Consider the following 57,671-nt stretch of genomic DNA (forward strand, 5'->3'; position numbering starts at 1 on the left):
GCCGTAAAATAATTGGTAACAAACCTGCATCGGGAACAGAAATCCTTGATGAACTTGGGCAGGAACATATGGACAGTGGAGCTCTTATAGTCTATACATCTGCAGACTCGGTACTACAGATAGCCGCACATGAAGAGATTATCCCAATTGAAGAACAGTATCGTATATGTGAAATAGCCAGAGCGTTAACACTTGATGAAAAATATATGGTTGGCCGTGTGATAGCTAGACCGTTCATTGGTTCACCTGGCGCGTTTGAAAGAACCTCTAATCGCCATGATTATGCACTAAAACCATTTGGCCACACAGTGATGAATGAGTTGCAGGATCAGAAGTATGACGTAATTGCGATAGGGAAAATTTCAGATATTTATGATGGCGAAGGTGTCACTGAAGCGATTAGGACGACAGACAATGAAGATGGCATGACTAGAATAGTGGAAAGCATGGACAAAGATTTTACTGGTATCAGTTTTCTAAATTTAGTGGATTTTGATGCCAAGTTTGGCCACCGCCGTGATCCTAAAGGGTATGGAAGGGCACTAGAAGTGTTTGATGCCAGATTACCAGAAGTGTTAGAGAAAATGAAAGAAGATGATTTGCTATTGATAACAGCTGACCATGGGAACGATCCAGTCCATCATGGAACTGACCATACACGGGAATACGTACCATTACTGGCTTATCACACCGGAATAACAAAAGCCACAGAACTCCCGGTAAGAAAGACATTCGCTGATATTGGTGCAACGATTGCAGCTAATTTTGAAGTAGCTACACCGGAACATGGTGAAAGCTTTTTAAAAGATATAAAAAATTAAGGGGATGACATGATGAATCAAATGGAATTAAAAGAAGCTACAGCATTTATTCAAGATAAATTGGAAGCAAAACCAACTCTAGGGTTAATCCTTGGATCTGGTTTAGGTGTGCTGGGTGAAGAGATAGAAAACCCAGTGAATATACCCTATGAAGAGATTCCGCATTTTCCTGTGTCCACTGTTTCTGGTCATAAAGGCCAGCTTGTAGTTGGTACCTTAGAAGGAAAGCAAGTTATTGCAATGCAAGGGAGATTTCATTATTACGAAGGCTACAGCATGACACAAGTAACCTTTCCTGTTCGTGTCATGAAACAACTTGGAATAGAGGCTGTTATTGTGACAAATGCTGCCGGAGGAGTTAATGAAACGTATAACCCTGGAGATCTGATGATTATCTCAGATCATCTTAATAATATGGGTGATAATCCACTAATCGGAATGAATGATGATAGTTTAGGGGTACGTTTTCCAGATATGTCACAAGTTTATGATAGGGAATTTATTAAGTGTGCCCTAGCATGTGCTAACGAATTAGGGCTATCAGTACGCCAAGGTGTATATGCTGGAAACACTGGTCCTTCCTATGAAACACCTGCTGAAGTTAAGATGCTACGTACGATAGGGGCAGATGCTGTGGGCATGTCTACAGTACCCGAAGTGATTGTTGCTGGTCATGCAGGGCTTCGTGTTTTAGGAATCTCATGTATCTCAAACATGGCAGCTGGTATTTTGGATCAACCTTTGACCCATACAGAGGTAATCGAAACAACTGAAAAAGTAAGAGAAGACTTTTTACGGTTTGTGAAACAGATTGTTCAGACATTACCACTATAATAAATTGAGGTGATCCAAATGAGAATGTATGACATTATTGAAAAAAAACGAGATGGTCATGAACTTACAAAAGAAGAAATCTATTTCTTTATTGACGGGTATACCAATGGAGATATACCAGATTATCAAGCAAGTGCGTTGTTAATGGCGATATACTTTGAGGATATGACTGTTGAGGAACGTGCAAATCTAACTTCCGCTATGGTGGAATCAGGAGATCAAATCGATTTATCTGAGATTTCAGGCGTAAAGGTAGATAAGCATTCCACTGGAGGCGTTGGCGATACGACTACGCTTATCCTTGCACCATTGGTAGCTTCTGTAGGTGTACCAGTAGCAAAAATGAGCGGAAGAGGTCTCGGCCATACAGGAGGAACGATAGATAAGCTTGAAGCGGTGCCCGGTTTTCATGTGGAGATAAGCAATGAGAAGTTTATTGAACTTGTAAATCAAAATAAAGTTGCTGTAATCGGCCAGTCAGGGAATCTAACACCAGCTGATAAAAAGCTATATGGTTTACGCGATGTTACGGCAACCGTCAATTCCATCCCTCTGATTGCAAGTTCTATTATGAGTAAAAAAATAGCATCAGGAGCAGATGCAATTGTGCTTGACGTTAAAACAGGTGCCGGAGCATTTATGAAAAACTTAGAGGATGCCAAAAAGCTTGCTGAAGCAATGGTTACAATAGGGAATCGAGTAGGCAGACAAACGATGGCAGTAATTTCTGATATGAGCCAACCGCTTGGGTATGCAATTGGAAACGCGCTTGAAATTAATGAAGCAATTGATACATTAAAGGGTCAAGGTCCCGAAGATTTAACCGAACTTTGTCTTACTTTAGGAAGTCAGATGGTTGTTTTAGCTAATAAGGCTGAAAATATGGAGGAAGCAAGAGCGAAATTAAAGGAAAGCATTGCAAATGGGGAAGCCTTTGAGCAATTTAAAACTTTTCTTGCTTCACAAGGTGGAGATGCATCTGTCGCAGATCATCCTGAAAACATGCCACAAGCAGAGTACAAGATAGAATTACCTAGTTTATCAGCCGGTACGGTTTCGAAAATCATTGCCGATGATATTGGCACTGCTGCAATGATGTTAGGAGCAGGTAGAGCAACAAAGGATTCGGAAATAGACCTTGCTGTTGGGATAGTACTTCATAAAAAAATCGGTGATAGCGTAAAAGAGGGCGAAGCGTTACTAACAATTCATGCTAATCAGGAAAATGTTGAGGAAGTCCGCGCTAAACTATATGATAGCATCGTAATAGCCACTGATAATGTACCTGCACCAACGTTAGTATATGATACTATAACAAAATAACTTGTTTTATAAGCAACATAGAAAGTATTTCTCAAGAGCATGGCCTTATACATAAGGCCATGCTCTTTTGTGTTTTAAATAGCTATCAACCAACAGTAGTTTGTATAGCAGTCAGGGAAATGTTAATGAGTATAAATAAACTTATGATTGTCAATCCTAACTATATATTGATTGTTGGAGGGATAGCTATGAAAAAAATTGTACTACTAAGCATCGTGCTTTTATGTGTTTTTGCAATGACTATACCAGTAGCAGCAGAAGAAAAAAGTAGTGACAATAAAGCAAACCTTGCTAAAGGTGCTGATTCAGCCATTTTACTAGAACGTGATACAGGAAAGCTTTTATTTGACAAAAACGCCCATGAAAAGCTTCCTCCTGCGAGCATGACTAAAATTATGACATTACTTTTAATCATGGAGCAGTTAGAGAAGGGAAGCTTGAAATTAGATGAAACGGTTCGAGTAAGTGAGCGCGCTGCCTCCATGGGTGGATCACAAATCTTCCTAGAAGCGGGAGAGGAAATGACTGTAAATGATCTGCTGAAAGGAATTGCAATAGCCTCTGGAAACGATGCTAGTGTAGCCATGGCTGAAAGAGTTGCTGGCAGTGAAGAAGAATTTGTCAGCTTGATGAATAAAAAGGTGAAAGAATTAAAGCTCAAGGATACAAAATTTCAAAATACCACTGGTCTCCCTGCTGATGATCATTATAGTACAGCGTACGATATGGCGATAATCGCAAAAGAATTACTAAAATACGAATCTATAACAAACTACACTTCTGTATATGAAGACTACTTAAGAAAAGGGCAGGAAAATGAATTTTGGCTGGTTAATACAAATAAACTAGTTCGTTTTTACCCAGGTGTAGATGGACTTAAAACGGGCTTTACCAATGAGGCAAAATACTGCTTAACTGCGACTGCTGAGAAAGACGGAATGCGGGTTATCGCAGTAGTGATGGGAGCAAAAACAACGAAAGAACGAAACGCATCGGTATCCGAAATGCTTGATTATGCTTTCAATAAATTTCAGACGAACAAGCTTTTCCAAAAAGGAGATGTAATTACAACACTCCGACTAACTAAAGCTGAGAAAAAGATGAATGATGTGGTTGCTTCTGAATCCATTAGTACTCTGCATGCAAAAGGAGATTCAGTTGATAACATTACAACTGAGGTGAAAATGAAGCAAGACCTAGTCTTGCCTATAAAAAAAGGTGATGATGTTGGAACATTAATCGTAAAAGATGGAGACAACGTGTTATCTGAATCACAACTAACCGTAAAAGAAACAATTGAAAAAGCAAGTTACTATACATTAATGAAAAGATCGTTGCAGAAATTGGTGAAGTTTGACTGATATCCACTGATTTAGTACCTTTCCTTCTTCTTTTGTCATCATGCAGGAATTATTGCAAGTAATGGAGAAAAAGAAGTACATGAAGGATAAATAAGGAGGAATACAGATGGGTCTTCAGGCAAACTTTGCAGTGAAAGAAGAAGTACTAATTGTTCGATTGTCCGGAGAGCTGGATCACCATGAGGCAGAAGGACTGCGTGATCAGTGGAAGGATACAATGTATACGAATCCAGTGAAGCACGTCATTCTAAATCTTGAAGATGTAAGCTTCATGGATAGTTCTGGACTTGGAGTTGTATTAGGTAGATATAAAGAGGTGTTACAGTTAGGCGGAGAAATGGTTGTCTGCTCTGTATCGCCACCTATTAAACGCCTATTTGAGATGTCTGGTTTGTTTAAAATCGTTCGATTAGAGGAGAACGAATCATTTGCCTTAATGACTTTGGGGGTGGCTTCATGAGAAATGAAATGTCTTTGGAATTTTCTAGCATTAGTGAGAACGAGGCTTTTGCGCGTGTTACGGTGGGCTCTTTTATAACACAAATTGATCCTACGATGGACGAATTAACTGAAATAAAGACAGTCGTTTCTGAGGCTGTCACAAATTCCATAATTCACGGGTACAATAATGATCCGAATCAAAAGATCTTTATTTCCTGTACTATCACAGAAGATGGAATAGAGTTGACGATAAAGGATGATGGCATTGGAATAGGCGATGTTGAGGAAGCGAGACAGCCACTGTATACATCCAAACCAGATATGGAACGTTCTGGAATGGGATTTACCATTATCGAGAATTTTATGGACTCAGTGGAAGTTATCTCCTTACCCGACAAAGGAACTACAGTTCATATGACAAAGCAGCTCGCCAAAACAAAGTCTGTTTGTAAATAGAGGTGGGGTGCCTATGAATGTAAATGTTGAGCGCCAGAAGCGGAAAGAAACACTAACAGATGATCAGGTTAAAGAATATATTAAACGTAGCCAGCAGGGCGATAAACTGGCTAGGGATATATTAGTTGAAAAGAATGTACGCTTAGTGTGGTCAGTTGTACAGCGTTTTATTAATCGTGGTTATGATCCAGATGATTTGTTTCAGATTGGTAGTATAGGTTTAATTAAATCAATTGATAAGTTTGACCTGTCCTATGATGTTCGCTTTTCTACCTATGCTGTCCCCATGATTATTGGAGAAATTCAACGTTTTATTCGAGATGATGGCAGTGTCAAAGTAAGCAGGTCTTTAAAGGAAACGGGTAATAAAATTCGAAGGAAAAAAGATGAGCTAACAAAAAAATTCGGTCGTTCACCTACTGTTAAAGAATTAGCAGAGGCTATGGAGCTCTCACCGGAAGAAATTGTTCATGCACAGGAAGCGGCAAAGTCACCCCATTCTATTCACGAAACCGTATTTGAAAATGATGGGGACCCAATTACATTGCTTGATCAAATTGCTGATCAGGATACAAGATGGTTTGACAGGATTAGCTTGCAAGAAGCTATTCGTTGTCTGAATGAGAGGGAGCGTCTAATTGTATACCTGCGTTACTACAAAGACCAAACGCAGTCTGAAGTGGCTGAGCGGCTAGGAATCTCACAAGTACAAGTCTCGAGATTAGAGAAGAAAATCTTACATGATATGAAAGTAAACTTAGACTTTACTTCATGATAAATTTTTAAAAAGGTTGCACAATAAGTAGAGATAAAGCAAATTCCGAATAACCATTCGTTTCTTACGGGGGTATTGACGCCCGGTAAGTAAGATTCGAGAGGTTGTTCGGTTTTTTGTGTCCATATTATACGCCTTGATTTATTTAATATGCTTTTTAAAATTACCAATCATAAAAACCATTGTTCTGTAAATAATACATTATAAACGATTCTGGTAGAGGGTGATTAGCTGTGAGTGAGATGATTTACCTGAGAATGAAGAAGCACTTAGAAATTACAACACTAAAGGAATTAAAGCTAAAAGATATCGCTCATATTTCTGCACAACCAGTTTGGAAGAAAAAGCTAGAATCCGTACCAATCTACCGTCTGTCCAAAAAGGACCAATCGATCGTAATAATTGATGGCTTTGTTATTATTGACCATATAAGTCAACTGTTTGAAGATATGGAATTTCAGTTAATTGGCCCGGAGCAAACGATCATTCGCATTCTCAAAAAAAGTAAGTCGCCTAATATTTTATTTGCAACGGCAGTATGGCTCATACTGTTTATTGGAACTGCAATGACGCTAATGAATTTTCATTATGATGTAAGCATGCAGGAGGTACAACAGAAATTACATTTTCTATTAACAGGAAAGGAAAATGAATATCCTTTATGGATACAAATTCCATATTCTTTAGGATTAGGGTTAGGGATGCTACTGTTTTTTAATCATTGGTTTAACAGACGGTTTAACGAGGAACCAAGTCCGCTTGAAGTTGAAATTTACAAATATCAGCAAGATCTTGATAATTACGTCATTCAATATGAGAGCGAATTAAATGATCGTAAGCCTTTTGACTAATCTAATACAAATCGTTATCGGACTATCAAGCGGAATGGCAGTGGGAGGAGGTTTTGTTGCCTTTCTTACTGTTTTAGGCGTTATACCAAGATTAATCCAATTGAGTAAAACTGGAAGAATGTTAAAAGTATATATTGGTTGTGTTATCGCAGGTAGTTTGTTTGGCACCTATTTATCCTTTACTTCGATAAACTGGGAACAGCCACTTTTATTCTTAGTCATTTGGGGTCTGTTTCATGGAATATTTAATGGAATGCTAGCTGCTGCCCTAACTGAAGTCTTGAATGTATTCCCGATATTATCTAAGAGGATTGGTATGGATGGCTATCTCTTGTGGATGCTAATGGCTATTTTATTTGGAAAAGTCGCAGGCTCACTTTTTCAATGGATTTATTTTGTAAAGTAATTTTGCAGGTGGAAGGTGTGAAAGCATGCGTCAAAAAGATGATAAAATAGAAATTGCAGCAAATATAAAAGAAAACAAGGCTTATATGGAAAAGCGTCTTGGAATGGACGTTTCATTTGACCTTGGTTTTAGAGAAGTTATTATATTAAAAAGAAAAGTGCATGTTTATTATCTAACAGGGTTGTGTGACTCCCTTATTATTCAGGACCTATTGAAGGAACTGGTTAACTTAAATGATCACGAATCCAACAGTAAGAAGCTACCTGAAATAATTGAAAATCGTCTCTTGCATCAACAAGTTGAATCGGTTAAAACGATGGATGAATCAGTAGATCAGGTTTTGTCTGGACTTATAGTTGTATTTATTGATGGGGAAAGGTTTGCCTATGTTGTAGATGTTCGCCATTACCCAGGACGGACCCCAGAAGAACCAGATACAGAGCGCGTTATCCGTGGTTCTAGAGATGGCTATACTGAAAATATTATTGAAAATACCGCCCTTACCAGAAGAAGGTTACGTGATGCAAGGCTTAGACACGAAATGCTTAAGGTAGGGGAAAGGTCCAAGACAGATGTCTGCGTAAGCTATGTAAAGGATATCGCAGATGAAGGGCTAGTACATTTAATAAAGAAAAAAATACAGGACATCGAAATTGACGGAATTAGTATGGCAGATAAAACTATTGAAGAGTTTATCATTGATCGAAAGTGGAATCCATATCCTCTTGTCAGATATACGGAAAGACCAGATGTTGCTGCAAATCATTTACTAGAAGGGCATGTCCTCATTTTGGTTGATACTTCCCCGAGTGCGATAATATTGCCAACTACTTTTTTTCATCATTTACAGCATGCTGAAGAGTATAGACAGGCACCAGCGATTGGAACATTTGTAAGATGGATCCGTTTCTTAGCAATCCTTGCTTCCATGTATCTCTTGCCACTTTGGTTACTTTTTGTACTCGATCCTACGATCCTTCCGAAGGCACTTGCTTTTATCGGGCCGAATGAGGAAGGAAATATTCCGATTACGATCCAAATTGTAATGGCTGTTATTGGGATCGAATTTCTGAGAATGGCTGCCATCCACACACCGACTCCCTTATCCACTTCAATGGGTTTAATTGCGGCCGTGTTAATAGGACAAATAGCAATTGATGTGGGGATGTTTAGTCCAGAGGTCATTCTCTATGTATCGATCAGTGCGATAGGATCATACGTTACTCCAAGTTACGAATTAAGTGTTGCAAATAAAGTAGTCAATATTATGATGGTGATTTTCACCGGTTTATTTGGCGCAATTGGGTTTGTGATCGGGATAACACTTCATATTCTGTACCTTGTAAATCTAAAATCAATTAAGACTCCTTATTTATGGCCTTTTTTGCCATTCAATCCAAAAGCTATGCTACAAATTATATTCCGTATTCCTGTACCATACTCGAACAGCAGACCAAGTATAGTACATCCGAAAAACAACTACCGTCAGCCAACAAAAAAATAATCCACCTTTCCATTTTAGAAGGTGGGATGAAGACAATTGAATACTGTTACGAAAATGCCGAACGATCATTCGATACTTTTAGGTGAAGTAGGAATATTGCTCGGCAATTTTTTAGCCATTTTCTTTAAACTTCCAAATAGCAGATAAATATGTAGCTTAGTTAACAATTACCAAACAACTTTTTTAATTTTTTTGCATTACATGCCACTAATGCGATAAGTCTTGGTCTTGTCCTCTTTTCAATTTAGCTTTATTATGATAAAGTTTTAAATTATATTTAGTAACGGAGGACGCTTTATGATCATCGATAGACACCCATTCACTGTTAATAGTCATGGCCATCTAGAAATTGGAGGGGTAGATGCCCTAAGCTTGGCACACGACTTCGGTACACCACTATATGTATATGATGTTTCCTTCATAAGAAGGAATGCCCGTTCATTTGTTGACACTTTCAAAGAATTGGGTGTTAATGCAAAAGTAGCGTATGCGAGTAAAGCATTCTCATCCATTGCAATGCTCCAGGTAATACAACAGGAAGGACTTTGCCTTGATGTTGTATCAGAAGGTGAACTTTATACCGCGGTTGAAGCAGGTTTTCCATCCGAAAGAATCCATATGCATGGAAATAATAAAAGCAGACAAGAACTCCAAATGGCAATAGAACAAAATATCGGATGTATCGTCTTGGATAATTTTTATGAGATTGAACTTCTAGGAGAACTCTTAGATCAGCAAAATAAAGAAATGGATGTTCTAATGCGCGTTACTCCGGGGGTCAATTCAAAAACCCACCAGTATATTATGACGGGGAACGAGGACTCAAAGTTTGGCTTTAATTTAAAAAACGGTCAGGCCGATAAAGCTTTCCAACTCCTTAAAAAGTATCCATCTATTCGCTTTAAAGGATTACATTGTCACATTGGGTCACAAATATTTGAAACAGACCGCTTTCTAAGTGCTACAGAAATATTATTTGCAGAACTAGCCAAATGGAAGCGAAACGACAACTATATCCCAGAAGTACTGAACCTGGGAGGAGGATTTGGAATCCGCTATACTTCCGAGGATGAGCCTATTCCTTATGAACAATATGTTTATGCACTAGTGGAAGAGGTTAGAAAACAATCAGAAGAAATGGATATCCCTCTGCCGGAAATTTGGATGGAACCTGGACGAGCTATAGTCGGAAATACCGGTGTAACTTTGTATACGATTGGCTCAATGAAGTCGATTCCTGGTATAAGAGAGTATATATCTGTAGATGGCGGTATGACAGATAATCTACGACCTGCTTTATATGGAGCTAAGTATGAAGCAGTGATTGCGAATAAAGCGGATCAAACACCTGTAAAAGAAGTTTCCGTTGCTGGGAAATGCTGTGAATCTGGTGATATGCTTATTTGGGATTTGCCGGTACCAGAAGTACAAACTAATGATGTATTAGCAGTTTTCTCTACTGGTGCTTATGGTTATTCCATGGCAAGCCACTACAACCGGTTTGCTAAACCTGCTGTAGTCTTTGTGGAAAACAAGGAAGCAAAGCTTGTCGTGAAAAGAGAAAGCTACCAAGACGTAGTTAAGAACGATTTGTCTTACTTGTAATTGCTTTTCAATTCATAGATTAAATGATAAACTTGTCGTGGTTTATTAAATATAAAGGAGATGCAAACATGACTAAAAAAGGATATTTCCTAATGGAAAATGGCAATAAAATAGAATTTGAATTATACCCGAACGAGGCTCCAAATACAGTAGCTAACTTTGAAAAGCTTGCTAATGAAGAGTTTTATAACGGTTTAACTTTCCACCGTGTAATTGATGGCTTTGTTAGTCAAGGTGGTTGCCCGACTGGAAACGGTACTGGTTCTGCAGGTTATACAATCGATTGTGAAACGGAAGGAAACCCTCATAAGCATGTCGAAGGCAGTCTATCTATGGCACATGCGGGGAAAAACACGGGAAGCTGTCAATTCTTTATTGTTCATGAGCCACAACCACATTTAAATGGCGTACATACCGTGTTTGGGCAAGTTACGTCTGGAATAGAACATGCAAAAGCAATGAAAAATGGGGATGTAATGAAAGAGGTTAAAGTATTTTCTGAATAACCGTGTAAGCCCACGCTTACCTTAGGGAGTTCGAAATGGTGGATATTTATCTCATAACCTTTCTCCTGTTTGTTGCAGCACCAATTAGTATTTTCTTGCATGAACTTGGACATGCATTAGCAGGAGTTATTTTCAAGGCTGAACTTGTTTATCTAACTATTGGCCGGGGGAAGCGAGTGATCGAATACTCCTCCGGCAAACTTCACTTCATTATTCATGCTGGATATTTTATGGGGGGATATGCAAATAGTGAACGAGTCACACCTTTTAATCGTTTTGAAAGATTCATAATTAGTATATTTGGGCCTTTTGTCAATATTGTTGTATTCCTTTCTATTTTGGAGTTACAGAGCCATTTTAGGAGCGATTATTTACAATTGTTCGCTTTATTTAATCTCTGGTTGGTCATCATTAATTTAGTACCATTTAAATTGAAAAATCAGAAGTCTGACGGATACAATATACTTGAAACGATTGTGCGCAAAGATAAATTGAATAGCTAATGTATGCATTTTCTGTTAATTGTTCATGATGATACATAATAGATGAAAAGAACTAGCTGATTTGACAAGTGCTGTCATATCGTGCATAAATATATATAAACACCATTTGGGTAACCGAAACCTAGGATACAAATCAGCCGTAATCGGTCATAAAAATAACAGCAAAATAGCGAACTGAGAGACATTTGGGAGCTTTTTTGTTAATGAGGGGTATCTATGTTAATTCGTTACAAAAAAAGTCTGGAGAAGATTGCAATGGGTCTTTTATCTTTTATGCCTGAAGAAAAAGACGTAAAAAAACTCCAGAGCACAATAAAAGAATACGAGACGAATTCTGATTGGCATCTCTTCTTATGGAAAGAAGCTGATGATGTACTGGGAGCTATTGGAGTAAGACTGGAAGAGGATATTAATGCTGTCATTCAGCATATTTCTGTTAATCCTTCCCACAGAAATCAGGGAATTGGCAAGAAAATGGTAAATGAAGTGTCGAAGCTTTATGAGGAAAAATACGCAGTTTGTGCTGCGGATGAGATTCAACAGTTTTACACAAAGTGTGACGATGATATAGAATAAATCATACCATCAAAAAAAGCCAGCCTCTAAGGCTGGCCTTTTTCTTCTTTCCACCAAGGAAATATTTTAGCGATGCAATTTTGGGTTTCGCTAGAATCTTAGAACCAAGAAGCACCAACAATAATTAAAAGAATAAACAATACTACGATTAACGCGAAACCTCCGCCATAACTATTACTCATAATGAAATTCCTCCTTTTTCTTCTTAACATAAATGTTTTATGGTAACATTTATCTTACGTTAATAACGTATGATGGAATGCTTCAAGTTGTTTGGGCGGATGTTACATTGCTTTTTTATTTTCATTATTCATGAGAGGAAGTTTGCTTATGAGCGAAGCTTATCAGGTTAAGCTGGAGGCATTTGAAGGACCGCTTGATTTGCTGTTGCATCTAATAAATAAATATGAAATTGATATAAATGATATCCCTGTAGCACAGATTACAGAACAGTATATGCACTACATACACACTATGCAGAAGCTGGATTTAAATATCGCCAGTGAGTATTTAGTAATGGCAGCAACTTTAGTAGCTATTAAAAGTCAAATGCTCTTACCGAAACAGGAAATAGATGAAGAGATGGATGAATATGTAGAAGATCCAAGAGAGGAACTGATGCATCGATTAATTGAATATCGTAAATATAAAGATGCAGCGGAAAAGCTAAAACAGAAAGAAGAGGAATCAAGTCATTTGTTTACAAGATCTCCTGTTATATTTGAGGAACTTACACAAAGTCCTCAAAAAGTAGTTAAAGGGGAATTAACTATCTATGACATGCTCGGGGCTTTAGGGAAAATGATGGAACGAAAAAAATGGAAAGAACCGCTTGAGACAAAGGTTCAGAGGGCTGAGATACCGATTGAACAGCGTATGGATGAGGTCATAGAGCTTGTTCGTGACAGACGTGAAGGCGTCTATTTTGATGAACTTTTCACTTACCAGTCGCGAACTCATATTGTCATAACGTTTATGGCATTATTAGAATTAATGAAGTCTAGGAAAGTGTTTTGTGAACAAGAAAGGCATTTTGATGCTTTACTCGTTCACTATATGGAGGAATAGCAGTGGAAATTCAGCAAATGAAAGCAATATTGGAGGGCCTATTGTTTGCAAGTGGAGATGAAGGAATAACGGTTAAACAGCTATCGAATATTCTTGAAATCACTGAGGCCTCTGTGCATACCATACTAGAAGAGTTGAAGTATGATTATGAGAATAGGGAACGTGGCATTATGTTGATGCACTCCCACGGAGCCTACCACCTTACGACAAAACCGGAACATAGTAAGTTTTATCAAAAGTTTATTGAAACACCCCATCCGACTCGTATGTCACAGGCGGCGTTGGAAACATTAGCCATAATCGCTTATCAGCAACCTATTACTCGAACAGAAATCGAAGAAATTCGTGGGGTGAAGAGTGATCGCCCTGTGCAAACTCTTGTAGCAAGAATGCTAATCGAAGAAGTTGGCAGGAAGGACAGTATAGGTAGACCCATTTTATTCGGAACAAGCAAGGAATTTTTAACATTTTTTGGGTTAACATCTCTTGAGGACCTTCCTCCATTACCGGAAGGGCAATCGAATAGTGAATTAGAAGAAGAGGCTGATCTATTCTTTGAGAGGTTTAATGAACAATTTAAAGATGATGAACCATCTAATTAAAAAAGCTGGCATAATGGCCAGCTTTTTTAATTTTAACAAATTCCATACTAGTTAATTTGTTTCACCAATATTAAGAACTGGGCATAAGCTACAGCGAGGTGATGGTATGAGTACAATTCAAAATTACTTACAAGAATTACTGGTGTGGGGAGAAGAAGTGCAACGGAAAATCGATAGTCTAGAGATCAGCGCTGAAGAAAAGAGTAGCTTAAAAACACAGTTAAAATCATGGATAGAAGATGTTAAGGTCAATACAAGTCGTGAGCTTGCTCCTGATGATGAGATTATTAACGTTTTGCAAGGGGAGGCCCAACGGATCGTTCTGTCAATGAAACATAACAATAATAATAATACCGAACAGATCGGGTATGGAAAACACAAGCTTCCCCAGCTTCCCTATAATTATAATGCACTGGAGCCTTATATAAGTGAAGCAATTATGCGATTGCATCATGATGTGCACCATCAAGCATATGTGGATGGGCTTAATAAAGCAGAAAACGAACTTTATGTAAAACAGCCTGATAAGAAACTCGTAAAGCACTGGCTAAGAGAACAAGCCTTTCATGGTTCTGGCCATAATCTCCACACTATTTTTTGGTTTAATATGACTCCTAATTCAGATAAGAAACCTTCTGGAGAACTATTAAAACAAATTGAAAAAGATTTTGGTACATGGAATAAATTCAAAAGTCTTTTTAGTAATACAGCTTCCTCTGTTGAAGGTGATGGGTGGGCTGTTCTGTATTGGAATCCGAGAAATGGAAGGCTTGGTGTACAATCCTTTGAAAAACATCAACTGTTTCAAATAGCAGATATTATTCCATTACTTGTTCTAGATATGTGGGAGCATGCCTATTATTTGCAATATAAAACGGATAAAGAAACTTATATTGAAAATTGGTGGAATGTTGTTAACTGGCAAAATGTGAATGAGAGATTTGCTAAAGCCAAAAAGCTAAAGTGGGCACTTTATTAATCTTTAAGTTGTATAGATTAATTCTGTTATTTTATAAGCAGGATCCTCTTATAGTTGGTTTTTGTTGAATACTTACATGTCATAACTGATGTAGACATGCATAGACTATACAGACACCTAATCTGTGGGAGGAAGCCTGCTATGAGATTTATATCTATACTTCTTATCTTTTTTATAATTGTTTTTTTATACCCAATTGCTGGACAAGCAGCACCAGGAGTTTCAGCAAATAATGCCATCTTAATCGAACAGTCTACTGGTAGGGTTTTATTTGAAAAGAAAGCGCATGAAAAACAATCTATCGCTAGTATTACGAAAATCATGACGGCGATCGTAGCGATAGAGTCTGGGAAAATGGGAGAAATGGCAAAGACAAGCAGAAAGGCAATACATACAGAAGGATCATCTATATACCTAGAGCAAGGTGAAAAAATGCTTGTAGAAGACCTGGTTTATGGTTTGATGTTACGTTCAGGCAATGATGCCGCTGTTGTGATAGGAGAACATATTGGTGGAAGTGAAGAGGGATTTGTTCATCTTATGAACGAGAAGGCAAAATGGCTTGGGATGACGAACACACACTTTGATAACCCGCATGGTCTTGATTCGGATACCCACTATTCCACAGCTTATGATATGGCAATTCTTATGCAATATGCAATGGATAATGAGAAGTTTCAAGAGATTACAGGAGCAACATCATACCTTTCCAAGAGTAGGACGTACAGCTGGCAAAACAAGAATAAACTCCTAACCCAATTATATGAATACTGTATTGGCGGAAAAACTGGCTATACAAAAAAGACAGGAAGAACACTAGTAAGTTCTGCTGAAAAGGATGGGATGAAGCTGATTGCCGTAACATTAAATGCCCCTAATGATTGGCAAGATCATATAGGAATGTTTGAATGGGGGTTTGAAAATTATTCCCTTGAGACGATTGATGATAAAGGAAAAGCTGCCTATACATTGCCTGATTTTGAGGAGCCTATTGTTGGTCATATCGCATCAGAAATACATTTTCCTTTAGCAAAATCAGAACGATCGCTCATTACGCAGCAAAATTACATTCTAAAAGACGAAACAAAGTCAGAGGATAATATTATCGGCAAGAAGGTCTACTATTTTAATGAAGATCAAATTGGCGAAGTATTTATTTATAAAGAAGACGAAGGAAAACAAAGAGACAATTTTTTCACCAGTACCCTAGATATTTTTCAAGACATTGTGGGATGGCCATAATATGGTTAACCTAATATGGGCAGGTATGGCTATTATCGGGATTGTTTATGCCATGCTTGCGGGGACAATGGATAAAGTAAATGAAGCTATTTTTAAAAGCTCTGGTGAAGCAGTAACCCTATCAATTGGTCTTATTAGTGTGCTAGTGTTTTGGTTGGGAATCATGCGAGTTGCAGAAGAAGCAGGGATTTTACGGATTCTTGCCAAAGGGTTTCGCCCGTTGGTGAGTAGGCTCTTTCCTGAAATACCAAAGGATCACCCAGCAATGGGATATATCCTATCCAATTTAACAGCTAATCTGTTTGGGTTAGGTAATGCAGCTACCCCAATGGGAATAAAGGCGATGGAACAAATGAAGCAACTAAGTGGTACGGATACAGCATCTCGTTCTATGATTACTTTTTTAGCCTTAAACACCTCCAGCCTTACGATTATTCCTACTACGGTAATAGCAATTCGCATGCAATATAACTCTGTATCACCGACCGAAATAGTTGGTACTACTATAATAGCTACCATTATCTCGACTACAAGTGCGATTTTAATTGATAGATTTTATTTTTATAGAAGTAATCGGAGGGGAAAATAAATGGGAATTGTAACCTCTGTCAGCGTTTGGCTCATTCCGTCCTTTATTTTAATTGTACTACTAGTAGCGTCGTGGAAAAAAGTGCCTGCATATGAAACGTTTGTAGAGGGAGGGAAAGAGGGTGTTAAGATGGCCTTTTCTTTACTTCCTTTTTTAGTTGGAATGATTGTCTCAATTTCTATTCTCCGAGCATCAGGGGCCATGGAAGCCTTTATTGGGCTTATAGCTCCCCTTTTAAGCCTAATAGGTATCCCGCCCGATATTATACCACTGGCTCTTGTTAGGCCAATTTCCGGAACAGCAGCGTTAGGCATGACTACGGAGTTAATTCAGACACACGGACCCGACTCTTTCATTGGTAGACTTGCTTCAACCATGCAGGGGAGCACAGATACAACACTCTATATATTAACTGTCTATTTTGGTGCAGTCGGAATACGGAAAATGCGTTATGCCTTAAAGGTTGGCCTGTTGGCAGATGTTATTGGGATAGTTGCCTCTATCATCGTGGTAAGGTTCGTATTTGGTTAAAGACATGTAGCATGTTTCATATAAGCGTTCTTTCATTTTTTACTTTAGAAAATTGCATAGCGTAATAAAGCCGAGTGAATTCGACTAGTAATTTTAAAGGTCGATGGTCATTCGGTTTTTTACTTACCTACTTTGGAATCCGAGTATTGTACTATAAATGTTATTCTCTTTATGTGTTTAAGAATTATTTTTAGTTTATAATATATGGTACAATTGCTTGGGAACGTTTTAACTCACATCTATAGAAACCTGGCAATAGTCAAAAAAGTTCTGGACAAGTAAGTTAGCGTAAGTCTCACGCCATGTTAAATGGTTCGATACAAAAGGAAATGGTGATATAAATGTCAAACATGAATGAACGTCTTCAAAAGGTTATTGCCCAAAGTGGTCTTACCTCAAGAAGAAAAGCAGAAGGATTTATAACGGAAGGAAAAGTAAAGGTGAATGGCCGGGTTGTAACGGAACTTGGTACAAAGGTAACACCGAGTGATAGCATTGAAGTGGATGGGGTTCCATTGGTGAAGGAAGAGTTGGTTTACTACTTACTCTATAAGCCACGGGGCGTTATCTCCAGTGTTAAAGACGATAAAGATAGAAAAGTTGTAACAGATCTACTTATAGGCATCCCTGAACGTGTCTACCCTGTTGGTAGACTGGACTACGATTCTTCCGGCGTCTTGCTTTTAACAAATGATGGCGAATTTGCTAACCTTCTAATGCATCCAAAATATGAGGTCGATAAAGTTTATGTTGCCAAGCTCAAAGGCATTCCAACTAAGATAGAATTAGGCCAGCTAAAAAAAGGAGTAAAATCCGATAATGACCTATTAAAAGCAGTTCAGTATAATGTTCTTTCCGTGGATAAGAAAAAGGACTCTATGCTGCTTGAATTAACTCTACGCGAAGGAAAGAACCGCCATGTAAGAAGAATGATGGAGAGCTTAGGCTACCCTGTTGAGAAGCTAAAACGGGAATCATATGGCCTTTTAAATCTTGATGGGCTACAGCCAGGGAAATATCGCGCATTGACGCCAAAAGAAGTTAAACAGATGCGGAATTTGGCGTTAAAATTGTAAGATAATAGTCAAAATTAGCTTCCAGGTCTAATGGTATAATAATTACTTGGAGGAGTGATCTGTTTGAGTCGGGACCAAGCAAAGAAAACGAAAAAGAACAAAAAGAGAAACCGCTTTATTTTCAGAATTAGCATCCTTGCCATTCTGGTTATTGCGCTTACCTTCGCATTAGTTTCTAATTTGCAAAAAGATAATACAATTTATAATGTGGGAGATCAAGCACCAGATTTCATGCTTAATCAAATTAGCCATAATAATGATTTGGAAACTTTTAGACTTAGCGACTACAAAGGCAAGGGCGTTATGTTGAATTTCTGGGGAACTTGGTGTAAACCATGTAAGAAGGAAATGCCATATATGGAGCAACTCTATCCTGAATACAAAGAAAAAGGAGTCGAGATCATCGCCGTTAGCTTGGACGCAACCGAGCTAGTTGTAAATAGGTTTATTGATGATTACAATTTGACATTTCCTATTCCATACGATGCTAAAGGCGAAGTGAAAGACCTTTATAAGATTGGTCCTATACCAAGTACTTTCTTTATAAACCCAGACGGCACAATAGAACACATTGTGGAAGGAGCATTATCACTGGAATCCTTAGAAAAACATTTACAGGATATACAACCAAACGCATCGTGATAATGATTACAAATTGTGAGGGATTTTTATGAAAAAAATGAAGTGTGACTGCGGGCATATAAACCCGGAAGGCACGATCCTGTGTGAAGCATGCGGGAAGCCTATTGAGGGGAACCAGCATATTGAAGGAAATGATGAAAAAAATCTACTTAATATGCGTTATGACGGGACAGCTAGACGATCACAAACCTATAATAAATCTATAGTGGATAAAATTTGGAGCTTTTTTTCTTCCGTGAAAGTAGGCGTATGGCTTATTTTTATAGCTTTGGTCTCTTCGGCCATTGGCTCAATATTCCCGCAAGAAATATACATACCAGCAGACGCGCCGAATAGAGCTCCGGAGTTTTTCTATGAAGACAGATATGGAATTTTAGGCCTTATATATTACCAATTGGGCTTTCACCACTTATACAGCTCTTGGTGGTATATGATCCTTATCGGGCTAATAGGTGTCTCACTTGTCATTGCGAGTCTTGACAGGTTTGTTCCTTTATTCAAAGCGCTTAGACATCAAAAGGCAAAACGACATGAGTCCTTTTTGAGTCGACAACGTTTGTTCAGTAAATCGGACAATGTGTCGAGCGAGGATTTGAAAACGTTAAAAGAGAATTTAAAAAAACAGCGTTATAAAGTAAGGGACGAAGATGGGTATATACTTGCAGAGAAAGGCCGCTTTTCAAGATGGGGCCCATATGTTAACCATATCGGATTAATCATCATATTAATTGCTGCTATCCTACGGTCAACACCTTTTTTCTATACGAATGAGTATGTATGGGTAAGAGAAGGTGAACAATTAGTCATCCCGGGAACCGATGGAGAATACTACATTGAGAATCAGGACTTTATCTTGGAAACATATGACGAAAATGATGAACGTTTTCGTGATGCCATCTCGTTAGAAGGAGCAGATGTACCTAGTAATTACCAAACAGACGTCACGATTTATAAGGCTGAAGACAATCCGTTGCCAGGAGCTGAAGCAGAGTTGAATCAAATCGCAGAAGGTTCGATACGAATGAATCATCCTGTGAAATTTGATGGCTATTCTGTTTACCAATCTGGATACCAAGCTAACGAATTTGAAAAAATGTCGTTTAAAATTCATAAAAACGACGACCCAGAGGAAGAGGCCCTCGATACGTTCACAATAAACCTGACTGATCCGGAATCAGACTACCAATTAGAAAATGGTTTTAGAGTTGAATTGCGAAATTATTATCCGGATTATTATTTACAGGATGATGGGACACCTGCTTCCGAGACAAATTATCCGAGAAATCCGGCGTTTGTTATGTTTGTATACCCGCCTGACAGTGATACACCTGAGATTAGCTTTCTAGGCATTGGAAAGAATATTGATGCATCTGGTGAAAACCAATATAATGTTGGAATTACAGATTTTGAGATGCGTGATGCAAGTGGGTTAACTGTTCGAAAAGATTACTCTCTACCATTTTTCGGATTGGGCGCTGCAATCTTTATGATCGGTGTTATCCAGGGAATGTACTGGCAGCATAGAAGAATTTGGGTAAACCCGAAAGATAGCGGATTATTATTAGCCGCGCATACGAATAAGAATTGGTATGGGGTTAAGAAGGATATTGAAAAAGTAATTTCAGGGACAACCATTAAAAATGTAGCAGATCAGCAGGAAATAAATGACTAATAGTTGAACAGGAGGTTTGTCATGAGTGATTTAATACAGTGGAGTAGTGCACTACTTTACTCTGCTTTTATTCTATATTTGATCGCAACAATCTTTTTCTCCGCAACAATCCGAGATAAACGAGGAAAAAGCAAAAAAGGGAAAGCTGGAGGCATTGGGATCACGTTAACTATCATTGGCTTGATAGCACAAATAGGTTATTTTATCACCAGATGGATTGTTAGTGGACATGCACCAGTAAGTAATTTATTTGAGTTTATGACATTTTTCGGAATGACGATCGTATTCGCGTTCATTGTCATTTACTTTATATACAAGATCTCGGTACTAGGGCTTTTCGCATTGCCTGTGGCTTTAATTATTATTGCATATGCGAGCATGTTCCCTACAGAAGTATCGCCATTAATACCTTCATTACAAAGTCATTGGCTATACATCCATGTGACTACTGTCTCTCTTGGACAAGGTATTTTGACAATCAGCTTTGTTGCAGGGTTAATTTATCTAATTAAAAAGATTGACCAGACCGCTAAAAGCAAGCAAACAACTTGGCTAGAAGTTGTATTGTATTCTCTTATATTGTTCGTTGGGTTTATTATCATCACGGTAGTATTCAACTTTATGAATTATAGTGCGCAGTTTGATTATCCTGCTACTGGTGGCAACACCGTAACAACGGAATATCATCTACCTGCTATCGCAGGGCCGACAGATGGCACACTTTTGACCAATGATGTAATGGAACCACTATTTGATACACCAGCCTGGATGCATGGAGCAGATGCAGGTAGAAAATTGAATACTTTAATTTGGTCTATTCTAACTGGCTCTATTGTTTATCTATTACTAAGGCTCGTTCTCCGTAAGAGACTTGGTGCAGCAATACAGCCATTATTAAAGAATGCAAAGCTTGATCTCTTGGATGAAGTTGCATATCGTGCTGTTGCAATCGGCTTTCCTGTCTTCACACTCGGAGGCTTGATCTTTGCTTCTATTTGGGCGGAAGAAGCCTGGGGAAGATTTTGGGGTTGGGACCCTAAAGAAGTATGGGCGCTAATTACCTGGTTCTTTTACGCAGCATTTCTTCATCTCCGCCTCTCTAGAGGTTGGCATGGTGAGAAATCAGCGTGGCTTGCCGCAGTAGGTTTTGCAATTATTATGTTCAACTTAATTGTGGTGAACCTTGTACTAGCAGGCCTGCATTCTTATGCTTAACAGTACTGATTCACAACTTAACAAGGTATTCATCGTGGAATACCTTGTTTTACTGTTAACATATATGTTTACAGCCTATATGAGATACGTGCAAACTATGTTTATACTTAAAGTTAATAATTTGATAGGGGGACTGACCAAATGCCACTTGGAAAGGTATTAATAGTAGATGATGAAGAACGTATTCGCAGATTAATCAGGATGTATTTGGAACGTGAAGAGTATGAAGTAGAAGAAGCTGACAATGGTAAAGACGCACTTGAATTATCTCTTTCCAATGAATATGATGTCATTTTGCTCGACATTATGATGCCAGAAATGGATGGAATAGAAGTATGTCAGGAATTAAGAAAAGAAAAATCCACCCCGGTCATTATGCTTACCGCTAAAGGGGAAGAAGCGAATCGAGTCCAAGGCTTTGAAATTGGTGCCGACGACTATATCGTCAAGCCATTCAGCCCAAGAGAAGTAGTGCTCAGAGTAAAGGCATTACTACGCAGAGTATCACCTTCATCTGTTAATCAAGGAAACGGAGCTGCAAAAAATGTATTGGTATTCCCACATCTAGAAATTGATGATGATGCACACCGTGTCATGGCTGAGGGACAGGAAGTCAATTTGACACCGAAAGAGTATGAGTTATTATGCTTCCTAGCGAAATCACCGGACAAAGTGTTTAATAGAGAGCAACTTTTAAAGGAAGTATGGCAATATGAATTTTTCGGTGATCTACGGACTGTTGATACACATGTTAAGCGGTTAAGGGAAAAACTCAATACGGTTTCCTCTGACGCAGCTAAAATGATCGTAACAGTATGGGGAGTAGGCTATAAGTTCGAGGTAGAAGAAAGCTAATGTTTTGGAAAAGTGTCGTTGGTAAACTTGCGATAACTATACTATTACTTGTTTCCTTTGTTCTATTTATTTTAACAATCTTGCTGTTGCAGTTTTTTGAAAACTTTCACATTGAATCTGCAGAAAGTGACATGTTACAAACAGCTACAAAGGTTTCGGTACTACTTGAACAGCATGAGAGTAGAGACTTGATTGCGGAAACGACGGAAAGGGTTAAAGACCCCGCTAGTCGTGTAGCCATTTTATACGAAGATAGTGATGTATGGGTATCCGAAGGTGGAGATGATAATTTATCAAGACTTGAGGAAACATGGCTGCAAAAAGAGAAGTTATTAGAGGAACTTGATAATAATAATGAAATTCGCAAGCAAATGCTGTTGCCTGATGGTAATACAGAAGCAATGATTGTTGGTATCCCCACTCCAGATAACCAAGGTGCTATCTTTGTATACCAGTCACTTGACGTTATTGATCAAACGAAAGCAGAAACGACGAAGATTATCTTTCTTGCAGCAGGAATTGCGATTATCCTGACTGTTATTTTTGCTTTCTTCCTCTCTACAAGAATTACTTCACCGCTCATTAAAATGCGAGAGGCTGCTTTTGATTTGACAAGAGGGGAGTTTGACACGAAAGTTCCTATTCTAACCCATGATGAAATAGGGGAGCTCGCGTTGGCCTTTAACCGTATGGGAAGACAATTGAAATTCCATATTAATGCATTAAGACAAGAGAAAGAACAGCTCTCAAGTATTGTAAGCTCGATGGCAGATGGTGTCATCACTTTAAATCGAAATGGAGATATGATCGTAACCAATAGACCAGCCGAAAGATTTATTGAAAGCTTGTATTACGAGAATAACCGCGCAGTTAGTAGTGAAGATCGAAAGCTACCGGATGAGCTAAACCAAATTTTGTTGCAAGTTATTGAAGGAGAAACAGAGGTCCTTCATGAAATTAGTCTTCAGGGACGGAACTGGGTAATGTTAATGACGCCTTTATATGATCAAACATTTGTTAGAGGTGCTGTCGCGGTAATTCGGGATATGACTGAAGAGAGGCGACTGGATAAACTGCGTAAAGATTTTATTGCAAATGTATCGCATGAATTAAGAACCCCAATATCGATGCTCCAAGGTTATAGTGAAGCAATTGTCGATGATATAGCTGAAACGAAGGAACAAAAAAATGAGCTTGGCCAAATTATTCATGAGGAATCATTACGAATGGGGAGGCTGGTAAACGAATTGCTTGACCTTGCAAGGATGGAAGCAGGACACCAGCAGCTTCAAGTGGAAGAGATTGAGGTAGAGCCATACCTTAAACGGATAGTGAAGAAGTTTAGTGGATTGGCAACGGAAGGGAAAATACGTATTGAATTAAAACACAACATAGTAAAGCAAACCGCACGCTTTGATCCTGATCGAATGGAACAAGTATTGATCAATCTGATAGATAATGCAATTAGGCATACCTGTGAAGAGGGACATGTTACCGTATATGCCAGTAATGATAATAGTGAGCTTTCTATCGAGATTAAAGATAGTGGAAGTGGTATTCCCGAAGATGATCTACCATTTATCTTTGAAAGGTTTTATAAAGCAGATAAATCCAGAGCTCGTAATGACAAGAAGAAAGGTACTGGTTTAGGGCTTGCTATAGCGAAAAATATCATTGATTCTCACCATGGGATTATTACAGTTAAAAGCAAGATAAACGAAGGAACTTCATTTACCATCCGATTGCCACATAAACGGAGCAGCTAATCTAAATAGATATCAGATAAGAAGTGGAGGAGATAAGATGCATAAAATACTATGGAAAACAGGAGCTTTCTTACTTTTCTTTGTACTGCTTACAGGTTGTAGTTCAGGAACTAATCAAGAGACCGCACCAGAGTCAAACTCTGACCAAGCAGAGAGCAATCAGTCCTCTGAACAAAACGAAGACACGGTAAGAATTACATTAACGAAAGATCAGGGTGAGGAATATATCCATGAAAAGGAAATACCAGTGGAAGAAGGGGATCTTCTTTTAGATGTACTGGAGGAGAATTTCTATGTAGAAACGGATGATACTGGCAAATTTATAACGTCAATTGAACGCGTTTCTTCAGACGATGATGAAGAAAGAGCCTGGATCTATACCGTAAATGGTGAATCTCCTAATGTAGGTGCAGCCGAGTATGAATTACAAGCTGGTGATGAAGTCGTTTTTGATTTTCAAAAATGGAAATAAAGTAAGTGAACAGTTATAAGCTTACTTTATTGGCGTTGCTAGCTTCTTTGGCAGTATTAGGCAGGTATGTATTCGCATTCCTGCCTAATGTTCAACCTGTTACTGCACTTATCATTATATGTGGCATAATGCTCGGACCAGCTTCTGCGCTGATCCTAACAATGTTGGTGACCTTTCTTTCTAACATGCTTCTTGGGATGGGGATCTGGGCCATTTGGCAGTTGTTATCTTGGGGACTCATCGGCCTCGTTAGCGGGCTTTTTAGAAAGCAACTAAGAAAAGCACCACTTTTCATTATCGCCATTTACGCTGCATTCTGTGGATTTCTATATGGGTTCATTATTTCATTGACTAATTATCAAATTAGTGGACATTTTTGGCCATATTACATGGCAGGATTACCTTTTGACACACAGCATGCTATCGGAAATGCTTTGTTTATCATGTTGTTTTACCCAATCTTTTACTACCTATTTAAACAATACAAAAATAAACTTATCACTTAAAATGGTAAACTTTATTAATTGAATTTTAATCTACTATCGAAAATGGTCCCTATTAAAGCGGATCATTTTTTTATGTTTTAAGCTACCCCAATTAATTCAAATTCCAGATGGACTTGCTAAAATCCAGCATACTGACATATAGTGTACCTAGACTGTAACTTTTTAAAGAGACAAACGACTATCTATTAGAACGGGGGATCTTGCATGAAGGTCGTTTTTGATGAAATCTATGATCAATACCATCAAGATTTGTATCAATTTATATTTTATATGGTAAAAGATAAGCAGATAACAGAAGACTTAGTGCAGGAGGTCTACTTGAAGGTACTTAAATCTTCTGAACGGTTTAGGGGAGATAGCAGTATTAAGACATGGCTTTTTTCCATTGCAAGACATGTAAGTCTCGATCATTTTCGTAGGAAGAAACGTACCCGAGATCGAATTGCTGAGTATTTTGATTGGGGTGAGAAAAGCCATATTATAAAGGATGAGCGTCCACTCCCTGAAGAAATGGCAATTAAAAGTGAAGAAATTAAAAATTTATATACATACCTTGATTCTTGCACAGTTGATCAAAAAAGTGTTCTCATCCTTAGATATATCCAGTCATTTTCTATCCAGGAGACTGCAGCTATTTTAAATTTCACTGTTAGCAAGGTGAAAACAACTCAACACAGAGGGCTTAAGTTATTGAAAAAGCACATCATCGAAGAGCAGGAGAAAGGAGGGGGATCTAATGGATTCTAACCAGCAGAAGTATGACGAAATTACAGAACAGCTTTCCCAATTTCCAACATTTACAGATAGACGTGATAAAGAAACTATTAGACAACAGATCTTTGCGCAAATGAAGCAGGATGAACCTACAAAACAATATAAGCATAGAAAGAGATGGATACCTCTCGCCAGTACCCTGCTTGCGACAACCGTTTTAGTTTTTATTTCTTTCCTTTACTATTCGAATACCGATGTTCTAAAAGAGAACAGTACGCAACAGGATGCGATGGTTACAGAAGAAGAAACGTTAATAGAGAAAAGCGCAGACCAAGAAAATGGCGCCCAGTCTAATGGAAATTTGGAACCTTCTAATCAGATGGGAATGTTTGTGCAACAGACAAACGAGCAATCTATAGTCATCCATGGTGCAACAAGTGACCCCCAATTGCAGTTTGTCATCCCAGTTTCTTTTATTGCTCCAAATGACAAATCAAAAGAAATGTATTATAACCAGCTAGAGACCTATATACAGGAACATGTTCCGCTAAGGTCAAATTATTTATTCAAAGGGATATCGTTTAAATTAGATGAGGGAAATAAAAAAGTGATTTTAGAGCTCCCAAAAGACTTTAGTATTAGTGAAGGTTCTACTGTTCCCAATATGTTCGAAGACCAGTTACGTTCTATGTTCTCGCCATACGGTATTGAAAAAGCCGTTTTTAATAATAATGAGGGGATAGACTTCGGTCAATTTGGTACCATACATGAATTGGCTTTAAATAAAACAAAAACTGCCTATAAACTATATAGCGACGAACAAAATAATTTGCTTGTCGAGGTACCGCTCGATGAATATACAACAATAGAGGAAGCACTTGCAGAGATGCAAATTGGGGAGGAAGACTATAATGTTTTTCCGACTGTTCCAGGCGAAATGGAATTCTCAGTCGTCACACAAGGTGAGCAGCTCGATATATCCTTAGATAACGAGGTCACCATAGAGGATAGTCGTACTGGTACCATCATGGTAGAGGCAATCTTAATGACTGCAAAGAGCTTTGGATATAATTTTGTTAAGATAAATAATATCTCAGGTGACAGAGTAGGTTATTATGATGTATCAGAACCACTGCGAGTTCCCGATGCTGTGAACCCGATTATGCTTCATTAATGTTCCAGGAAAATATGAGCCGAGCGAATCTGATATTAACTATTCGCTCGGCTCAAAAAATGGTATGGTGGGTATGAGCTAACATTATGATAACCTCTTCTGATATGGAAATAAGATTATTTTGGTGTAAGAAAGTTTAATCCTCTTCATATTTTAAGGGGTCGCCGTTGAAAGGCTGTGAAGATACTTTTACTGAATCCGTTGGACAACCTTCAAATGCATCAAGCATGTCTTCTTCTAATTCAGAATTTACCTCGATCATTCCCTTGTTATCGTCCAGTCTTACATATGCAATTCCTTCGTCATCGTAATCATATATTTCTGGTGCAGCCGCACCGCACGCACCACAAGCAATACACGTTTCAATATCCACAATGGTATACTTTGGCACTACTCCACCCCCAAATTGCTCTTATACTCAATCATTAATCCATTATAAACGGATTCCTTCTAATTTCAATAACAACAGCTTATCTTTCTTTTCATGTTACCATTCTTTATAATAGAATTATATATTCTATACAGGTAGAAGAGAGGAGGAGAAATGATGCTGCTTAAAGGAATCGTGCTATTATGCTGTAAAACGTTATCTGTGGAAAGAACAGAATCAGCAACCTTCCACATCCTTACAGGAAAAAAGTCTGTGCAAACAGTACAAGATATTCATCTGTATCAGCTAACAAAATATTACGGTGTCCACAGAAAATTAGAACGAACTGTTTACGATCGAATACTTAAAGAATTACATGAGGAAGGGTTTATAATACGGGATCATACTTCACTTACGCTTGAATTAACCAACCAAGGGGAGGCATGGCTACAAGAAATTAAAGAGCAACTACCACTACATTATTTTAACGGCTTAAAGTTCAAAAGCAGTGCAGTGTTATTTCTTGAACGATTAATCCTGCTTGTCCAAACGTTTTCTAATGTAGGGATGAATCATTTCTCTTTTATCCCGGTACTTGACAATCCCTTGGTTGAAAACTGGGTGAAGGAACAGTATAGGTTAAATAAAGAACGAATTTCCATTTACCTGAACGACTTACATAGCGAACTTTTACCATTACTCCAGAGTATTAAAGGAAAGGAAGCCAGCATTTTTGTTGACAGGTTAAGTGGACACCAGTACTATGGCATGAGCTGGGAGCAATTAGCTAAAAATTATGATATGACTATAGAAGATGTACAGATACTCCTAACTGGTATTTCTCATAAAATGGTACACCAAATCTTAGAAAATAAAGCATCTTTCCCGTTGCTTTATCAGGTGATAGAAGAAGGAAACAATAAACGTCTTATGACAGAATCTGCTTATAAGACATACCAGTTACTTGAGAAAGACTACTCCATTGAAAATATTGCATTGGTACGCAATTTGCGTATTAATACAATTCAGGATCACCTTGTGGAGATTGCGCTTTATCAAATGGACTTTCCTATTGAGCGTTATGTTCCTTCCGATATTCAGAAGGACATTTTAGCAGCGATTGAAAAAGCATCTTCCAATAAATTAAAGGAAATTAAAGGACTAACAGAATTAGATACTACATATTTTCAAATACGGCTATTTATGGCAGGAATCGATTATGTAGAGCAAACGGGTGATATTAATGTCTACAATTAACTTAGAAAAGGAGCTTGATACGTATTTTGGCTATCAAGCTTTTCGTCCAGGTCAACGGGAAATTATTGAGGATGCCATGTCAGGAAACGATGTATTAGGAGTACTTCCAACCGGATCTGGTAAGTCTATCTGTTATCAATTGCCGGCAATGCTTTTGAAAGGTGTAACAATAGTTGTCTCACCGTTAATTTCCCTTATGATGGATCAAGTAAAACAATTAAAGGCGATAAATATAAAAGGTGTTGTTGCCATCAATAGTTTCATGGACACGAAGGAACGAAGGGAAATATGGAATAAATTACATCGGTATAAATTAATATATATATCTCCAGAATTGCTTCAGCGACCAGATGTTCAGCGAAAATTAAAGCTGGTAGGAGTAGATCTTTTCGTTGTCGACGAAGCCCATTGTATCTCGCAATGGGGGCATGAATTTAGACCGGACTATTTGAAACTAAAAAAAATCATTACATTCTTGGACAACCCAACTGTACTTGCATTAAGTGCTACTGCCACGACAAATGTCCAGCAGGATATTTTATCATATCTGAATAAACCGAATATGATAAAACATATCTATCCAATTGACAAACCGAATATTACGTTTAATGTTGAACACTTATATGGTGAAAAGGAAAAACAGGAGAAAATTGTTTCGTTGTTAAAAGCTTATTATGTTCCGACTATTATTTACTTTTCCAGCCGGTTAGAGGCAGAAAACATATCTGCCCTACTTAGCTTAAAAACAGAACGTCGCGTTGCATTTTATCATGGTGGAATGGAGTCACAAGACCGAATTATAATCCAACAACAATTTATGAACGGTCAGTTAGATGTCATTTGTTGCACGAGCGCCTTTGGAATGGGGATAAATAAAAAAGACGTTCGGTTGGTCATACATTACCATTTAACGCCACAGCTGGAAGCCTATATTCAGGAGGTTGGCAGAGCAGGACGTGATAATAAATCGAGTGTAGGACTATTATTATTTTCCGAAGGCGATATTTTTTTACCAAAGAATATAATAAAAGGTGAACTGCCAACCAAAAATGAAATAACTACCGTGTTTCGCCAATTAAAAGCGATGTATGATCAAGGTCAGACGCTTCCCACTACAGATCAAGAGAATTTAGCGGTGTTTCAAGTTTCTGAATCGAAGTGGCGTTTTTTACAGTACCAATTTGAAAAACATGATATCCTTAAAGAAACCAACGTTATAAAGTATGACCAACAATTATGGAAAGAAGCTTTTCTTGCTATTAGCAATAGGTGTGAGGAGCGATTAATTAAGAAGGACAAGCAACTACAGTCCGTCATTAAGTGGATTTATCATACGGGTTGTCTCCGGAAAAAGCTTTATCAAGATTTCCAGCCGTCGTATACGGAACCAGTTGATCAGTGTTGCAGTAATTGTGGTTTTTCTTGGAAAGATTGGCAACCTGAACAGCTAACACACCAACGAGAGAAGGCATACTCTTGGGAGGAAAAACTTAAAAAACTCCTTTTGGTGGATGTGCAATGAGTCAAAGAGAAAATATATTAGGAATGACTGATCGAGAACTAAGAAAGCAAGTTATATTATCACAAGGTCTTCTCCTTGCTGCTAGTATTATTTTTAGTTTGTTATTATTTGATTCAATAGAGGATTGGTTCCAATACTTTAACTGGAACCCAAAAGAGATTTTTAATTTTGGACTATTGCCTGGTATTATAATTGTCTTAATTGATGTTATTTTGATGCGCTTCTTACCGAAATCTACCTTCGATGACGGTGGGGTTAATGAAAAACTATTTACGGGGCAGCCAGTCTCATCTATTTTTTTTCTTTCCTTGCTTGTTGCATGGACTGAAGAAATGTTATTTAGAGGCGTCATTCAGACCTCATTTGGGTATGTTTTTGCAAGTGTTTTCTTTGCAATTGTCCATATACGTTATTTAAAAAAGCCTGTTCTCCTGGCTTCTGTTCTAATGATTAGTTTTTATATTGGTTATTTATTTGAACAAACCGGGAATTTGTTTGTAACTATTACGGCGCATTTTATTGTTGACTTTTTATTAGGGGTAACCATTCGCTATTATAAGGGAGGAATAATCGGTGAAGCATAATACAAAAGAAACAGAAGATCAGGCTGACGAGCTTCGAAGGATCTTTGTGGAACTAGAGAATTCTGTTGAACCAATGGCACCAAATGAAAGAGAAGAAACAGAAAGTCATCCCAAAGGTGATGAGATGGACTTACTTAACTTACCTCCCAGAAAAGAAGTACATGATCAGAACGCAAAGCGCCCTAAATTGAAAATGAGTATGTCTTTATTCAGGCTAACAATTGTTGTTATCTTTTTATTTTGTATCCTGGCAGGAGTGTATTTTATATGGCAGGATGAAATAATGTTATTTTTCACAAGCTAATAATAGGACAAGACGTTAAATTTGCAAGTTCTATAGGTAAACAAACCAAGGCAAAATAATGGTACAAATTTTTTAGAGCATTCTGTTGCTTCCCTACACTTCAAGAAGGTAGATGCCTATTTTTCTACGAGGAAAAGAATGCTAAACCCATCTACCGCTGATGGTTTAACACATTCCTTTGATATCTCAAATTGGAATACCTAGGCTAAAGCTTGAAAGTAGTGAAAAATGAGGCTGTCAAGTTCAACATACTAACAAAAAGCATATAGTATAGAGAAAGAGCTTTGTAAGGGAATAATAATTAGACCGCTTTAAACAGATGATTATTTGGAGGAGGATGCTGTATGCGCATAGAAAGAGTGTCTGATGACCAGTTCACTATTTTTTTAACTTTTGATGATTTGATTGAACGTGGGTTTACAAAAGAAAATCTGTGGCATGATGCTACAAGCGTCCAGAACCTGTTTAGTGATATGATGTACGAAGCGAGTTCCGAACTGGATTTTGAGTTGGAGGGTGAACTTCTTGTTCAAGTTCATCTGATGCAGGCACAAGGCATGCACGTTATCGTCACACAAAAATTTGAAAATATGGATTGGGATGAGGATTTTATTGAGATGAAAGTGACACTGGATGAAAGTAAAGAATTAATTTTTTCATTTTCAGACTTTGAAAACATCATTCAGGTTGCTTCTTATTTGAGCCAAATCGGCATAAATGGCGGCCAGGTTTACTTTATGCAAGGTACCTATTATATGCTTCTAAGTGATGATGATCTGGAAGATATGGATAAAGAAGACGTAATTGCCATCATGTCTGAGTATTCCAGTCCGAGCATTATTACTTCTTACCGCTTAATTGAATATGGGAAGCAAATTTATGTAGCAGATGCAGTAAAAAACATTATGAAAACCTTCCATATAGATTAAAAATGATAGAACATGACTGTTTAAAATGATACGATAGTATATGGTTTTGATAGAGAACTGAGATAAGGAGTGCACGGAATGAAAATTGCTGTACTATATGGAGGGACCTCAGGAGAACGAGAAGTTTCGCTCTCCTCAGGGAAAGGAATTATACAGGCACTAAAAAACAACGGGCATGAAGTTACAGGAATTGATTTTCACCCTGAAAGGCTTGAAGAAATCATTGAACTAAATGTAGATCTCGTATTTATCGGGCTTCACGGGAAATTTGGGGAAGATGGGCGTGTCCAAGGACTTCTGGAAATGCTAGGTTTGCCCTATGTAGGATCAGGAGTATTAGCATCTGCGCTTGCTATGGATAAAGCGAAGGCCAAGCAAATATTTGAATCGAACGATATCCCCGTAGCAAAAAGTAAGGTGTATACTATTACAGACAAGACAAATTTGCAGGATGTAGAAAAAGAAGTTAACCAAGTATTTAAGGTGCCGTTTGTTATTAAGCCAAATAGCGAAGGATCTACATTGGGTTTGACAATAGTAGAGAACCCAGAACAAATATTGGATGGTTTAAACAGTGCTGCGATGAGTGACGATATGATTTTGGTTGAAGATTTTATTCAAGGAAGAGAAATTACAGTAGCGGTTCTTGGAGAGAAAGCACTTCCAATTATTGAAATCATTCCAAAAAATGCTTATTACGATTATGAGTCTAAATATGCTGCTGGTGGTAGTGAACATATTGTTCCGGCGCAAATTGATTCCGAGACATCCAAGACTATCCAAGATCTGGCTGTTAAAGCTCACAGCGTACTTGGCTGTAAAACCTATTCTCGAGTAGATTTTATATTGACAGAGGAAAATAAGCCTGTAATTCTAGAAGTAAACACGCTTCCGGGTATGACACCAACTAGTCTATTTCCGGACGCTGCCAAGGTGATTGGGCTTGATTATGACTCTATGATTGAAACTTTTGTTAAACGAACAGTAGGCAATGAAAACTAGAAAAAGTGTCTTTCAATATTAGTATATTTCTCTTATTCTTTATTGCATATTTGATATGAACGTGTATACTAATTTCTGAGAACAGCTATTATAAACTATTTACAGATATTATAGGAGGTAAATTCATGGTAGCCGATAACGCAGCAGATTCTACCAGAGAAAGTAATGAAAAACCGGATGTATTAAGTTCCACACAAACTGTTGTAAAAACTGCATTGGAGAAGTTGGGTTACCCTGATGAAGTATTCGAACTACTAAAAGAACCGATTCGTATGATGACGGTTCGTATTCCTGTTCGAATGGATGATGGATCAATCAAAATTTTCACAGGTTACCGGGCTCAACATAATGATGCAGTTGGCCCTACAAAAGGCGGGGTAAGATTCCACCCAGATGTCACTGAAACAGAAGTGAAAGCTCTTTCCATTTGGATGAGTTTGAAGGCGGGCATTGTAGACCTTCCTTATGGCGGTGGTAAAGGTGGTATTGTCTGTGATCCTCGAGAAATGTCCTTTAGAGAGTTAGAGGGAATTAGTAGGGGCTATGTACGTGCTATCAGCCAAATTGTAGGACCAACTAAAGATATTCCTGCTCCAGACGTTTTTACAAATTCTCAAATTATGGCATGGATGATGGATGAATATAGTCGTATAGATGAATTCAATAGTCCTGGTTTCATTACTGGTAAACCTATCGTTCTTGGTGGGTCGCATGGAAGAGAATCTGCTACAGCCAAAGGGGTTACAATTTGTATTAATGAAGCTGCTAAAAAGAAGGGACTTAAAGTAGAAGGGGCTCGCGTTGTTGTCCAGGGATTTGGTAACGCGGGGAGCTTCCTGGCGAAATTCCTTAATGATGCAGGGGCAAAAGTTGTCGGAATCTCTGATGCACACGGTGCGTTGCATGACCCTGATGGATTAGACATTGATTATCTGCTCGATAGAAGAGACAGCTTCGGTTCCGTAACGAAACTCTTCAATAATACAATTTCCAATCAGGATTTATTAGAATTGGATTGTGATATTCTTGTACCAGCTGCAGTCGAAAATCAGATTACAGAGCACAATGCACATAAAATCAAAGCTAGTATTGTCGTCGAGGCAGCAAATGGTCCAACGACAATGGAAGCAACGAAGATATTAAGTGAACGAGGTATTTTACTAGTTCCCGATGTGCTTGCTTCTGCTGGTGGTGTTACTGTTTCCTATTTTGAATGGGTACAAAATAATCAAGGATACTATTGGACCGAAGAAGAAATTGATAAAAAGCTGCATGAAATTATGATTAAAGGTTTTAATTCCATATATAACACAGCAGAGACTAGAAGAATTGACATGCGTCTTGCTGCTTATATGGTCGGTGTAAGGAAAATGGCGGAAGCATCACGATTCCGCGGTTGGGTCTAACGGCCTGTTGAGAAATCAATTGTATGACAAAAAAACTCTTATCCTGTATTATTAGATAGGAGTTTTTTTTACGTTTTTTATTGTTTGAAGAGGACCTTAGATATTAAGATTAACGAAATAAATCTTTGGTATACAGCCTGCGAGATAGAATTTTTTAAAGGAAGTGCATATTGTGCAACACGAAAAAGTAATTATTGTAGGGGGAGGGCCGTGTGGCTTATCCTGTGCCTTGGAATTAAAAAAAGAGGGTTTTACCCCATTAATCATTGAAAAAGAAAATATTGTAAACACGATTCATCAGTTTCCTACACACCAAACATTTTTTAGTTCCAGTGAGAAACTAGAAATAGGAAACATCCCATTTATTACGGAAAAACAAAAGCCTGTTAGAAATGAGGCACTTGCATATTACAGATCCGTGGCTATGCGTGAAGAAGTACGAATTAATGCCTTTGAAAAAGTTACCGAAATCACAAAAAAGGAAGGCTTATTTCAGCTGTCCACCATTACAGGCAGTGACCAGGTAAATACTTATTCGGCTGATTATGTCATTATAGCAACTGGCTATTATGATCAACCTAACTATATGAATATTCCAGGTGAAAAGCTGAAGAAAGTTACACATTATTTTAAAGAAGGGCATCCTTATTTCAACAAGGATGTTGTCGTAATTGGTGGCAAAAACTCTGCAGTAGATGCCACGCTTGAGCTTCATAAAGCAGGAGCTAATGTGACAGTATTATACAGAGGTGCAGAGTATTCGAAGAGCATCAAACCATGGATTTTGCCAGAGTTTGATTCCCTGGTAAGAAAAGAAATTGTCAAGATGGAATTTAACGCAAATATAGTAGAGATAAAGGAAAATAGTCTTCGTTATCGTGTTGGCGAAAAAGAAAAAACAATTAAAAACGATTTTGTGTTTGCTATGACTGGGTATAAGCCAGATCTAGAGTTTCTAAATAGCGCTGGAATACATGTTGATGCCGCGACAGGATCACCTTCTTATAAAGAAGACAGTTATGAAACCAATATAGACAATTTGTTTATAGCTGGCGTTGTGGCTGCCGGATATAATAATAATAAATTATTTATTGAAAATGGACGCTTTCATGGAGAGGACATTGCCAGAATAATTACAGGTAGAGAAGAGTAGCTATACAGCTGCTCTTCTTTCCTTTAGCCAATTGGTTTCTTAGTTTTCCTTTTCAAAAATATCTTTTAGTTTTGGAAAGTCCATCTTCTGTTCCAATGCGATCTGCAACTTAATTCGCGCTTTAGGACCTGTCAGTCCGTTAGAAAAGATAACCCCCATTTCTTTTAACTTGCGTCCACCACCCTCATATCCATAAGTCGGCTGAACAATTCCCTGAAAACAGCGTGAAACAAGTACAATAGGGATCTGTGCTTCCATAATTTTTGCTAAATAAGGAACTGATTCTTTAGGTAGATTACCTTGGCCTAATGCCTCAATAACTAATCCATCTGGTCTTGCCGCTAAGACAGCCTCTAACAGACCATTATCCATCCCTGCATATGCTTTTAGCAAATAAACGCGTTGATTAATTGCATCTACATTATAGCAATATCGCGAAGTAATCGTGTGATGAAAAATGATCGAATCCTTTGTTATGATTCCAAGAGGACCATATTGGGGACTTTGGAAGGTAGCAATATTACTTGTAGAAGTCTTTGTTACATTTCTAGCAGTATGTACCTCATCATTCATCACTACTAGGACTCCCTTTTTACTTGCATTGCCATCACTAGCTACGCGGATCGAACTTATTAAGTTATATAGTGCGTCTGACCCGATTTCATTACTTGAACGCATGGCACCTGTTATAATGATCGGTTTATCAGTATGAACGATAAGATCAAGGAAAAAAGCGGTTTCTTCTAATGTATCTGTCCCATGTGTCACGACGATCCCCTCATAGGAAGGGAGCTCTTCCTTTATTCGATTGGCAAGTTGCAACATGTGTCTCGGTTCAATATGGGGGGATGGGAGAGAAAACGCCGTCATTTCCTCTACATCTGCATATTGATTAAAATAGTAGGTTAGCTCTGATAAAGGATGTTTCGTTGCAGTTGTAACTTCCCCAGTGGTTTTATTCTCCACCATAGAAATGGTTCCGCCTGTATGAATAATTAATATTTTCTTTTTCATTTTATTCTCCCTCACAAATGTTGTTTTCTTTATTCTTCTTTAGTGATAACATAATGATAGTAAATTAGGAAAGGGGCCGTTTGATGTTTGCTATATTTTCAGCTGGAATTGCACCGGCCATCGCACTCATGTCTTTCTTCTATTTGAAAGACCGTTATTCAGAACCCCTTCCATTACTTATACGTACATTTATTATCGGATGTTTACTTGTGTTCCCAATTATGTTCATTCAATATGTTCTTACCACAGAAGGCATGACAGATAATTATTTAGTTGAATCTTTTCTATATACCTCCTTAACTGAAGAGTTTTTTAAGTGGTTTTTATTTATTTATACCATCTATCATCATTCTGAATTCGATGCACATTATGATGGTATTGTTTACGCCGTGGCAATTAGCCTAGGATTTGCCACAGTAGAAAACGTATTGTACTTGTTTACAAATGGAATAGGATATGCCTTGAGCAGAGCTCTTTTCCCTGTCTCATCCCATGCCCTTATAGGGGTTATCATGGGCTATTATTTCGGTAAGGCGAAAACAAACAAACAACATAAGAAACGTAACATTGCAATGGCTTTTATTATACCGTTTCTACTCCATGGAACCTATAATTATATCTTGAATATCGTTCCTGGTAATTGGCTCCTCTTCTTAGTCCCTTTTATGATCTTATTATGGATTCTTGGACTACGCCGTGTGAAAATAGCCAGTGAAGCTGCGCCATTAACGATGTTTCAGAAAAAAAAGCAAGGAGCCTAATATCCTCTGTCAGTGAATTGACAGGGGGTATTTTTTTATATCATCCTATGATATTTCCTCCTATAAAAAGATATTGGTATAAACAGGGTGAATAAAAAGTAGGTTTCTTCAAAAAATAGGTTTACAACATAATGAAATAACCAGGAGGATACCATATGAAGTATAAAAAGTTCCTATTCTTTATTATGATACCTATTTTATGTGTAACGCTTCAAGCAACTCATCCGGAAAGTCCGGTACACGCTTTTAGCTCTCAAGTCATACAACAAGGTGCAGTGGGAGATGATGTAATTGAATTGCAGGCTAGATTACAATATTTAGGGTTTTATAATGGCAAGATTGACGGTGTCTTTGGCTGGGGAACATATTGGGCATTAAGAAATTTCCAATATGAGTTCGGCATGGAGATTGATGGGCTGGCCGGCCAGTCCACCAAGGATAAGTTAGCACAAGCAAGTAATTATGATGAACAATATGTCAAAGAACAGTTAAACCAGGGTAATAAATTTACACATTATGGCGGTACGGATAACAAGAACCAAACAAATCAAGGTGGAGGCGAAGGGGACCAAAGTGAAGATGCCCCTGCTACAGGAAATACATCAGTAAATGTCCCACAGGGTTATTCTCAGAACGACATCCAATTATTGGCCAATGCTGTATATGGGGAAGCTAGAGGGGAACCCTATGTCGGACAAGTAGCGGTTGCAGCAGTAATATTAAACAGAGTAGAGAGCCCTACATTCCCAAATAACGCATCGGGTGTAATTTTTGAGCCTAGAGCATTTACCGCTGTAGCCGATGGACAAATTTGGTTAACCCCGAATGAAACGGCAAAAGAGGCAGTGCTTGATGCTATAAATGGGTGGGACCCTACTGGTAATGCACTTTATTACTTTAATCCTGACACAGCTACATCAAGCTGGATATGGACAAGACCACAGATTAAGCAAATAGGAAAACATATATTCTGTAAATAGAAAGGTGTGATGACATTGATTAGGTGGATCATAATCGCTGTTTTGGCAATTGGAGTTACTGGAACTGCTTTTTGGGGTTACCAAGAACATCAAGAAAAAAATGCTGTTTTAATTCAAGCTGAAAACACATACCAAAGATCTTTCCATGAGCTTTCCTATCACGTTGATTTACTGCACGATAAAATAGGTTCTGCGTTAGCAATGAATTCAGGTCAAAGTCTTTCCCCGCAAATGGTAGATATCTGGAGATTAACTTCAGAAGCCCTCTCAAATGTTGGACAGTTGCCATTAGGACTTTTGCCATTTAATAAAACCGAAGAATTTTTATCAAATATAGGTGATTTCACCTACAAGACTGCCGTTCGGAATTTAGATGATGAACCACTTTCTGAGGAAGAGACCAATTCTTTTGAAGAGCTATACCAGCAGTCAGGAGATATTAAAGATGAATTGCGTCAAGTCCAGCATGTGGTACTTGATAATAACTTACGGTGGATGGATGTACAGCTAGCATTGGCAAATGGAGAGGAGCAAGTAGATAACACAATCGTTGATGGTTTTCAAACAGTGGAAAAGACAGTCGAGGGTTACTCTGAAAGTAATGTAGACTCTCCGATAGTTGGCACTTCCTCTCAAGATCATGCTTATAAAGGGATAAACGGAGAAAAAATTTCGGAAGAACAGGCACGTGAGAAGGGGAAAGAAATACTTGAGGTGAAAGATGCCGAAAAGCTACATGTTACCAAAAGTGGAGATGGTGCGGACATTCCAACATATAGTATCTCTTACAAAGATAATAAAAAAAGCGCATATATGGATCTAACAGAACAAGGTGGACACCCCATTACAGTTTTAGTAAAAAGGCAAATTAAGGATAAACAGATTAGCCTAAATGAAGGTATGGAAAAGGCAAAGGATTACTTGGCGAAATACCAATTTAAAGACATGGAGTTGTTCTTGAGTAGCCAATATGACAATATAGGTGTCTATTCATTTCTTTATAACCAGGGCGGAGTGAGGGTTTATTCTGACGCGTTAGAAATAAAAGTTGCATTAGATACCGGTGATATTCTTGGTCTTACAGCGAGAGATTATCTGATGAACCATACTGAAAGAGAGATACCAGAACCAACGATATCAGAGGATGAGGCAAAGGAAGCAGTTAATCAAAAAGTTGAAATTCAAGAATCATTTCTAGCTGTTATAGACAATGACCTCGGTGAAGAAGTCCTGACATATGAGTTCTTAGGTATCATGGGGAATGAGACATATCGAATATTTATTAACGCAATGGATGGAAGAGAAGAAAAGGTAGAAAAGCTAGATGGTGCAGAAGCTAATTATGCAGCAAATAGCTAAAGAGAGAGACATTAGTCTTTCTCTTTTTTCCTTTTTCTGTGATAATAGGTATATCGAATTAGTGTAGTGATTTTTTACCAGTACGGGGGGATTTCAAGTGAAAATTGGTAGCGTACTTACTCTTGAGTTGAAAAAAGCAGGAAAAAAGATGGAGACATATCGATGCAAAATTATCGAAAAAAGTGAACATTATCTATTTATCGATTATCCAATACATGAAAAAACTAAAAAAACTTCCTATATACCAAAGGGCACCGTGTTAAGAGCAATGTTTATGGATGAAAAGCAGAACTTATATGCTTTTAAGACAGAAATTGTTGCTAAAGTAAAGTTAACCGTTCCAGGAATAGCCATTAAATTACCTGGTGATGATCTAAAACGAATACAAAGAAGGGAATTTGTAAGAGTAGAGGCAGCGATTGATGTTGCTATCCATTCTAAGAATAATTCTTTTTCACCAATTGTCACGGTGAGCACGGATATTAGTGGGGGTGGCCTCTCTGTCATCCTACCACATGGCAAAACAATGGAAGGTGATGGACCACTAGATTTATGGCTCACTTTAGATATGCAATCAGGAGAATATTTCTATATTAATGCTGAAGCGGAGTTGGTTTTCATTAAAGAGCAAGAAACACTTGTACATACAGCATCATTGAAATTCATTAACCTCACAAAAGAAGACCAACATAAAATAGTTCGTTTTTCTTTTGAAAAACAGCGAGAGGCAAGAAAAAAGGAACTATCCGTTTAAGTTGCATTTTTTGTATCCGAATAGACCATTATTTTATTGGTATGTTATGATTTATATAGAATAGTTAAGATTTCGGCTATTGCCAGATCTTTATCTCTAGCTGGCATTTAATGTTGGTTATGAGGCTGGATGATAGTTGAATGATAGTTGAGAGGAATGAGCTTTATAAATGGAAAATGAAATGATAGCCATCGCTATTGATGGCCCAGCAGCTGCAGGTAAAAGTACTGTAGCAAAGATAGTTGCAGAAAAACTTTCGTGTGTCTATATTGACACCGGAGCAATGTACAGGGCATTAACGCTAAAAGCAATAAATAATCAAGTCGACTTACAAAATGAAGAACCATTAGTAGGATTACTAGCAAACACTACAATTAAATTAAAACAAAGTGCGACTGGTCAATTGGTCATCCTGGATACGGAGGATGTAACTGAGGCAATACGATCACAAGATGTTACTAACAATGTTTCCTATGTGGCGATGCACCCAGAGATCAGGAGAGAAATGGTAGCCCGTCAGCAAGCATTGGCAGCCCATACGAGTGTGGTAATGGACGGACGAGATATAGGAACTCATGTTCTCCCTAATGCAGAGGTGAAGATATTTCTTATAGCAACTGTCGAAGAAAGGGCTAAACGGCGGTTTGAAGAAAATACTAAAAAAGGGTACAACGTTGACCTAGAGGAATTAAAAAAGGAAATTGAGCAAAGGGATTTAATTGATTCTCAAAGAGAAGCTGCACCGCTTATTAAGGCAGAGAATGCTGTGGAAATAGATACTACTTCTCTAACTATTGAACAAGTAGCTGACAATATCTTAAGTGAAGCGTATAAGGTTCTCCAACGTTCCTAGGTGTTATATTGTTTATGTAAGATTAACTTCCAAGGTAACTTCTTCTGCTTTATCTTCCCATTCATTCGATAGGGATAGATAGTAGGGAAGTTGCTTTTTCTTACATACAAGACACCAATAAGGTGACAGTTTTAAAAATCATTATTTGGGGAAATTTAATTATAGCACAAGTTTTTCTATTTTAAGACGCGAAGCATTTGTGTGAAATGGCCGTTTAGCGGAGTTTTAAAGATAATTAAGCCTACATTAGATCGTATAATCGAAAAAAGAAAATTATCAGAATCAAACAACATTACTTGACAAATAATTATAATTATTAGAAGTTATAGAAAAGGAACTTTCTATTTAATTCTAAATTCAAAAAGATAGAGTTAAATGATGTTACGTTAATGCGTTTTTTGATATGTACTTAGGAGGGCTAGGATATGACAGAACAAAACAATGAATTACCAGAATTACAAGTAGGTACTACTATTGCTGGCAAGGTAATCAAGGTTGAAGAAAAACAGGTACTTGTAGACATTGGTTACAAAACAGAGGGTATAGTACCAATTGGTGAGCTATCCAGTTTGCATGTGGAACAAGCTGGCGACGTTGTGAAAGAAGGAGACGAACTAACACTTAAAGTTAAAAAAATAGATGATGATGAAGTTGTCCTTTCTAAGAAAGCAATAGATGCTGATCAAGCATGGGGAGAGCTTGAAGAAAAATACAAAAGCGGTGAAATCTTTGAAACAGAAGTGAAAGAGGTAGTTAAAGGCGGTCTTGTAGTCGATGTAGGAGTTAGAGGATTTATTCCTGCCTCATTAGTCGAAACGTATTTTGTGGAAGATTTCTCAGATTATAAAAATAAAATGCTTGCCGTTAAAATTGCTGAACTGGACAAAGATCAGAATCGAATTATCCTATCACACCGTGCTGTAGCTGAAGATGAAGCGCAGGCAAAAAAAGGTGAATTGCTACAGTCTTTAGAAGCAGGTCAAGTGCTTGAAGGCACAGTGCAACGTATTACAAACTTTGGTGTTTTTGTGGATCTTGGAGGAGTAGATGGACTTGTTCATATCTCCCAATTAGCTCATAAACACGTTGAAAAAGCTTCAGATGTAGTATCTGAAGGAGAAAAACTAAAGGTTGAAGTCCTTTCAGTAGATATGGATAACGAGCGAATTTCTTTATCGCATAAAAATACAATCCCAGGACCATGGTCAGATATTGAAAGTAGATTCTCTGCTGGTGATACAGTTGAAGGGACGGTCAGACGACTAGTTAACTTTGGTGCATTTGTTGAAATAGAAGCTGGTGTAGAAGGCCTTGTGCATATTTCGCAAATTGCCAACCGACATATCGGTACACCTCAAGAAGTATTAGAAGTTGGGCAAAAAGTTAACGTCAAAATACTTGATGTAAATGAAAGCGAAGAGCGTATTTCATTAAGTATTAAGGAGTTAGAACAAGAACAAGCTGAAAAGGAATATAAGCAATACGCAAAAGATGAGGACCAGTCTGGGTTCCAGCTAGGTGATTTCATCGGAGATAAATTAAATAAGTATAAATAATAATTATAGAAAAAAGCGTCTCCCAGTTTGGGAGGCGCTTTTTTGTTGTCTATGAAAGTATTATCACCGGTTATTTGTTACATATGTTCTGAAATCAACAAGTTTGTTTAACTTAACGTAACTGAGCCCCTTTCTAGCATACACAGCTGCAGTTTTCAATATGGGGCATTGTATACATAGCAGCTAAAACACCCATAATGAAGAGGGGCAGGTGAGATTATTAATGACAAACGAAGCATATTTTTATTGGGTTGGATGGATGCTTTGGATCACGACAACGTTTTTTATGAAGAGAGGAAAGAAAAGAGACTTATATACAGTATGGCTCCTTAGCATTTTAATTTTATCTAATACCAATGTAATGATAGGAGAGATAGAATATAATACCTCCTTATTTCTTTTAATAATAGGTTCCTTTATTCTCCTCCTTCACCTTAAGCGGCAGATTTACCTAACCATATGTACCTTTACCATAATGCTCGGCTATGCTTCCCTCCTTTTTTGGGAAAAAGCTGCTCCAATATGGCTTTTTTGGCCTAGAGAAGTGTTAGTTCCTCTTCTCCTTGGTCTGACAGCCCTGCTGCTTGTGAGGGGACTTGAGAGCCGGTTATGTGTAGTACTGCTTGGAACTAGCTTTGGCGAATGTGTCTTTAGTTTTACTCTATCTTCATACGGACTTTCAAGAGGCACTGGTGAACTTCCTTTTTTAGGCAATATTATGATTGCGATAGTATTTATTGCATTTTTAGACATAATACAAAAAAGTAGAACAAAAAAAGCCAAGCATCATAATATACCTATAGACTTGGAGGTAGCAAAATGAATGAATATACATACCCCATAATCTTTGGGGTGTTATTAGGGACATTCGCGAGAATTTTAATGCTTAGGACCGATTATCGACAGTACCCTACATACTTACATGGGAAAGTTATTCATTTATCACTTGGATTTATTGCTGCCGCACTTGGAGCAGTGGCCGTTCCCGCCATAATGGAAATGGAATTCACAGCTGTTACCTTTCTTACAGTAGCTGCCACTCAATTTAGAGAAGTTAGAAATATGGAGCGTAACACACTAACCGAAGTTGATGAGTTTGAACTGGTACCCCGTGGGAATACGTATATTGAGGGTATTGCCATTTCATTTGAAAGTAGAAACTATCTTGTTATCATGACTGCATTTATTACCACTCTCTTGTATATTGTATTTAACGTTTACATCGCGCTTGCTGGAGCGATTGTGAGCTTAATTGTGAATAGAGCACTTATGAGTGGTTCTACTATCAAAGATATTGTCAACATAGACTACCGTGAGCTTCGATTTGAAGGGGCTGGTCTCTACGTGGACAATATTTATATTATGAATATAGGGCTACCTGAAAGGCAAAAGGAAATTCTTAAATATGGAATGGGTTTTATTTTGACACCGAAAAATATGAATGTCATAACTACGATTGGAAATCTTGGACAACGTCAGGCGATCCTTCATGATGTTTCTGTTTCACTAGGTGTTGTAAGGGATTCGGGGACACCAGCTCTAACGCCTCTAATTAAGAGAGATTTAGACGATGGGCGAATTGGTATATTTATTCTTCCACAGCTAAGGGAAAAGCAAAAAGCGATTGAAGTAATAGGTGCCGTACCAGTTTTGGAAAATGCAATCCGAATGCCATCAGAGTCAAAATCTCATAGTAAGGAGAAACAATAAAATATGAAGATTGAAAAAGCAATTTTAGCAGTAATAACAACAAACCAATCAAAAGTCAGTGGTGGCGCACCTATTTTTTATTGTAATGATGCAAAAGAGTCAGCAAAGGTAGCTGCAAACCTTGAAGCGATAACGGATGGGATTGCGCATTCCCTCTCGGATGAGATGTACATCATTGTAAAACATTAAAAATAAATTGTTAATATGTGTTACTTTTGCTAGAATGAATAAATGTTAGGAAAATAAGAACGTATAGAGAGAGGATGCTCCTTTCATGAGAAAATCTGTTGTAGCAATCGTAGGAAGACCTAATGTCGGAAAGTCGACAATATTTAATAGACTAGTCGGAGAAAGAATTTCAATCGTTGAAGATATACCCGGTGTGACACGTGACCGAATATATGCAGAAGCTGAATGGCTAACTTCCAAATTCAATCTTATTGATACTGGTGGAATAGAGATTGGGGACGAACCACTCCTAGTCCAAATGAGACAACAAGCTGAGATAGCAATTGATGAAGCTGATGTTATTATCTTTCTGTTAAATGGTCGGGAAGGCATAACTGGTGCTGATGAAGAAGTAGCCAAGCTGCTATTTAAATCTAATAAGCCAGTAGTACTTGGGATAAACAAAATTGATAACCCAGAAATGCGTGAAACTATTTATGAATATTATTCATTAGGTTTTGGGGAACCATTCCCTATATCTGGATCGCATGGGTTAGGGTTAGGAGACTTATTAGACGCAGTTGTAGGCCATTTCCCACAACGATCTGAAGAAGTCTATGATGAAGAGACCATTTACTTTAGTTTAATTGGTCGTCCGAATGTCGGAAAATCTTCCCTTGTTAATGCCATGCTTAACGAAGAACGGGTTATTGTAAGTGAAATAGAAGGCACCACAAGAGATGCAATCGATACCACTTTAACTCGAGACGAACAAGATTACGTCATTATTGATACGGCAGGTATGCGTAAGAGAGGGAAAGTGTACGAAACAACTGAAAAATACAGTGTTTTACGGGCGTTAAAAGCCATTGAACGATCTGATGTTGTGCTCGTTTTAATTGATGCAGAAACCGGTATTAGAGAGCAAGACAAGAAAATTGCTGGTTACGCTCATGAAGCGGGAAGAGCTATTGTCATTGTAGTAAATAAATGGGATACCGTAGAATCAAACGAGAAAGCGATGAAGGAATTTGAGACAAAAGTTCGTGCACATTTTCAGTATTTAGATTACGCACCAGTGGTCTTCCTATCTGCAAAGACCAAAAAGCGATTACACACCCTTTTACCTGCTGTCAAATTAGCAAGTGAAAATCATGCAAAACGTGTACCTACCAACGTGCTAAATGATGTCATAATGGATGCAATTGCAATGAACCCTACCCCTACCTTAAAAGGGAAAAGGCTTAAAGTACTTTATGCAACACAAGTTGCTGTCAAACCACCAAGTTTCGTGGTATTTGTAAACGATCCCGAATTAATGCATTTTTCCTACGAACGTTTTCTAGAAAACAAAATCAGGGATGCCTTTGGTTTTGTTGGAACACCTATAAAACTGTTTGCAAGAAGAAGACAATAAGGAGGAAGGGCATATGGAGAAAGTAGCAGTTATTGGAGCAGGGAGCTGGGGAACAGCCTTAAGTATTGTCCTTGCTGATAATGATCATGAAGTACGATTATGGACACACCGTATTGAGCAAGCTGAAGCAATAAATAACCTGCATCGTAATGAAAAGTATCTCAAGAATGTAGAGATACCTAAACAAATTAGAGCATATCACGATCTAAGCGAAGCAGTGGATGGAGTATCGGCAGTAATTGTAGTGGTTCCTACCAAAGCAATTCGCGATGTTTGTAAGCAGCTGCAAGCTGTCTTAAAACAAAAAGTTACCATCATCCATGCAACTAAAGGGATAGAACCTGTAACACTTAAACGCGTTTCACAGCTAATAGCTGAAGAAATGGAACAATACACGGAAGAAGAAATTGTTGTACTATCTGGACCTAGTCATGCTGAAGAAGTAGCATTAAGGCAACCAACTACGGTAACAGTGTCTTCAAAGGATGCCAAAAATGCCTCATACGCGCAAGATTTATTTATCAATGATGCGTTTCGTGTATATACGAGCCCAGATATACTTGGAATTGAACTAGGTGGCGCTTTAAAAAATATTATCGCGCTTGGAGCAGGGATTTCAGATGGCCTTGGTTATGGAGATAATGCTAAAGCTGCTCTCATAACGAGAGGATTAGCTGAAATTGCCAGACTAGGAACTTCCCTTGGTGCAAATCCATTAAGTTTCTTAGGTTTACCTGGAGTCGGCGACTTAATTGTGACTTGCACGAGTGTCCATAGTAGAAACTGGCGTGCCGGGAACCTATTGGGCAAAGGTTATAAGCTTGATGATGTTTTAGAACAAATGGGGATGGCCGTCGAAGGAGTTAGGACGGTTAAGGCTGCCTATCAATTTGCTGAAGAACAAGATGTGGAAATGCCAATTACAAAAGGCATATACCAAATTCTTTTTGAAGAAGAGAACCCTAAAAAGGTTGTCGAGCAACTGATGAGTAGAACGAAGCGAGAAGAAATGGACGACCTAGCTGCGCTCTTAAATGAGCGATATACCCAATAACACGGATTATACCTCCTTGCATATACTATGTTGAATAACACATGCAAGGAGGAGAATAGGTGAATAACTTTCAAAAAGGTCTGTTTGATAAGATACAGAAGAATGCAAATGTGAAGCCAGAGGATGTATATAAAGTTGCTGATTCTGTGAAGAATGCTGATTTTTCCAATGAGCAAACGGTGAGACAACTGGTTCGTCATTTGGCCAAGTTAGCTAATAAATCTATACCAAAAGAAAAAGAAGACAAAATAGTTGAGTCTATTACAAAGAACAATGTTCCAATGGATATGCAATCATTAAACAAACTTTTTAAAAAGTAGTAGGAGTATAGGCAATTGAGGATACCGTAATGCTTCCAGCTGCATACACTAAATCGCACAAGCATTCACAATAGAGCTGTAGCGGACATTATTTAGTCATTCCGGGATAAGGCTAGCCCTCTTAATCCCGGTTTTTTCATTTTAAATTTTGTTCCTAAGTGTGCCCATAGACGAGTCATATCACCTTGGCTCACAATGGCGACACTTTACGCTTTTCTTTATAAAAAACACAATTTTATGTTTGGTTTGATTACTCTATGGTATAATACTCCATGCATGAAATTGTTAAGAGAACGCATACAGGAGTGAAGAAAATTGTCTTTATCAATGCTTAAGATGTATATATCATTCGCTGGCATGATATTTTTATTTCTTGCTATAGGGCTCATTCTGCTAAGTCGCTATAAGCTTAAAGGAGTATTAGCCGTGATTGTGTCAATTCTTGCATACATATTTTTAATTTCAGGTGGACTTATTATCTTTTATATTGTATTCAGTGGACCAACAGGATAGTACATAGGGAGGATTAATATGAAACACAACTACATACTTGTTTTCACTATGGTTTGTATACTTGCCGTATTAAGCGGTTGCTTATATCCCCAAGGAGAACTTGCAAAGAACCAGCCCCCTAATGAAGCACAACTAGAGATGGTTCAGAGCGCGGTGGAGCAGTATAGAGAAACGAAGCAGGGTTTGGTTCCAATTAAAACAAAGGACAATGATACTCCTTTATTTCAAAAATACTTGGTTGATTTTTCCTTATTAAAGGAAAATAACATTCTACAAGAAATACCAGGTACTGCTTATGAAAATGGGGGACTTTACCAATATACATTGATTACTCCCGAGGAAGATCCTCGGGTAAAATTAATTGATTTACGCATTACAGAGCAAATTAGAAGTGTGAATGTCAAATTAGATATATATCGGAACGAACATATATATCCACCTTTTAAAAAGGAAATAGAAGAAGGTATATTTACAATTGATTATGAGAAATTAGGGTTTGAAAACCCACCACATGTTGTTAGTCCATACTCCCAAGAAAATCTTCCTATAATTATGGATGTAGATGGAAATCTTTATGTAGATTATCGTATTGATCTTCTTAATGCATTAGAGGACTATGAGCACACATACCAGGACGGGGATGACATACGCTTTCTGCTTGCAGAGAACACACCATTCGTCCCTGCGTACTCGTTACCCTATACTGTCCGTCAAGGAGAACCAGTATTTATGAATGACAAATAAATATCATAAACATGCCCTTGTAACATATATTGTTGCAAGGGTTTATTTGTATACCGCCATACATTTGGATGCGAAGGGAATGAGTAATAATACTTTTACACATATTTAAGTCATATTTTGATAGGACAACATCATAGACTTGTAATGTCAATTAATCGCAGTCTGTACGTAAACAAATGCAAGGAGATCGGGAGGGGATCTTTTGGAAAGAGTTGATATTTTTAAAGATATTTCAAAACGGACAAATGGAGATATTTACCTTGGTATAGTAGGTGCAGTCCGGACGGGAAAATCGACGTTTATTAAGAAATTCATGGAGCTGGTTGTACTTCCTAGCATTGAGGATGACACAGACCGTGCCCGTGCGCTTGACGAACTGCCACAAAGTGCTGCTGGAAAAACAATTATGACAACAGAGCCTAAATTTATTCCAAATCAAGCAGTATCCATTAATGTGGAAGAAGGATTAGATGTAAATGTAAGACTAGTTGATTGTGTAGGTTATGCTGTACAGGGCGCCAAAGGATATGAAGATGAGAATGGTCCAAGAATGATCAATACTCCGTGGTATGAAGAACCTATTCCATTTCATGATGCTGCAGAAATTGGAACAAGAAAAGTAATTCAGGAGCATTCGACTATAGGTGTTGTTGTTACAACAGATGGTTCAATTGGCGAAATACCAAGAAGTGATTATATCGATGCTGAAGCAAAAGTAGTGGATGAATTAAAAGAAGTGGGCAAACCATTTATCATGGTTGTAAACTCGGTTAAGCCAACTAGCCAGGAAACAGAACTGCTTAGGCAGGATCTGGCAGAGAAGTATGATATACCAGTGCTAGCCATGAGTGTTGAATCTATGACAGAGCATGACGTATACAATGTCCTTAGAGAATCATTGTATGAGTTCCCAGTACTAGAGGTTAATGTAAACCTTCCAAGCTGGGTTATGGTATTAAACGAAAAACATTGGTTACGAAAAAATTACCAAGAAGCGATACAGGAAACAGTTAAAAACATAAAGCGTTTAAGAGATGTAGACCAAATAGTCGGTGAATTTAGGGACTATGAATATATTGATAAAGCTAACCTGGCGGGTATGGAGATGGGAGAAGGAGTAGCAGAGATTGATCTACATGCCCCTGACTATCTTTACGATAATATTCTCAAAGAAATTGTTGGAGAAGAGATTCGTGGAAAAGACCATTTACTTCAGTTAATGCAAGATTTTGCGCATGCGAAGAGAGAATTTGACCAAGTGTCCGGTGCTCTAAAAATGGTAAAACAGACTGGCTATGGTATTGCAGCGCCATCCCTTGAAGACATGATATTAGATGAACCAGAGATAATTCGTCAAGGGTCACGATTCGGCGTCCGTTTAAAGGCTGTTGCTCCATCCATTCATATGATTAAAGTAGAGGTTGAATCGGAGTTTGCGCCAATTATTGGTACAGAAAAGCAAAGCGAGGAGCTAGTTCGTTACCTAATGCAGGATTTTGAGGAAGACCCATTATCCATTTGGGAATCTGATATATTTGGCAGATCATTAAGTTCTATCGTGCGGGAAGGAATTCAAGCAAAAATTGCTCTCATGCCTGAGAATGCAAGATACAAATTAAAAGATACACTGGAAAGAATTATTAACGAAGGTTCTGGTGGATTAATAGCAATTATCCTTTAGCAGCTAATTTTAGCTGCTTTTTGTTTGTTTCTAAAAAGATAATTTGATTAGATAATTTATCATTTTTCACTCTGTTCAAGATATTTTCTCTGCAACGGCAGGAATTCTAATTTTCATGTCGTATATGTATAATAAGCTTTAAAGCCAGAGTTTCGCAGCAAATCAGACAAGTTATTAAAATAGATTAATTTGGTAAAAATTAGGAGTTTCTTTGGATATATTTTACTTTTTTTAAATAAAAACATAGAAATTCAGCACTAATTGTTGAATTTTGCAGCGAACTCGGTTAATATAAGCCTTGTCATCAAAAGAAAGTGATGGCTTTAAGTATAAAAACAGGCAGATTGGTAAACAAATGATGATAGTTTCTTTTTGTGAGCTAATCTCGATTGAAAAGATTTGGGAGGAGGTGAATGTCATGAACAAAACAGACTTAATTAATGCTGTAGCAGAAAAAAGCGATCTTTCTAAGAAAGATGCAACCAAAGCAGTTGATGCAGTTTTCGAATCTGTCATGGATTCACTAAAAGACGGTGAAAAAGTACAACTAATCGGATTCGGTAACTTTGAGGTACGTGAACGTTCAGCTCGTAAAGGGCGTAACCCACAAACTGGAGAAGAGATTGAAATCCCTGCAAGTAAAGTTCCTGCTTTCAAACCAGGAAAAGCCCTTAAAGATAGTGTAAAATAATTTTACATAGGGCTAAGGGAGAGGATACGCTTAGGCGTATCCTTTTTTTCTTTCACATTAGGAAAGTATAAAATTTTAGCTAGGAAGCAATTACGATGTAGTAAAAATTTTGATGTTCCAAGTATAAGAAAAACGTATACATTCGCTATAAGACGAGCGAATGGGAGTTTTTCTAAAATTTATCTTTCTATACTTAATAGCTAGTACCTGGATGTTTGACATTACAGGATAGATGGTAGATTATTTTAATGAGAATGCTAAGGAGGAATAAATATGGATGATTCAACAGCTAAATCAGACTTTTTCGTTATAAAGGCTTTGGAAGATGGTGTCAGCGTGATTGGATTGACTAGAGGGACAGATACTAGATTCCATCATTCCGAAAAGCTTGATAGAAATGAAGTGATGATTGCCCAGTTTACGGAGCATACTTCTGCGGTAAAAGTTAGAGGCAAGGCAATCATACAAACTAGCCATGGCGAGATTGAAAATACATAATGATAAGGCTTTGTCGGACTGTTTGATTATCGGTATCACTTAATTTATGCTATAATAACGAAAGCGTTAGTGAAACAATGAAAGGGCTATGGTGATATTTTGATGACTGCAAGATTGGACATTTACCACCTAAAAGAGCTAATCCGCGAAAAAATGAGACATGCTTACTTATATAAACATATTGAGAAGCCTATATTAGATCAAGGTAAGCTTATCCTTTTAACTGAGATAATAGATGAGACATCCTTGTCTACTTCACAAAAAGAAAGCTACATTATTACAGCTATGCTCGTTCAGGTGGCTCTTGATACGCATGAAAAGGTTCCTGCGACTAGTAAGGTGGATGAAGACAAAGGAAAAAAAGTAGCTGGACAGCTAAATGTATTAGCTGGAGATTATTACAGTGGCCTTTATTATTTACTCTTATCCGAGATGAAAGAAATAGATCTTATACATAAATTGGCAAATGCCATTAAAGAAATAAACGAAAATAAAATGAAATTGTACTATAATGAGGCATCTACTTTTGAAGATTACCTCAACATTTTAACGAACATAGAATCATTACTTATTACAAGTGTTGCAAACTATGTTGATAACAATGCCTACGAAAGTATTTACAGGGAATGGATTTTAACGAACCGTTTACTGCGAGAGAAGCAGAACTATTTACAACATGGTAATTCACTATTGATTGATGCAGGAATTCATTATACAGATAAAGGAAACAAGGAAGACGTTCTTGCTATAGTAAACGAGAAAATTGGTGGAAGCCTTCAAAAGCTTTCTCTTTTTATGGAAAACAATTCAAATAAGGAGACAATACTTGGACAAGCAATCCAAGAACTCCTAAAAGAAAACAGCACGTTAGCGGAAGAAGGATAGATACATGAAGCCACAACAATCTAAAGAAGAACGAGTACACCATGTGTTCGAAAAGATTTATGGGAAATACGACAAAATGAATTCCATTATTTCCTTTCAGCGTCATAAATCGTGGCGAAAAGATGTCATGCGCCGAATGAATATGGCAGAAGGCTCACAAGTTCTTGACGTTTGCAGTGGAACAGGTGATTGGGCAATATCTTCAGCAGCTATTGTGGGCCCAAGTGGAAAGGTTATCGGACTAGACTTTAGTGAAAATATGTTATCGATTGCCAAAGAAAAGAAAGAAGATCTTCAATTAACCCAGCTTGAATTACTTCATGGGAATGCTATGGAGCTTCCTTTCGAGGATAATTCGTTTGATTATGTGACGATAGGCTTTGGCTTGCGCAATGTTCCTGATTATGTAACGGTGCTAAAAGAGATGTATAGGGTAGTTAAGCCAGGTGGTAAAGTAGTATGCTTAGAAACTTCTCAGCCGTCATTAGTAGGATTTCGCCAACTATACTATCTTTATTTCCGATTTATAATGCCATTGCTTGGTAGAATGATGGCAAAGAGCTATAAAGAATATGCCTGGTTGCATGAGTCAGCAAAGGACTTTCCGGATAAAGAAAAATTAGAACAATTATTTCACCAAGCAGGTTTTTCCCGTGTAGAAGTCAAAAGCTATACTGGTGGAGTAGCTGCCATGCATATGGGGCACAAATAAAGCAATCTTTTATGGATTAATAAATTTATACTTTTTAAGTGAAGTTAAAGGTGACACACATGAAGCTAGCAAGAGTTTATAGTTTTTTAAAAAGAGATTTAGACATAATAGAGGAATCCCTTAATGAAGTATTTCAAGCAGAGCATCCTATACTGCATGCTGCCTCAACGGAGCTTCTTAAAGCAGGTGGTAAAAGGATAAGACCTGTTTTTGTGATACTATCAGGACAACTGGGAAGATATCAGCCAGACCGCGTCAAAACAGTTGCTGTATCGCTTGAACTCATTCATATGGCTACATTAGTCCACGATGATGTTATTGATGATGCATCGTTAAGAAGGGGTCAGCCAACTATCCGGGAACTTTATGGCAATAGGGTTGCTATGTATACAGGGGATTATATATTAGCTAGAGCACTTGAAGAAATAACCCAGATTGAAGATACTCCTGTTCATCAGCTTCTTTCACGAACAATCGTGGAAGTTTGTGTTGGAGAGATTGAACAAATAAAAGACAAATATAATTGGGACCAAGGACTTCGCGATTATTTGCGTCGTATTAAACGTAAGACGGCTCTGCTTATTGCTACAAGTTGTCAATTAGGGGCTTTGGTTTCTGATTTAACAGAAGCACAAGCTAACAATCTTTATAAATACGGCTATTATATTGGAATGTCCTACCAAATTATTGATGATATATTAGATTTCACCTCAACGGAAAAAGAATTGGGTAAGCCGTCAGGTAGTGATCTATTACAGGGGAATATAACATTGCCTGTACTATACGCAATGAAAGATAAAAAATTTGCTTCTGTTTTAAAAAGTGCAATCCAAGCCAACGATACTTTAGACGAAGAGCAGCTTGGTAAGATTTTGTATGCTTTAAAAAATACCGATGCCATCGAGCAATCGTATCAACTTAGTGAACTATATCTGCAAAAAGCCTTAAAAGCTTTGGAAGAACTGCCGGAAGGGCGCGCAAAGCACACACTAGAAAACATTGCTAAATATATCGGGAAAAGACGCTCTTGATAAATCTATTGTTATTTTTCAAAAAATTTGATAGAATTTTTACGGTAGTCTATTAAGCCTATACATATTTGAGGGGTGAAAGCATGGAGAAAACTTTTTTAATGGTAAAACCCGATGGTGTACAGCGTAACTTAATTGGCGAGATCGTAAACCGTTTTGAGAGAAAAGGTTTTAAACTCGTTGGTGCAAAGCTAATGGTAATTTCAGAGGATCTAGCAAAGAATCATTATGCTGAGCATAAGGAAAGACCTTTCTTCGGGGAATTGGTTGAATTTATCACCTCTGGCCCTGTATTTGCAATGGTTTGGGAAGGGCAGGATGTTATCCCAACTGCAAGAGAAATGATGGGGAAAACGAACCCTCTTGAAGCAGCGCCAGGGACAATACGCGGTGACTTCGGTGTGACAGTTGGTAAAAATGTTATTCATGGTTCTGATTCACCAGAAAGCGCTGAAAGAGAAATCGCGTTGTTCTTCAATGAAAGCGAAACCACTACTTACGAAAAACAGGATAGTGCTTGGATTTATTAAGCAGTTTAGCAAAAGCCTCCGTTTTAAATGCGGAGGTTTTTCATTTATAAAAAATTAAGCTAGTGAAAGAGGAATGAACATGATTGACGAATACGTTGGATTTACCGCAAATATAAAATCGAAACTTGGGATTGACCTTAATTTATATAAAGAGGCACAAATGAAAAGAAGACTTACCTCTTTACGAAATAAAAGAGGCTACTCTAATTTCAAATCATATTTCGAAGCATTAAATCAAGAAGATTCATTATTAAGTGAGTTCATAGATAGAATTACAATTAATGTATCTGAATTTTATCGCAATCCAAAGCGTTGGTTAGTATTAGAAAAGGAAATTTTCCCATTGTTGCTAAAAAACACACCTAAGTTATCTATTTGGAGTGCTGCGTGCTCTACAGGTGAGGAACCTTATAGTCTAGCAATTCTTTTAAATGAATATTTTCCCGAGACAAATTTTCAAATAACCGCAACTGATATTGATCAAAACGCCTTAGAAAAAGCGAAGCAGGGAATTTACAGTGAGCAGTCCTTAAAAGAATTACCTGCTAAACTAAAAGAAAAATATTTTAGTGAACATCATGGCCTTTATACGGTAAAACCTATTCTTAAAGAAAAGATCATATTTAAGCAGCACAATTTACTAGCTGATAGTTATCCCAAAAACATGGACCTGATCGTATGTAGAAATGTCCTAATTTATTTTACTGACACTGCAAAGGAAACCATTTATCATAATTTCAGCGCATCACTTAAAAATGGAGGATTTCTGTTTGTCGGTAGCACGGAACAGATTTTTAGTCCAGCTACCTACAAGATGAGTTTAAAGGATACTTTCTTCTATGAGAAACGATAAGATGGACTGTTTTATACATAAATTGAGCATTTCATGATTTTTTTTACCACAATTCTGTAAGATATGTTATAGTAGTTAGAAAAATCTTAAAGGAGTATGAATATGCGCTATTTAACTGCAGGAGAATCCCACGGAAAACAATTAACTACCATTATTGAAAACGTCCCGGCTGGAATGCCATTACAGAAAGAAAACATTAATGAATCCTTACTACGTAGACAGAAAGGACATGGGCGTGGTAAAAGAATGCAGATTGAAAAAGACCTTGTGGAAATTACGAGCGGAGTTAGACATGGCTACACTTTAGGATCACCGCTATCTCTCGTTATACATAATGATGATTTTAAACACTGGGTAGATATTATGGGTGATGACCCAATTGATGAAGATACAAAAATCAGAAGAGTCATAACAAGGCCAAGACCAGGTCATGCAGATTTAAACGGTGCTTTAAAATATGGACATCGCGACATTCGTAATGTATTGGAAAGATCGTCTGCACGTGAAACTGCTGCTAGGGTGGCAGCCGGAGCTGTAGCAAAAACATTACTTAGACAACTAGGTATAGAGGTAGCTTCCTATGTTAGGGAGATTGCAGGAATTGAAGCAGAGGAAAAGCCAGAATTAACTATGCAGGAAAGACAAAATACTGCTGAAGAATCCCCAGTTAGGGTTCTAGATAAAGAAGTAGAACAGCCTATGATGGATGCAATTGATCAGGCAAAGAAAGAAGGAGACTCGATCGGTGGCGTGGTAGAAGTCTACGTAGAAGGAATGCCTGCTGGTGTGGGTTCCTATGTACATTTTGATAGAAAGCTTGATAGCCGGATTGCAGGCGCTGTTGTCAGTATTAATGCATTTAAAGGAGTGGAGTTTGGCTTAGGATTTGAAGCAGCCCGCCGAAATGGCAGTAAGGTACATGACGAGATAGCCTGGGACGAAACTTCTGGATATTACCGTAAAACTAACCGTCTAGGAGGCTTTGAAGGTGGGATGACTACAGGAATGCCGCTTGTGATAAAAGGGGTTATGAAACCAATCCCAACTCTTATGAAAAAGCCTCTTCAAAGTGTTGATATTGAGTCAAAAGAGCCTTTCAAAGCAACGGTAGAGCGATCAGATGCTTGTGCGGTGCCCGCAGCTGCTGTGGTTATGGAACACGTTGTAGCGTTTGAATTAGCTAATGCTTTAACAGAACAATTTACCAGTGATCAATTTTCTCAACTGAAAAAGGCAGTGGAGGAATATAGAGATGAAATCAGGTGTTTTTAATGGAGGAAATCGTAATCAAATCAAGTATGCACGATTACACCATTATTATGGGAGAAGGAATACGATCCCAGCTCAGTAAATTTCTTAGCAAAGACTATTCTTCCATCTTAATTGTGACAGATGAAAATGTTGGTGAATTATTCTTAGAAGATGTTTTAGCAGGATTAGATAGCGAACACATTTTTCACACAAGTATTAACGCTGGAGAACAATCGAAAGACATTGCGACATTCTATAAGTTGCAAACCGTTGCTTTAGAATGCGGATTAGATAGAAATTCTTTAATAGTAGCGCTTGGAGGTGGAGTAGTAGGCGATTTAGCAGGGTTTGTTGCGGCCACCTTTATGCGTGGTGTCGATTATATACAGATGCCAACAACAATTCTAGCACATGATAGTAGTGTTGGAGGTAAGGTTGCCATTAACCATGAATACGGAAAAAATCTCATCGGCAGCTTTTATCCTCCTACAGCAGTCATATATGACGTGGAAACATTATCTACACTTCCTACAAAAGAAGTTCGTTCAGGATACGCAGAGTTAGTCAAAGAAGCCTTGATTACGGATCAGGTTACTTTAGCCAATGTTTTAAATGCAGATCTAAATAATCTCATTCCTAGCAAACTCAGCATCGATTTAAAAGCAGGAATTTTGAAGAAAGCAGCTATTGTGCAACAGGACGAGAAAGAAGCTGGAGTTCGTAAATATCTAAATCTCGGTCATA

General features: G+C 37.8%; 65 protein-coding genes (2 of these 65 only partly in view). 62 read left to right on the forward strand and 3 right to left on the reverse strand.

The genetic code is table 11. The features are described from left to right. The 14 genes from deoB to ACTWPF_RS09685 form a co-directional block, all read left to right on the forward strand. Positions 1-821, forward strand: the 3' portion of a protein-coding gene (deoB, locus tag ACTWPF_RS09620; RefSeq protein ID WP_443149062.1) for a phosphopentomutase. 361 nt of this gene lie to the left of the window's left edge; 821 of the gene's 1,182 nt are visible here — the last part of the coding sequence; its start codon lies beyond the left edge, outside the window; its stop codon occupies positions 819-821. A 12-nt stretch (positions 822-833) separates the two neighbouring features. After that, the gene (locus tag ACTWPF_RS09625; RefSeq protein WP_443149063.1) at positions 834-1,655 is read left to right on the forward strand and encodes a purine-nucleoside phosphorylase; all 822 of its coding nucleotides are present in this window, start codon (positions 834-836) and stop codon (positions 1,653-1,655) included. Positions 1,656-1,673: 18 nt separating this feature from the next. After that, positions 1,674-2,978, forward strand: coding sequence for a pyrimidine-nucleoside phosphorylase (locus tag ACTWPF_RS09630; protein WP_443149064.1), 1,305 nt, complete (start codon positions 1,674-1,676; stop codon positions 2,976-2,978). A 188-nt stretch (positions 2,979-3,166) separates the two neighbouring features. Further along, positions 3,167-4,339, forward strand: a complete 1,173-nt coding sequence (locus tag ACTWPF_RS09635) for a D-alanyl-D-alanine carboxypeptidase family protein (protein ID WP_443149065.1) — start codon at positions 3,167-3,169, stop codon at positions 4,337-4,339. A 106-nt stretch (positions 4,340-4,445) separates the two neighbouring features. Beyond that, positions 4,446-4,799, forward strand: a complete 354-nt coding sequence (gene spoIIAA / locus ACTWPF_RS09640) for an anti-sigma F factor antagonist (RefSeq protein WP_036572737.1) — start codon at positions 4,446-4,448, stop codon at positions 4,797-4,799. Beyond that, entirely contained in the window at positions 4,796-5,236 is a 441-nt protein-coding gene (gene spoIIAB, locus ACTWPF_RS09645) for an anti-sigma F factor (RefSeq protein WP_106896861.1), read from the forward strand. Before spoIIAA ends, spoIIAB begins: the two co-directional genes overlap by 4 nt. A gap of 13 nt (positions 5,237-5,249) precedes the next feature. Next, positions 5,250-6,011, forward strand: a complete 762-nt coding sequence (gene sigF / locus ACTWPF_RS09650; RefSeq protein ID WP_106896860.1) for an RNA polymerase sporulation sigma factor SigF — start codon at positions 5,250-5,252, stop codon at positions 6,009-6,011. A gap of 242 nt (positions 6,012-6,253) precedes the next feature. After that, the gene (locus tag ACTWPF_RS09655; protein ID WP_249226093.1) at positions 6,254-6,862 is read left to right on the forward strand and encodes a stage V sporulation protein AA; all 609 of its coding nucleotides are present in this window, start codon (positions 6,254-6,256) and stop codon (positions 6,860-6,862) included. Continuing rightward, complete coding sequence (locus tag ACTWPF_RS09660) at positions 6,840-7,268, forward strand: stage V sporulation protein AB (protein ID WP_106896858.1); 429 nt, start codon at positions 6,840-6,842, stop codon at positions 7,266-7,268. Before ACTWPF_RS09655 ends, ACTWPF_RS09660 begins: the two co-directional genes overlap by 23 nt. 25 nt (positions 7,269-7,293) lie before the next feature. After that, positions 7,294-8,772: a spore germination protein gene (locus tag ACTWPF_RS09665; protein WP_443149066.1), complete on the forward strand. Its 1,479-nt coding sequence runs from the start codon at positions 7,294-7,296 to the stop codon at positions 8,770-8,772. Positions 8,773-9,069: 297 nt separating this feature from the next. Further along, the gene (gene lysA / locus ACTWPF_RS09670) at positions 9,070-10,377 is read left to right on the forward strand and encodes a diaminopimelate decarboxylase (RefSeq protein ID WP_443149067.1); all 1,308 of its coding nucleotides are present in this window, start codon (positions 9,070-9,072) and stop codon (positions 10,375-10,377) included. Positions 10,378-10,445: 68 nt separating this feature from the next. Further along, on the forward strand, positions 10,446-10,883 hold the full coding sequence (locus ACTWPF_RS09675) for a peptidylprolyl isomerase (RefSeq protein WP_036572746.1): 438 nt from the start codon (positions 10,446-10,448) through the stop codon (positions 10,881-10,883). 35 nt (positions 10,884-10,918) lie between these two features. Further along, positions 10,919-11,386: a site-2 protease family protein gene (locus ACTWPF_RS09680; protein WP_443149068.1), complete on the forward strand. Its 468-nt coding sequence runs from the start codon at positions 10,919-10,921 to the stop codon at positions 11,384-11,386. A 216-nt stretch (positions 11,387-11,602) separates the two neighbouring features. Beyond that, positions 11,603-11,962: a GNAT family N-acetyltransferase gene (locus ACTWPF_RS09685; protein ID WP_106896855.1), complete on the forward strand. Its 360-nt coding sequence runs from the start codon at positions 11,603-11,605 to the stop codon at positions 11,960-11,962. Positions 11,963-12,060: 98 nt separating this feature from the next. Here the strand turns inward: ACTWPF_RS09685 and ACTWPF_RS09690 are convergent, their stop codons facing one another. Beyond that, on the reverse strand, positions 12,061-12,144 hold the full coding sequence (locus ACTWPF_RS09690; protein WP_036572750.1) for a YjcZ family sporulation protein: 84 nt from the start codon (positions 12,142-12,144) through the stop codon (positions 12,061-12,063). 148 nt (positions 12,145-12,292) lie between these two features. On the opposite strand from ACTWPF_RS09690, the gene ACTWPF_RS09695 reads away from it, so the two are divergent. From ACTWPF_RS09695 to ACTWPF_RS09770, 16 genes are all read left to right on the forward strand, one after another. Continuing rightward, a complete protein-coding gene (locus ACTWPF_RS09695; protein WP_106896854.1) occupies positions 12,293-13,030 on the forward strand; it encodes a segregation/condensation protein A in 738 nt (245 codons plus the stop codon). A gap of 2 nt (positions 13,031-13,032) precedes the next feature. Then, positions 13,033-13,632, forward strand: coding sequence for an SMC-Scp complex subunit ScpB (gene scpB, locus ACTWPF_RS09700; protein ID WP_106896853.1), 600 nt, complete (start codon positions 13,033-13,035; stop codon positions 13,630-13,632). Between the two features lie 106 nt (positions 13,633-13,738). After that, positions 13,739-14,611, forward strand: coding sequence for a superoxide dismutase (locus ACTWPF_RS09705; protein ID WP_443149069.1), 873 nt, complete (start codon positions 13,739-13,741; stop codon positions 14,609-14,611). Between the two features lie 141 nt (positions 14,612-14,752). Then, positions 14,753-15,853 (forward strand): D-alanyl-D-alanine carboxypeptidase family protein, encoded by a 1,101-nt coding sequence (locus ACTWPF_RS09710; protein ID WP_238018952.1) that lies wholly within the window; start codon positions 14,753-14,755, stop codon positions 15,851-15,853. A gap of 1 nt (position 15,854) precedes the next feature. Continuing rightward, positions 15,855-16,442 carry a nucleoside recognition domain-containing protein gene (locus ACTWPF_RS09715; protein WP_106896850.1) on the forward strand — a complete coding sequence of 196 codons (588 nt, stop codon included), beginning with the start codon at positions 15,855-15,857 and terminating at the stop codon, positions 16,440-16,442. After that, positions 16,443-16,973: a spore maturation protein gene (locus ACTWPF_RS09720; RefSeq protein ID WP_106896849.1), complete on the forward strand. Its 531-nt coding sequence runs from the start codon at positions 16,443-16,445 to the stop codon at positions 16,971-16,973. It abuts the gene before it with no gap. 341 nt (positions 16,974-17,314) lie between these two features. Continuing rightward, positions 17,315-18,049 (forward strand): pseudouridine synthase, encoded by a 735-nt coding sequence (locus tag ACTWPF_RS09725; protein ID WP_106896848.1) that lies wholly within the window; start codon positions 17,315-17,317, stop codon positions 18,047-18,049. Between the two features lie 63 nt (positions 18,050-18,112). Beyond that, positions 18,113-18,691: a thiol-disulfide oxidoreductase ResA gene (resA, locus tag ACTWPF_RS09730; RefSeq protein ID WP_238018954.1), complete on the forward strand. Its 579-nt coding sequence runs from the start codon at positions 18,113-18,115 to the stop codon at positions 18,689-18,691. A 28-nt stretch (positions 18,692-18,719) separates the two neighbouring features. Next, complete coding sequence (gene resB / locus ACTWPF_RS09735) at positions 18,720-20,363, forward strand: cytochrome c biogenesis protein ResB (protein WP_443149070.1); 1,644 nt, start codon at positions 18,720-18,722, stop codon at positions 20,361-20,363. Positions 20,364-20,384: 21 nt separating this feature from the next. After that, positions 20,385-21,578, forward strand: a complete 1,194-nt coding sequence (gene ccsB / locus ACTWPF_RS09740) for a c-type cytochrome biogenesis protein CcsB (protein WP_106896845.1) — start codon at positions 20,385-20,387, stop codon at positions 21,576-21,578. 141 nt (positions 21,579-21,719) lie between these two features. Further along, a complete protein-coding gene (locus ACTWPF_RS09745) occupies positions 21,720-22,433 on the forward strand; it encodes a response regulator transcription factor (protein ID WP_106896844.1) in 714 nt (237 codons plus the stop codon). Next, the gene (locus ACTWPF_RS09750; protein ID WP_443149071.1) at positions 22,433-24,199 is read left to right on the forward strand and encodes an ATP-binding protein; all 1,767 of its coding nucleotides are present in this window, start codon (positions 22,433-22,435) and stop codon (positions 24,197-24,199) included. The genes ACTWPF_RS09745 and ACTWPF_RS09750 overlap by 1 nt, the downstream gene beginning before the upstream one ends. 37 nt (positions 24,200-24,236) lie before the next feature. Continuing rightward, positions 24,237-24,671 carry a DUF4430 domain-containing protein gene (locus ACTWPF_RS09755; protein WP_106896842.1) on the forward strand — a complete coding sequence of 145 codons (435 nt, stop codon included), beginning with the start codon at positions 24,237-24,239 and terminating at the stop codon, positions 24,669-24,671. Between the two features lie 5 nt (positions 24,672-24,676). Beyond that, a complete protein-coding gene (locus ACTWPF_RS09760) occupies positions 24,677-25,177 on the forward strand; it encodes an ECF transporter S component (protein WP_238018962.1) in 501 nt (166 codons plus the stop codon). A 204-nt stretch (positions 25,178-25,381) separates the two neighbouring features. After that, complete coding sequence (locus tag ACTWPF_RS09765) at positions 25,382-25,924, forward strand: RNA polymerase sigma factor SigX (RefSeq protein WP_106896840.1); 543 nt, start codon at positions 25,382-25,384, stop codon at positions 25,922-25,924. Continuing rightward, positions 25,914-27,065, forward strand: a complete 1,152-nt coding sequence (locus ACTWPF_RS09770; RefSeq protein ID WP_238018965.1) for a hypothetical protein — start codon at positions 25,914-25,916, stop codon at positions 27,063-27,065. The genes ACTWPF_RS09765 and ACTWPF_RS09770 overlap by 11 nt, the downstream gene beginning before the upstream one ends. 136 nt (positions 27,066-27,201) lie before the next feature. Here ACTWPF_RS09770 and ACTWPF_RS09775 read toward each other — a convergent pair whose 3' ends face one another. Further along, entirely contained in the window at positions 27,202-27,456 is a 255-nt protein-coding gene (locus ACTWPF_RS09775) for a ferredoxin (RefSeq protein WP_106896838.1), read from the reverse strand. A 156-nt stretch (positions 27,457-27,612) separates the two neighbouring features. On the opposite strand from ACTWPF_RS09775, the gene ACTWPF_RS09780 reads away from it, so the two are divergent. The 8 genes from ACTWPF_RS09780 to ACTWPF_RS09815 all read left to right on the forward strand — a co-directional run bounded on the left by ACTWPF_RS09780 (position 27,613) and on the right by ACTWPF_RS09815 (position 35,592). After that, positions 27,613-28,692 carry a helix-turn-helix domain-containing protein gene (locus ACTWPF_RS09780; RefSeq protein WP_159033250.1) on the forward strand — a complete coding sequence of 360 codons (1,080 nt, stop codon included), beginning with the start codon at positions 27,613-27,615 and terminating at the stop codon, positions 28,690-28,692. After that, on the forward strand, positions 28,679-30,214 hold the full coding sequence (locus ACTWPF_RS09785) for a RecQ family ATP-dependent DNA helicase (protein ID WP_443149072.1): 1,536 nt from the start codon (positions 28,679-28,681) through the stop codon (positions 30,212-30,214). Before ACTWPF_RS09780 ends, ACTWPF_RS09785 begins: the two co-directional genes overlap by 14 nt. Next, complete coding sequence (locus ACTWPF_RS09790; protein WP_443149073.1) at positions 30,211-30,798, forward strand: lysostaphin resistance A-like protein; 588 nt, start codon at positions 30,211-30,213, stop codon at positions 30,796-30,798. The genes ACTWPF_RS09785 and ACTWPF_RS09790 overlap by 4 nt, the downstream gene beginning before the upstream one ends. Next, positions 30,788-31,102 (forward strand): hypothetical protein, encoded by a 315-nt coding sequence (locus ACTWPF_RS09795; protein ID WP_443149074.1) that lies wholly within the window; start codon positions 30,788-30,790, stop codon positions 31,100-31,102. The genes ACTWPF_RS09790 and ACTWPF_RS09795 overlap by 11 nt, the downstream gene beginning before the upstream one ends. 344 nt (positions 31,103-31,446) lie before the next feature. Continuing rightward, positions 31,447-32,031, forward strand: a complete 585-nt coding sequence (locus ACTWPF_RS09800) for a genetic competence negative regulator (RefSeq protein WP_106896833.1) — start codon at positions 31,447-31,449, stop codon at positions 32,029-32,031. 78 nt (positions 32,032-32,109) lie between these two features. After that, the gene (locus tag ACTWPF_RS09805) at positions 32,110-33,033 is read left to right on the forward strand and encodes a D-alanine--D-alanine ligase (RefSeq protein WP_443149075.1); all 924 of its coding nucleotides are present in this window, start codon (positions 32,110-32,112) and stop codon (positions 33,031-33,033) included. A gap of 125 nt (positions 33,034-33,158) precedes the next feature. Then, a complete protein-coding gene (locus ACTWPF_RS09810; protein WP_106896831.1) occupies positions 33,159-34,439 on the forward strand; it encodes a Glu/Leu/Phe/Val family dehydrogenase in 1,281 nt (426 codons plus the stop codon). Between the two features lie 172 nt (positions 34,440-34,611). Next, positions 34,612-35,592, forward strand: a complete 981-nt coding sequence (locus ACTWPF_RS09815; protein ID WP_106896830.1) for a YpdA family putative bacillithiol disulfide reductase — start codon at positions 34,612-34,614, stop codon at positions 35,590-35,592. Positions 35,593-35,631: 39 nt separating this feature from the next. On the opposite strand, the gene ACTWPF_RS09820 is transcribed toward ACTWPF_RS09815, so the two are convergent. Further along, positions 35,632-36,606 (reverse strand): asparaginase, encoded by a 975-nt coding sequence (locus ACTWPF_RS09820; RefSeq protein WP_106896829.1) that lies wholly within the window; start codon positions 36,604-36,606, stop codon positions 35,632-35,634. 83 nt (positions 36,607-36,689) lie between these two features. On the opposite strand from ACTWPF_RS09820, the gene prsW reads away from it, so the two are divergent. From prsW to aroB, 24 genes are all read left to right on the forward strand, one after another. Beyond that, positions 36,690-37,367: a glutamic-type intramembrane protease PrsW gene (gene prsW, locus ACTWPF_RS09825; protein WP_106896828.1), complete on the forward strand. Its 678-nt coding sequence runs from the start codon at positions 36,690-36,692 to the stop codon at positions 37,365-37,367. Between the two features lie 185 nt (positions 37,368-37,552). Further along, positions 37,553-38,347: a spore cortex-lytic enzyme gene (gene sleB, locus ACTWPF_RS09830; protein ID WP_420830799.1), complete on the forward strand. Its 795-nt coding sequence runs from the start codon at positions 37,553-37,555 to the stop codon at positions 38,345-38,347. 15 nt (positions 38,348-38,362) lie between these two features. Next, positions 38,363-39,706 carry a germination protein YpeB gene (gene ypeB, locus ACTWPF_RS09835; protein WP_443149076.1) on the forward strand — a complete coding sequence of 448 codons (1,344 nt, stop codon included), beginning with the start codon at positions 38,363-38,365 and terminating at the stop codon, positions 39,704-39,706. Between the two features lie 97 nt (positions 39,707-39,803). Next, complete coding sequence (locus ACTWPF_RS09840) at positions 39,804-40,460, forward strand: flagellar brake protein (protein ID WP_443149077.1); 657 nt, start codon at positions 39,804-39,806, stop codon at positions 40,458-40,460. 169 nt (positions 40,461-40,629) lie between these two features. Continuing rightward, complete coding sequence (cmk, locus tag ACTWPF_RS09845) at positions 40,630-41,313, forward strand: (d)CMP kinase (protein WP_106896824.1); 684 nt, start codon at positions 40,630-40,632, stop codon at positions 41,311-41,313. A gap of 425 nt (positions 41,314-41,738) precedes the next feature. Continuing rightward, positions 41,739-42,869, forward strand: coding sequence for a 30S ribosomal protein S1 (rpsA, locus tag ACTWPF_RS09850; protein WP_238018968.1), 1,131 nt, complete (start codon positions 41,739-41,741; stop codon positions 42,867-42,869). A gap of 223 nt (positions 42,870-43,092) precedes the next feature. After that, the gene (locus ACTWPF_RS09855; protein WP_443149078.1) at positions 43,093-43,692 is read left to right on the forward strand and encodes a YphA family membrane protein; all 600 of its coding nucleotides are present in this window, start codon (positions 43,093-43,095) and stop codon (positions 43,690-43,692) included. Next, positions 43,689-44,579 carry a YIEGIA family protein gene (locus ACTWPF_RS09860; protein ID WP_106896821.1) on the forward strand — a complete coding sequence of 297 codons (891 nt, stop codon included), beginning with the start codon at positions 43,689-43,691 and terminating at the stop codon, positions 44,577-44,579. The genes ACTWPF_RS09855 and ACTWPF_RS09860 overlap by 4 nt, the downstream gene beginning before the upstream one ends. A gap of 3 nt (positions 44,580-44,582) precedes the next feature. After that, a complete protein-coding gene (locus ACTWPF_RS09865) occupies positions 44,583-44,768 on the forward strand; it encodes a capping complex subunit for YIEGIA (RefSeq protein WP_106896820.1) in 186 nt (61 codons plus the stop codon). An 85-nt stretch (positions 44,769-44,853) separates the two neighbouring features. Further along, positions 44,854-46,164 carry a ribosome biogenesis GTPase Der gene (gene der / locus ACTWPF_RS09870; RefSeq protein ID WP_036572801.1) on the forward strand — a complete coding sequence of 437 codons (1,311 nt, stop codon included), beginning with the start codon at positions 44,854-44,856 and terminating at the stop codon, positions 46,162-46,164. Between the two features lie 13 nt (positions 46,165-46,177). After that, complete coding sequence (locus ACTWPF_RS09875) at positions 46,178-47,218, forward strand: NAD(P)H-dependent glycerol-3-phosphate dehydrogenase (RefSeq protein ID WP_106896819.1); 1,041 nt, start codon at positions 46,178-46,180, stop codon at positions 47,216-47,218. Positions 47,219-47,277: 59 nt separating this feature from the next. After that, complete coding sequence (locus ACTWPF_RS09880; RefSeq protein WP_036572804.1) at positions 47,278-47,538, forward strand: stage VI sporulation protein F; 261 nt, start codon at positions 47,278-47,280, stop codon at positions 47,536-47,538. Between the two features lie 315 nt (positions 47,539-47,853). Beyond that, positions 47,854-48,051 carry a DUF2768 domain-containing protein gene (locus ACTWPF_RS09885; RefSeq protein ID WP_106896818.1) on the forward strand — a complete coding sequence of 66 codons (198 nt, stop codon included), beginning with the start codon at positions 47,854-47,856 and terminating at the stop codon, positions 48,049-48,051. An 18-nt stretch (positions 48,052-48,069) separates the two neighbouring features. Next, complete coding sequence (locus ACTWPF_RS09890; RefSeq protein ID WP_443149079.1) at positions 48,070-48,795, forward strand: hypothetical protein; 726 nt, start codon at positions 48,070-48,072, stop codon at positions 48,793-48,795. A 202-nt stretch (positions 48,796-48,997) separates the two neighbouring features. Beyond that, positions 48,998-50,476, forward strand: coding sequence for a stage IV sporulation protein A (spoIVA, locus tag ACTWPF_RS09895; RefSeq protein ID WP_106896816.1), 1,479 nt, complete (start codon positions 48,998-49,000; stop codon positions 50,474-50,476). 418 nt (positions 50,477-50,894) lie between these two features. After that, complete coding sequence (locus ACTWPF_RS09900; protein ID WP_036572809.1) at positions 50,895-51,167, forward strand: HU family DNA-binding protein; 273 nt, start codon at positions 50,895-50,897, stop codon at positions 51,165-51,167. 273 nt (positions 51,168-51,440) lie between these two features. Next, complete coding sequence (gene mtrB / locus ACTWPF_RS09905; protein WP_036572810.1) at positions 51,441-51,665, forward strand: trp RNA-binding attenuation protein MtrB; 225 nt, start codon at positions 51,441-51,443, stop codon at positions 51,663-51,665. Between the two features lie 102 nt (positions 51,666-51,767). After that, a complete protein-coding gene (locus tag ACTWPF_RS09910) occupies positions 51,768-52,550 on the forward strand; it encodes a heptaprenyl diphosphate synthase component 1 (RefSeq protein WP_238018970.1) in 783 nt (260 codons plus the stop codon). A gap of 4 nt (positions 52,551-52,554) precedes the next feature. Next, positions 52,555-53,262 (forward strand): demethylmenaquinone methyltransferase, encoded by a 708-nt coding sequence (gene menG / locus ACTWPF_RS09915; protein ID WP_238018972.1) that lies wholly within the window; start codon positions 52,555-52,557, stop codon positions 53,260-53,262. A gap of 59 nt (positions 53,263-53,321) precedes the next feature. Further along, on the forward strand, positions 53,322-54,293 hold the full coding sequence (gene hepT / locus ACTWPF_RS09920) for a heptaprenyl diphosphate synthase component II (RefSeq protein WP_443149080.1): 972 nt from the start codon (positions 53,322-53,324) through the stop codon (positions 54,291-54,293). 83 nt (positions 54,294-54,376) lie between these two features. Continuing rightward, a complete protein-coding gene (gene ndk / locus ACTWPF_RS09925) occupies positions 54,377-54,823 on the forward strand; it encodes a nucleoside-diphosphate kinase (RefSeq protein WP_106896811.1) in 447 nt (148 codons plus the stop codon). A gap of 79 nt (positions 54,824-54,902) precedes the next feature. Beyond that, a complete protein-coding gene (locus tag ACTWPF_RS09930; protein WP_238018978.1) occupies positions 54,903-55,676 on the forward strand; it encodes a CheR family methyltransferase in 774 nt (257 codons plus the stop codon). Between the two features lie 102 nt (positions 55,677-55,778). Then, a complete protein-coding gene (gene aroC, locus ACTWPF_RS09935; RefSeq protein ID WP_106896809.1) occupies positions 55,779-56,948 on the forward strand; it encodes a chorismate synthase in 1,170 nt (389 codons plus the stop codon). Next, positions 56,948-57,671 carry the 5' portion of a 3-dehydroquinate synthase gene (gene aroB / locus ACTWPF_RS09940; protein WP_106896808.1) on the forward strand. 353 nt of this gene lie beyond the right edge of the window, so 724 of the gene's 1,077 nt are visible here — the first part of the coding sequence; the start codon lies at positions 56,948-56,950; the stop codon falls past the right edge of the window. Before aroC ends, aroB begins: the two co-directional genes overlap by 1 nt.

The organism is Oceanobacillus sp. M65 (assembly GCF_052246275.1).
GTDB classification, from domain to species: Bacteria; Bacillota; Bacilli; order Bacillales; family Amphibacillaceae; genus Oceanobacillus_B; species Oceanobacillus_B jordanicus.

Excerpts from the sequence above, each read along its gene's own strand:
- resB (WP_443149070.1), top strand. The coding sequence starts at position 18,720 with ATGAAAAAAATGAAGTGTGACTGCGGGCATATAAACCCGGAAGGCACG.
- ACTWPF_RS09780 (WP_159033250.1), top strand. The coding sequence starts at position 27,613 with ATGCTGCTTAAAGGAATCGTGCTATTATGCTGTAAAACGTTATCTGTG.
- aroC (WP_106896809.1), top strand. The coding sequence starts at position 55,779 with ATGCGCTATTTAACTGCAGGAGAATCCCACGGAAAACAATTAACTACC.
- ACTWPF_RS09855 (WP_443149078.1), top strand. The coding sequence starts at position 43,093 with ATGACAAACGAAGCATATTTTTATTGGGTTGGATGGATGCTTTGGATC.
- ACTWPF_RS09900 (WP_036572809.1), top strand. The coding sequence starts at position 50,895 with ATGAACAAAACAGACTTAATTAATGCTGTAGCAGAAAAAAGCGATCTT.
- lysA (WP_443149067.1), top strand. The coding sequence starts at position 9,070 with ATGATCATCGATAGACACCCATTCACTGTTAATAGTCATGGCCATCTA.
- ACTWPF_RS09810 (WP_106896831.1), top strand. The coding sequence starts at position 33,159 with ATGGTAGCCGATAACGCAGCAGATTCTACCAGAGAAAGTAATGAAAAA.
- ACTWPF_RS09785 (WP_443149072.1), top strand. The coding sequence starts at position 28,679 with ATGTCTACAATTAACTTAGAAAAGGAGCTTGATACGTATTTTGGCTAT.
- ACTWPF_RS09665 (WP_443149066.1), top strand. The coding sequence starts at position 7,294 with ATGCGTCAAAAAGATGATAAAATAGAAATTGCAGCAAATATAAAAGAA.
- ccsB (WP_106896845.1), top strand. The coding sequence starts at position 20,385 with ATGAGTGATTTAATACAGTGGAGTAGTGCACTACTTTACTCTGCTTTT.
- ACTWPF_RS09765 (WP_106896840.1), top strand. The coding sequence starts at position 25,382 with ATGAAGGTCGTTTTTGATGAAATCTATGATCAATACCATCAAGATTTG.
- ACTWPF_RS09695 (WP_106896854.1), top strand. The coding sequence starts at position 12,293 with ATGAGCGAAGCTTATCAGGTTAAGCTGGAGGCATTTGAAGGACCGCTT.
- sleB (WP_420830799.1), top strand. The coding sequence starts at position 37,553 with ATGATACCTATTTTATGTGTAACGCTTCAAGCAACTCATCCGGAAAGT.
- ACTWPF_RS09790 (WP_443149073.1), top strand. The coding sequence starts at position 30,211 with ATGAGTCAAAGAGAAAATATATTAGGAATGACTGATCGAGAACTAAGA.
- prsW (WP_106896828.1), top strand. The coding sequence starts at position 36,690 with ATGTTTGCTATATTTTCAGCTGGAATTGCACCGGCCATCGCACTCATG.
- ACTWPF_RS09820 (WP_106896829.1), bottom strand. The coding sequence starts at position 36,606 with ATGAAAAAGAAAATATTAATTATTCATACAGGCGGAACCATTTCTATG.
- der (WP_036572801.1), top strand. The coding sequence starts at position 44,854 with ATGAGAAAATCTGTTGTAGCAATCGTAGGAAGACCTAATGTCGGAAAG.
- ACTWPF_RS09685 (WP_106896855.1), top strand. The coding sequence starts at position 11,603 with ATGTTAATTCGTTACAAAAAAAGTCTGGAGAAGATTGCAATGGGTCTT.
- ACTWPF_RS09655 (WP_249226093.1), top strand. The coding sequence starts at position 6,254 with ATGATTTACCTGAGAATGAAGAAGCACTTAGAAATTACAACACTAAAG.
- ACTWPF_RS09705 (WP_443149069.1), top strand. The coding sequence starts at position 13,739 with ATGAGTACAATTCAAAATTACTTACAAGAATTACTGGTGTGGGGAGAA.
- rpsA (WP_238018968.1), top strand. The coding sequence starts at position 41,739 with ATGACAGAACAAAACAATGAATTACCAGAATTACAAGTAGGTACTACT.
- ACTWPF_RS09710 (WP_238018952.1), top strand. The coding sequence starts at position 14,753 with ATGAGATTTATATCTATACTTCTTATCTTTTTTATAATTGTTTTTTTA.
- ACTWPF_RS09800 (WP_106896833.1), top strand. The coding sequence starts at position 31,447 with ATGCGCATAGAAAGAGTGTCTGATGACCAGTTCACTATTTTTTTAACT.
- ACTWPF_RS09635 (WP_443149065.1), top strand. The coding sequence starts at position 3,167 with ATGAAAAAAATTGTACTACTAAGCATCGTGCTTTTATGTGTTTTTGCA.
- ACTWPF_RS09690 (WP_036572750.1), bottom strand. The coding sequence starts at position 12,144 with ATGAGTAATAGTTATGGCGGAGGTTTCGCGTTAATCGTAGTATTGTTT.
- ACTWPF_RS09660 (WP_106896858.1), top strand. The coding sequence starts at position 6,840 with ATGATCGTAAGCCTTTTGACTAATCTAATACAAATCGTTATCGGACTA.
- menG (WP_238018972.1), top strand. The coding sequence starts at position 52,555 with ATGAAGCCACAACAATCTAAAGAAGAACGAGTACACCATGTGTTCGAA.
- ACTWPF_RS09875 (WP_106896819.1), top strand. The coding sequence starts at position 46,178 with ATGGAGAAAGTAGCAGTTATTGGAGCAGGGAGCTGGGGAACAGCCTTA.
- ACTWPF_RS09910 (WP_238018970.1), top strand. The coding sequence starts at position 51,768 with ATGACTGCAAGATTGGACATTTACCACCTAAAAGAGCTAATCCGCGAA.
- sigF (WP_106896860.1), top strand. The coding sequence starts at position 5,250 with ATGAATGTAAATGTTGAGCGCCAGAAGCGGAAAGAAACACTAACAGAT.
- spoIIAA (WP_036572737.1), top strand. The coding sequence starts at position 4,446 with ATGGGTCTTCAGGCAAACTTTGCAGTGAAAGAAGAAGTACTAATTGTT.
- cmk (WP_106896824.1), top strand. The coding sequence starts at position 40,630 with ATGGAAAATGAAATGATAGCCATCGCTATTGATGGCCCAGCAGCTGCA.
- ACTWPF_RS09715 (WP_106896850.1), top strand. The coding sequence starts at position 15,855 with ATGGTTAACCTAATATGGGCAGGTATGGCTATTATCGGGATTGTTTAT.
- ACTWPF_RS09680 (WP_443149068.1), top strand. The coding sequence starts at position 10,919 with ATGGTGGATATTTATCTCATAACCTTTCTCCTGTTTGTTGCAGCACCA.
- ACTWPF_RS09750 (WP_443149071.1), top strand. The coding sequence starts at position 22,433 with ATGTTTTGGAAAAGTGTCGTTGGTAAACTTGCGATAACTATACTATTA.
- ACTWPF_RS09630 (WP_443149064.1), top strand. The coding sequence starts at position 1,674 with ATGAGAATGTATGACATTATTGAAAAAAAACGAGATGGTCATGAACTT.
- ndk (WP_106896811.1), top strand. The coding sequence starts at position 54,377 with ATGGAGAAAACTTTTTTAATGGTAAAACCCGATGGTGTACAGCGTAAC.
- ACTWPF_RS09675 (WP_036572746.1), top strand. The coding sequence starts at position 10,446 with ATGACTAAAAAAGGATATTTCCTAATGGAAAATGGCAATAAAATAGAA.
- ACTWPF_RS09725 (WP_106896848.1), top strand. The coding sequence starts at position 17,315 with ATGTCAAACATGAATGAACGTCTTCAAAAGGTTATTGCCCAAAGTGGT.
- ACTWPF_RS09745 (WP_106896844.1), top strand. The coding sequence starts at position 21,720 with ATGCCACTTGGAAAGGTATTAATAGTAGATGATGAAGAACGTATTCGC.
- ACTWPF_RS09720 (WP_106896849.1), top strand. The coding sequence starts at position 16,443 with ATGGGAATTGTAACCTCTGTCAGCGTTTGGCTCATTCCGTCCTTTATT.
- mtrB (WP_036572810.1), top strand. The coding sequence starts at position 51,441 with ATGGATGATTCAACAGCTAAATCAGACTTTTTCGTTATAAAGGCTTTG.
- hepT (WP_443149080.1), top strand. The coding sequence starts at position 53,322 with ATGAAGCTAGCAAGAGTTTATAGTTTTTTAAAAAGAGATTTAGACATA.
- ACTWPF_RS09805 (WP_443149075.1), top strand. The coding sequence starts at position 32,110 with ATGAAAATTGCTGTACTATATGGAGGGACCTCAGGAGAACGAGAAGTT.
- ACTWPF_RS09625 (WP_443149063.1), top strand. The coding sequence starts at position 834 with ATGAATCAAATGGAATTAAAAGAAGCTACAGCATTTATTCAAGATAAA.
- ACTWPF_RS09860 (WP_106896821.1), top strand. The coding sequence starts at position 43,689 with ATGAATGAATATACATACCCCATAATCTTTGGGGTGTTATTAGGGACA.
- spoIIAB (WP_106896861.1), top strand. The coding sequence starts at position 4,796 with ATGAGAAATGAAATGTCTTTGGAATTTTCTAGCATTAGTGAGAACGAG.
- ACTWPF_RS09865 (WP_106896820.1), top strand. The coding sequence starts at position 44,583 with ATGAAGATTGAAAAAGCAATTTTAGCAGTAATAACAACAAACCAATCA.
- ACTWPF_RS09770 (WP_238018965.1), top strand. The coding sequence starts at position 25,914 with ATGGATTCTAACCAGCAGAAGTATGACGAAATTACAGAACAGCTTTCC.
- ACTWPF_RS09930 (WP_238018978.1), top strand. The coding sequence starts at position 54,903 with ATGATTGACGAATACGTTGGATTTACCGCAAATATAAAATCGAAACTT.
- ACTWPF_RS09755 (WP_106896842.1), top strand. The coding sequence starts at position 24,237 with ATGCATAAAATACTATGGAAAACAGGAGCTTTCTTACTTTTCTTTGTA.
- ACTWPF_RS09890 (WP_443149079.1), top strand. The coding sequence starts at position 48,070 with ATGAAACACAACTACATACTTGTTTTCACTATGGTTTGTATACTTGCC.